This window comes from Streptomyces sp. NBC_00887 (genome assembly GCF_045207585.1).
The window spans coordinates 7,436,182-7,493,261 of sequence record NZ_CP108788.1; the positions used below are offsets into that span (position 1 = coordinate 7,436,182).

Annotated in this window: 51 protein-coding genes and 3 pseudogenes (1 of these 54 running past the window's edge); 14 read left to right on the forward strand and 40 right to left on the reverse strand. The window is 67.4% G+C overall.

What is annotated here, in order from left to right; translation table 11 throughout:
- Window positions 1–85 carry the end of a DUF6211 family protein gene (locus OG844_RS33870; protein ID WP_327436048.1) on the forward strand. Its footprint begins 194 nt before the window's first position, so 85 of the gene's 279 nt are visible here — the last part of the coding sequence; its start codon lies beyond the left edge, outside the window; the stop codon is at window positions 83–85.
- A 44-nt stretch (window positions 86–129) separates the two neighbouring features.
- On the forward strand, window positions 130–783 hold the full coding sequence (locus OG844_RS33875; protein ID WP_406395525.1) for a hypothetical protein: 654 nt from the start codon (window positions 130–132) through the stop codon (window positions 781–783).
- Window positions 784–1,037: 254 nt separating this feature from the next.
- On the opposite strand, the gene OG844_RS33880 is transcribed toward OG844_RS33875, so the two are convergent.
- Complete coding sequence (locus tag OG844_RS33880) at window positions 1,038–1,277, reverse strand: hypothetical protein (RefSeq protein WP_327436050.1); 240 nt, start codon at window positions 1,275–1,277, stop codon at window positions 1,038–1,040.
- 1,101 nt (window positions 1,278–2,378) lie between these two features.
- On the opposite strand from OG844_RS33880, the gene mobF reads away from it, so the two are divergent.
- Entirely contained in the window at window positions 2,379–6,809 is a 4,431-nt protein-coding gene (gene mobF / locus OG844_RS33885; protein WP_406395527.1) for a MobF family relaxase, read from the forward strand.
- A gap of 92 nt (window positions 6,810–6,901) precedes the next feature.
- Here the strand turns inward: mobF and OG844_RS33890 are convergent, their stop codons facing one another.
- The 11 genes from OG844_RS33890 to OG844_RS33940 form a co-directional block, all read right to left on the reverse strand.
- Window positions 6,902–8,008, reverse strand: coding sequence for a hypothetical protein (locus OG844_RS33890; protein WP_406395529.1), 1,107 nt, complete (start codon window positions 8,006–8,008; stop codon window positions 6,902–6,904).
- Between the two features lies 1 nt (window position 8,009).
- Entirely contained in the window at window positions 8,010–10,100 is a 2,091-nt protein-coding gene (gene fxlM / locus OG844_RS33895) for a methyltransferase, FxLD system (RefSeq protein ID WP_406395531.1), read from the reverse strand.
- Between the two features lie 17 nt (window positions 10,101–10,117).
- Window positions 10,118–11,377 (reverse strand): lanthionine synthetase C family protein, encoded by a 1,260-nt coding sequence (locus tag OG844_RS33900; RefSeq protein WP_406395532.1) that lies wholly within the window; start codon window positions 11,375–11,377, stop codon window positions 10,118–10,120.
- Window positions 11,364–14,465 carry a lantibiotic dehydratase gene (locus OG844_RS33905; protein WP_406395534.1) on the reverse strand — a complete coding sequence of 1,034 codons (3,102 nt, stop codon included), beginning with the start codon at window positions 14,463–14,465 and terminating at the stop codon, window positions 11,364–11,366. Before OG844_RS33905 ends, OG844_RS33900 begins: the two co-directional genes overlap by 14 nt.
- Before the next feature lie 83 nt (window positions 14,466–14,548).
- A complete protein-coding gene (locus tag OG844_RS33910) occupies window positions 14,549–14,725 on the reverse strand; it encodes an FxLD family lanthipeptide (protein ID WP_406395536.1) in 177 nt (58 codons plus the stop codon).
- 26 nt (window positions 14,726–14,751) lie between these two features.
- Window positions 14,752–14,883, reverse strand: coding sequence for an FxLD family lanthipeptide (locus tag OG844_RS33915; RefSeq protein ID WP_360739189.1), 132 nt, complete (start codon window positions 14,881–14,883; stop codon window positions 14,752–14,754).
- Between the two features lie 107 nt (window positions 14,884–14,990).
- Window positions 14,991–15,170, reverse strand: coding sequence for an FxLD family lanthipeptide (locus OG844_RS33920; protein WP_406395538.1), 180 nt, complete (start codon window positions 15,168–15,170; stop codon window positions 14,991–14,993).
- 234 nt (window positions 15,171–15,404) lie between these two features.
- Window positions 15,405–15,788 carry a DUF6415 family natural product biosynthesis protein gene (locus OG844_RS33925; RefSeq protein ID WP_385350491.1) on the reverse strand — a complete coding sequence of 128 codons (384 nt, stop codon included), beginning with the start codon at window positions 15,786–15,788 and terminating at the stop codon, window positions 15,405–15,407.
- Window positions 15,776–16,243: a hypothetical protein gene (locus tag OG844_RS33930; protein ID WP_406395540.1), complete on the reverse strand. Its 468-nt coding sequence runs from the start codon at window positions 16,241–16,243 to the stop codon at window positions 15,776–15,778. The genes OG844_RS33925 and OG844_RS33930 overlap by 13 nt, the downstream gene beginning before the upstream one ends.
- 271 nt (window positions 16,244–16,514) lie before the next feature.
- Window positions 16,515–16,937, reverse strand: a complete 423-nt coding sequence (locus OG844_RS33935) for a DUF6415 family natural product biosynthesis protein (RefSeq protein ID WP_406395541.1) — start codon at window positions 16,935–16,937, stop codon at window positions 16,515–16,517.
- A complete protein-coding gene (locus OG844_RS33940; RefSeq protein ID WP_406396354.1) occupies window positions 16,934–17,335 on the reverse strand; it encodes an ATP-binding protein in 402 nt (133 codons plus the stop codon). The genes OG844_RS33935 and OG844_RS33940 overlap by 4 nt, the downstream gene beginning before the upstream one ends.
- Before the next feature lie 491 nt (window positions 17,336–17,826).
- On the opposite strand from OG844_RS33940, the pseudogene OG844_RS33945 reads away from it, so the two are divergent.
- From OG844_RS33945 to OG844_RS33970, 6 genes and pseudogenes are all read left to right on the forward strand, one after another.
- Window positions 17,827–18,816: pseudogene (locus tag OG844_RS33945) on the forward strand (XRE family transcriptional regulator); the annotation flags it as partial.
- 50 nt (window positions 18,817–18,866) lie between these two features.
- A protein-coding gene (locus tag OG844_RS33950) for an IS3 family transposase (protein ID WP_406395542.1) occupies window positions 18,867–20,119 on the forward strand; the annotation gives its coding sequence in 2 pieces (ribosomal slippage) (window positions 18,867–19,149 and window positions 19,149–20,119; 1,254 coding nt in all).
- 28 nt (window positions 20,120–20,147) lie between these two features.
- Window positions 20,148–20,438: pseudogene (locus tag OG844_RS33955) on the forward strand (hypothetical protein); the annotation flags it as partial.
- On the forward strand, window positions 20,435–20,974 hold the full coding sequence (locus OG844_RS33960) for a GNAT family N-acetyltransferase (RefSeq protein WP_406395544.1): 540 nt from the start codon (window positions 20,435–20,437) through the stop codon (window positions 20,972–20,974). The pseudogene OG844_RS33955 and the gene OG844_RS33960, both read left to right, overlap by 4 nt.
- 149 nt (window positions 20,975–21,123) lie before the next feature.
- Window positions 21,124–22,518: a Tat pathway signal protein gene (locus OG844_RS33965; RefSeq protein ID WP_406395546.1), complete on the forward strand. Its 1,395-nt coding sequence runs from the start codon at window positions 21,124–21,126 to the stop codon at window positions 22,516–22,518.
- A 40-nt stretch (window positions 22,519–22,558) separates the two neighbouring features.
- Window positions 22,559–23,032 carry a TrmO family methyltransferase gene (locus OG844_RS33970; RefSeq protein WP_327436066.1) on the forward strand — a complete coding sequence of 158 codons (474 nt, stop codon included), beginning with the start codon at window positions 22,559–22,561 and terminating at the stop codon, window positions 23,030–23,032.
- Between the two features lie 461 nt (window positions 23,033–23,493).
- On the opposite strand, the gene OG844_RS33975 is transcribed toward OG844_RS33970, so the two are convergent.
- From OG844_RS33975 to OG844_RS34075, 21 genes are all read right to left on the reverse strand, one after another.
- The gene (locus tag OG844_RS33975) at window positions 23,494–23,997 is read right to left on the reverse strand and encodes a hypothetical protein (protein ID WP_406395549.1); all 504 of its coding nucleotides are present in this window, start codon (window positions 23,995–23,997) and stop codon (window positions 23,494–23,496) included.
- Window positions 23,994–25,442, reverse strand: a complete 1,449-nt coding sequence (locus OG844_RS33980; protein ID WP_406395550.1) for a type IV secretory system conjugative DNA transfer family protein — start codon at window positions 25,440–25,442, stop codon at window positions 23,994–23,996. Before OG844_RS33980 ends, OG844_RS33975 begins: the two co-directional genes overlap by 4 nt.
- Window positions 25,443–25,483: 41 nt before the next feature.
- Window positions 25,484–25,747 (reverse strand): hypothetical protein, encoded by a 264-nt coding sequence (locus tag OG844_RS33985; protein ID WP_406395552.1) that lies wholly within the window; start codon window positions 25,745–25,747, stop codon window positions 25,484–25,486.
- A complete protein-coding gene (locus OG844_RS33990; protein WP_258036657.1) occupies window positions 25,747–26,067 on the reverse strand; it encodes a DUF6238 family protein in 321 nt (106 codons plus the stop codon). The genes OG844_RS33985 and OG844_RS33990 overlap by 1 nt, the downstream gene beginning before the upstream one ends.
- Window positions 26,068–26,128: 61 nt before the next feature.
- Window positions 26,129–27,565, reverse strand: a complete 1,437-nt coding sequence (locus OG844_RS33995; RefSeq protein WP_406395553.1) for an ATP/GTP-binding protein — start codon at window positions 27,563–27,565, stop codon at window positions 26,129–26,131.
- Window positions 27,562–29,088, reverse strand: coding sequence for an SCO6880 family protein (locus tag OG844_RS34000; RefSeq protein WP_238442132.1), 1,527 nt, complete (start codon window positions 29,086–29,088; stop codon window positions 27,562–27,564). Before OG844_RS34000 ends, OG844_RS33995 begins: the two co-directional genes overlap by 4 nt.
- A gap of 6 nt (window positions 29,089–29,094) precedes the next feature.
- Window positions 29,095–30,729, reverse strand: coding sequence for a hypothetical protein (locus tag OG844_RS34005; RefSeq protein WP_406395554.1), 1,635 nt, complete (start codon window positions 30,727–30,729; stop codon window positions 29,095–29,097).
- Window positions 30,710–32,020 (reverse strand): hypothetical protein, encoded by a 1,311-nt coding sequence (locus tag OG844_RS34010; RefSeq protein WP_406395555.1) that lies wholly within the window; start codon window positions 32,018–32,020, stop codon window positions 30,710–30,712. The genes OG844_RS34005 and OG844_RS34010 overlap by 20 nt, the downstream gene beginning before the upstream one ends.
- A 3-nt stretch (window positions 32,021–32,023) precedes the next feature.
- Window positions 32,024–32,362 (reverse strand): hypothetical protein, encoded by a 339-nt coding sequence (locus OG844_RS34015; RefSeq protein WP_203186086.1) that lies wholly within the window; start codon window positions 32,360–32,362, stop codon window positions 32,024–32,026.
- 50 nt (window positions 32,363–32,412) lie between these two features.
- Entirely contained in the window at window positions 32,413–33,390 is a 978-nt protein-coding gene (locus OG844_RS34020; protein WP_406395557.1) for an NlpC/P60 family protein, read from the reverse strand.
- 10 nt (window positions 33,391–33,400) lie between these two features.
- Window positions 33,401–33,964 carry a hypothetical protein gene (locus OG844_RS34025; protein WP_406395559.1) on the reverse strand — a complete coding sequence of 188 codons (564 nt, stop codon included), beginning with the start codon at window positions 33,962–33,964 and terminating at the stop codon, window positions 33,401–33,403.
- Window positions 33,965–34,446: 482 nt separating this feature from the next.
- On the reverse strand, window positions 34,447–34,998 hold the full coding sequence (locus OG844_RS34030) for a hypothetical protein (RefSeq protein WP_406395561.1): 552 nt from the start codon (window positions 34,996–34,998) through the stop codon (window positions 34,447–34,449).
- 83 nt (window positions 34,999–35,081) lie between these two features.
- Complete coding sequence (locus OG844_RS34035) at window positions 35,082–36,134, reverse strand: DUF2637 domain-containing protein (protein WP_406395562.1); 1,053 nt, start codon at window positions 36,132–36,134, stop codon at window positions 35,082–35,084.
- Between the two features lie 65 nt (window positions 36,135–36,199).
- Complete coding sequence (locus tag OG844_RS34040) at window positions 36,200–36,619, reverse strand: DUF6195 family protein (RefSeq protein WP_406395564.1); 420 nt, start codon at window positions 36,617–36,619, stop codon at window positions 36,200–36,202.
- Entirely contained in the window at window positions 36,616–36,966 is a 351-nt protein-coding gene (locus OG844_RS34045; protein ID WP_406395566.1) for a DUF4326 domain-containing protein, read from the reverse strand. Before OG844_RS34045 ends, OG844_RS34040 begins: the two co-directional genes overlap by 4 nt.
- Window positions 36,966–37,613, reverse strand: coding sequence for an ATP-binding protein (locus OG844_RS34050; protein WP_406395567.1), 648 nt, complete (start codon window positions 37,611–37,613; stop codon window positions 36,966–36,968). Before OG844_RS34050 ends, OG844_RS34045 begins: the two co-directional genes overlap by 1 nt.
- An 83-nt stretch (window positions 37,614–37,696) precedes the next feature.
- A complete protein-coding gene (locus tag OG844_RS34055) occupies window positions 37,697–38,563 on the reverse strand; it encodes a hypothetical protein (protein WP_406395568.1) in 867 nt (288 codons plus the stop codon).
- Window positions 38,563–38,922, reverse strand: coding sequence for a hypothetical protein (locus OG844_RS34060; protein WP_406395569.1), 360 nt, complete (start codon window positions 38,920–38,922; stop codon window positions 38,563–38,565). The genes OG844_RS34055 and OG844_RS34060 overlap by 1 nt, the downstream gene beginning before the upstream one ends.
- Before the next feature lie 61 nt (window positions 38,923–38,983).
- Window positions 38,984–39,565 (reverse strand): WhiB family transcriptional regulator, encoded by a 582-nt coding sequence (locus OG844_RS34065; protein ID WP_389857001.1) that lies wholly within the window; start codon window positions 39,563–39,565, stop codon window positions 38,984–38,986.
- Between the two features lie 57 nt (window positions 39,566–39,622).
- On the reverse strand, window positions 39,623–39,997 hold the full coding sequence (locus OG844_RS34070) for a hypothetical protein (protein ID WP_397887214.1): 375 nt from the start codon (window positions 39,995–39,997) through the stop codon (window positions 39,623–39,625).
- Window positions 39,997–40,311: a transcriptional regulator gene (locus OG844_RS34075; RefSeq protein WP_406395570.1), complete on the reverse strand. Its 315-nt coding sequence runs from the start codon at window positions 40,309–40,311 to the stop codon at window positions 39,997–39,999. Before OG844_RS34075 ends, OG844_RS34070 begins: the two co-directional genes overlap by 1 nt.
- 345 nt (window positions 40,312–40,656) lie before the next feature.
- On the opposite strand from OG844_RS34075, the gene OG844_RS34080 reads away from it, so the two are divergent.
- The 4 genes from OG844_RS34080 to OG844_RS34095 all read left to right on the forward strand — a co-directional run bounded on the left by OG844_RS34080 (window position 40,657) and on the right by OG844_RS34095 (window position 48,150).
- On the forward strand, window positions 40,657–41,523 hold the full coding sequence (locus OG844_RS34080; protein WP_406395572.1) for a helix-turn-helix transcriptional regulator: 867 nt from the start codon (window positions 40,657–40,659) through the stop codon (window positions 41,521–41,523).
- 184 nt (window positions 41,524–41,707) lie between these two features.
- Window positions 41,708–43,234 carry an N-6 DNA methylase gene (locus OG844_RS34085; protein WP_406395573.1) on the forward strand — a complete coding sequence of 509 codons (1,527 nt, stop codon included), beginning with the start codon at window positions 41,708–41,710 and terminating at the stop codon, window positions 43,232–43,234.
- Window positions 43,231–44,358, forward strand: a complete 1,128-nt coding sequence (locus OG844_RS34090; protein ID WP_406395575.1) for a restriction endonuclease subunit S — start codon at window positions 43,231–43,233, stop codon at window positions 44,356–44,358. The genes OG844_RS34085 and OG844_RS34090 overlap by 4 nt, the downstream gene beginning before the upstream one ends.
- A 150-nt stretch (window positions 44,359–44,508) precedes the next feature.
- Window positions 44,509–48,150 (forward strand): DEAD/DEAH box helicase family protein, encoded by a 3,642-nt coding sequence (locus OG844_RS34095; protein ID WP_406395576.1) that lies wholly within the window; start codon window positions 44,509–44,511, stop codon window positions 48,148–48,150.
- 58 nt (window positions 48,151–48,208) lie between these two features.
- Here OG844_RS34095 and OG844_RS34100 read toward each other — a convergent pair whose 3' ends face one another.
- The 3 genes from OG844_RS34100 to OG844_RS34110 are packed head-to-tail and all read right to left on the reverse strand — an operon-like array spanning window position 48,209 to window position 51,117.
- Window positions 48,209–49,396: an amidohydrolase family protein gene (locus OG844_RS34100; protein WP_406395577.1), complete on the reverse strand. Its 1,188-nt coding sequence runs from the start codon at window positions 49,394–49,396 to the stop codon at window positions 48,209–48,211.
- Window positions 49,397–49,419: 23 nt separating this feature from the next.
- Window positions 49,420–50,535 carry an MAB_1171c family putative transporter gene (locus OG844_RS34105; RefSeq protein WP_406395578.1) on the reverse strand — a complete coding sequence of 372 codons (1,116 nt, stop codon included), beginning with the start codon at window positions 50,533–50,535 and terminating at the stop codon, window positions 49,420–49,422.
- A 3-nt stretch (window positions 50,536–50,538) separates the two neighbouring features.
- On the reverse strand, window positions 50,539–51,117 hold the full coding sequence (locus tag OG844_RS34110) for a hypothetical protein (RefSeq protein ID WP_406395580.1): 579 nt from the start codon (window positions 51,115–51,117) through the stop codon (window positions 50,539–50,541).
- A gap of 676 nt (window positions 51,118–51,793) precedes the next feature.
- Here OG844_RS34110 and OG844_RS34115 point away from each other — a divergent pair.
- A pseudogene (locus tag OG844_RS34115) lies at window positions 51,794–52,230 on the forward strand (pyridoxamine 5'-phosphate oxidase family protein).
- Between the two features lie 641 nt (window positions 52,231–52,871).
- On the opposite strand, the gene OG844_RS34120 reads toward OG844_RS34115, so the two are convergent.
- From OG844_RS34120 to OG844_RS34135, 4 genes are all read right to left on the reverse strand, one after another.
- Entirely contained in the window at window positions 52,872–53,264 is a 393-nt protein-coding gene (locus tag OG844_RS34120; RefSeq protein ID WP_406395582.1) for a hypothetical protein, read from the reverse strand.
- Window positions 53,257–54,243: a hypothetical protein gene (locus tag OG844_RS34125; protein ID WP_327436096.1), complete on the reverse strand. Its 987-nt coding sequence runs from the start codon at window positions 54,241–54,243 to the stop codon at window positions 53,257–53,259. Before OG844_RS34125 ends, OG844_RS34120 begins: the two co-directional genes overlap by 8 nt.
- Before the next feature lie 340 nt (window positions 54,244–54,583).
- Complete coding sequence (locus OG844_RS34130; RefSeq protein WP_406395584.1) at window positions 54,584–55,540, reverse strand: hypothetical protein; 957 nt, start codon at window positions 55,538–55,540, stop codon at window positions 54,584–54,586.
- A gap of 194 nt (window positions 55,541–55,734) precedes the next feature.
- Window positions 55,735–56,676 carry a hypothetical protein gene (locus OG844_RS34135; protein ID WP_406395585.1) on the reverse strand — a complete coding sequence of 314 codons (942 nt, stop codon included), beginning with the start codon at window positions 56,674–56,676 and terminating at the stop codon, window positions 55,735–55,737.
- Window positions 56,677–57,080: the final 404 nt, after the last annotated feature.

The following is a 57,080-nucleotide window of genomic DNA, read 5'->3' on the forward strand; positions in this document are numbered from 1 at the left end:
GGCCGACATAGCCACCCTCACCCGGCTCGAACCGGCTGGCAGCCGTACGTGGACGCCGGCCCCGGACCCGGACGAACCCGAGTGACCCCGCCGAGCGGGCACGACCCCGACCAAGAACAGGAGACCACCGTGTCCTCCAAGACCGGCCGCACGCTCTACTCACGCGCGGACCTCCGCAAGGTCCACGGCATCAGCGAGCCGACCCTTCAGAACCTCTGGACCGACCGGGAGAACAACGGGCACCCGCCCGTCGCGGACACCACCGACGGCGTCATGCACTGGGACGGCGACGTATGGGCGAAGTGGCACCACGAGCTTCAACGGCAGCGTGCCGCCGCGAACACCACTAACCCGCCGAAGCTCGACGGTGACCCCGAAGAGATGGTGGGCCCGGCCGAGGCGGCGAAGATCTGCGGGTTCGCCGACTCCGCCACCGTGTCGCACTACGTCAAGAACCCGCCTGAGGGGTGGCCGGCACCGGATGACTGGGACGAGCTTCCTACCCGACGCCGCCCGAAGTGGAAGCGCTGGCAGCTGTGGCAGTATCTTGCCGACCGCAAGGGCCGCGGTCACGCCGGCGGACGGCCCGCGGGCCGCCGCGGACTGGCCTACCCCTACCAGGGAGACGAGCGGCTGACCCTCGCCCGGCAGGCCATCGCGGCGAACCCCAGCGCGAAAAACGCCGAGCTGATCCCGCAGCTCCAGGAGCAGACGGAAAAGACCTACTCCCGTCCGACCTGGAACCTGATCCTCAAGTCCGCCCGCGAGCACCCCGAGGAGTGATCCGTGCCCGACACCCGCTGTCCGCGCTGCGGCGGCCCGCTCGGTGAACGACCCGCACGTTCCCGGATGACCACCAGCCGCGAGGTCAATATCTGCACCACGTGCGGTACCGACGAGGCAGTTCGCGCGGCCAACCATCAGCCACCGGTGCCGTTCGGTGACTGGCCGGTGATGTAAGCCGCTCCACATGGAGGTGGGCCCCAACCCTGCACAGGGTTGGGGCCCACCTCCATGTGGATCTGCGACGCATCAATTCAGGGCCGCGGATGCAGCGGGGCGGGCCGTGGCGCCTCCTCCTCGGGCCCGCTTTCGGCGGGCTCCGTCAGAAGGCGCAACAACCGGCGTTGTAGCGCGGCGAGGAACCGCAGCTTCAGACGCGACACCCATGAACAGAAGCGCCGCGAGAGCCGACGGACTCTGACGCCGTACCACCAGACCGCAATCGGCAACAACAGCAAATTCAGGAACAACCAGGGGGACATCTGCACGATCAACCTCACGAGGGTCTCGGCACCCCCGCGCGAAGCTATGCAGCGAGGGTGAACTTAAACGGGCTGGGGAGCTGACCCGCTCCGGGAGCCCGAGGCACGAGCGGCACGGCCAGCCGCAAAATGCCGCATGGTGATGACTCGTGGGGTGGAGCGACGACGAGGTGCCCGAAGCACTTCACGCAGCCGGTGAGGAGGCGCTGCGCAAGGTCCAGCAACAGAGCCGAGAGCGCCTGCGCAGCGTCGGCAACGTGTGCGATCTCAGTGGTGGTGGGGACGTGTCCGGCTCGGCTGAGGCGACCCAGCCTCTGATTCAGCCGGCGGACCAAGTTGGTCACGAGAGTCCGCGTCTTACCTGACCCCTGGGCGTGGTACAGAACCTGGTTCAGCTCCGAAAGCCGGTGGCAACCATCGGTCATCACCAAGAGCGGGATTGTCTGCTTCGGAGCAATCCCGTGTAGTAGCCCAGAAGTGCTGCACGGGATGCCGGAGGCTTCCTCCGCGGTACGGAGTAGGAGGCGTGCCACATCCCCGCGCGACAGGGGGCTGGAGCTGGATGCTTCTTCGATGACCCAGGGGAGCTCGGCGAGGTCATGCAACCGGGCAACGGCCCCGTGCAAGAGACCCAGACGGCTTCGATCGAACCCGTGGGACACCATCTTGGTCGCCAGGAGTACATCGTGGCTTCGGGTGATGTACGGAGGCATCTCCCTGGGGAGTCCAACATCCTCCGGACGGAGCGACTCCACCGTCAGCCCACGCAGCGCACGGAACCGCGCCATGTGCTCGTTCGGAAGGTGGTCGGTCACATGGAGAACGCTACGCCAACCTCGCTCCGATCCACCCCTGTTTTGGACAGTTGAAGGTGCCTCCTGCACCAGCAGGGCACCTTCGCTTCAGGTAACAGTCACATCAGCGACCAGGTCACCCGCCGCCAAGCTGTCTAAGCCGACCATCCCGTTGAGCAGCAAAGTTCTCCCCCAGGCCGCAGCGATCTCAAATTTAGAGGACCAAGGTATCGTCACTTCGTGACGATACAATCAGCCAAGATGACCGAATCTGACCGAGTGGAAGCGGGGGGTGAGCGGGCCGGTGGGATGGGTGACCATGATCGGCCCGTCCGAAGAGCAGGTTGAGTACCGCCTTACTGGCGGCCACGGATGCGGGAAGTCCGTATCGGTCGACGCCGCCCCCCTCATCGCCGCCATCGAGGCCAAGGCCGAAGCCGCCGGTGCCCCCGTCGCCTCGCTACTCGCCAACCGCGAGGCCAAGCGCGCCTTCTTCCGCGCCCGCGGACTCCTCCGCAACAAGGGCGCTGCGCGGTTCACCGGGTTCGACGCCGTTGAAGTGGCTGCCGCAGCCGGGCTCGACGCCCGCGACCTCTACGGTGAACAGGCCCTCCCCGCTCCGCCCGCGGACGGACAGGTGGACTACCACCTGGACGCCAACGAAAGGCCCCTGGTCTGGATCGGCGGCGGGCTCACCGAGTTCGACATCACGCCCGGCGGCACCCTCGCCCCCGAGCAGTTCCCGGCCGCCCGGCGCCTCATGCTCGGGGAAGACGCCCGGACCGGGCAGACCCTCGTGGACCCGAAGCTGGCCATCGCGCCGGCCGCCAAGCTCCCCGCCGCCCCATTGGCCCGCGCCATCCGCCGAGCCGCCGCCGAGCGCAGCGTGGACCCGGCCTCCCTGCTCGACTCCAAGCGCAAGCAGGACGCCTTCCGCCGGATGGAGAGCCAGCTCAAGCGCTTCGGCGGGACGCACCGCGTGCCCATCTCCACGGTGCTGAAGCTCGCCGACGGCGTCGGCATCGACGCCGTTGACCTCTACGGCGAGGACACGGTGGAGAAGGCCGTCGCCGCCGAGGCAGGCGGCCACTTGGACGCCCGTGCACTCCTGCGCGCGGTCGAGGCCCGCGCCACCGAGACCGGTCAGCAGCCCGCCGACCTGTTCGACGCCGCGTCCATGAAGCGCCGGTACGCCCAGACCGAAGGCGAAGGTGCACGTCGTCTCCGGGACGTGCCGATGGACGTCCGTGAAGCCGTGGCGATGGCCAAGGCCGCAGGGCTCACGCCCGAGGACGTGTGGGACGCCGAGGAGATCAAGGCCGCCCTCCTCGAAGGCCGCGTACAAGTCGGCAACCGCGGTGCCGACGTCACCTTGGACCTCGCGAAGTCGAAGTCCGCGTTCCTCGCCTACGCGCCCGAGGAGATCGCTGCCCAGGTCGAGGGCATCTACACGGCCGCCGGCCGGGAGTCCATCGGCGCCCTGGAACGGTGGACCGCGTACGCCATGCGCGGCCACCACGGCGACGGCGACGAAGCCGAGACCGTGAAGACGAGCGGGTTCTCCGGCTGGATGATGGTCCACCGCGCCGCCCGCCCTGTGGACGGCGCCCCGTACGGAGACCCCCACTTCCACCTCCACTTCACACTCGCCAACATGGTCAAGGGCAACGACGGCAAGTGGTCCACGATGGCCAGCGGGGGCCGCGACCTCCACCGGCACACCCGCGCGACTCAGTCCCTCATGAACGCCCGCATCCGCCGCGAGCTGACCGACACGTTCGGCATCAGCTTCCGCCGAGAGGAGCGGACCGGCGCGTGGGAGATCGCAGCGATCCCCGAGTCCACCATCAAGCTCTTCAGCAAGCGCGACAGCCAGGTCCGGGACCTGCTGACAAAACTCGGCATCGACTACGACAGCGCCACGACCCGTGAGCGCACCGCCGCATCCACTGCGTCCAAGGCCGCGAAGAACGGCGAGGCCGCCGGGGTCGGGGACGATGTTCTTCGCGCCTACTGGCAGGCCGAAGGCCGTGCGGCCGGAGACGACCCCGACGCCATCGCAGCCAGCGCGATGGAACAGGCCCGAGCCGACCAGAACCCTGGATTGGACGAGCTGTGCGCGCAGGTCTTCGACCCCAAGACCGGCTTGACCAGCCACTCCAAGGAGTTCACCCACGCCGCCGCCATCGCCTCCGTGCTGGACGCCCTCCCGTACGGCGTCGCGGACGCCGCCGAAGCCGAACAGCTCACCAATTCCGTACTCCGGCACGCCGGATACGCGGTCCAGCTCAACCCGAAGGGCGCCCAGCACTTCACGCACGCCGACCGGTACACCACGGCGGATGTCGTGGCGGCCGAAGCGCTGATCGTCTCCGAGGCCACGAACCGGCTCGGGACTCAGGCCGCCGCCGTCAGCAGCGACACGGTCGACATGACGCTGTCCACCGTCGAGGCCCAGCACGGCGGCAGCTTCACGTTCTCCGACGAACAGCGTGCCGTCCTCGAACGGCTGCTCACGGCCGGACACGGAATCGACGCCGTCGTGGGTATCGCCGGGTCGGGCAAGACCACGATCATGGACACCGCGCGCCAGGCGTGGGAGGCCCACGGTCTCGTCATCGCCGGCTCGAGCACGGCCGCCGTCGCCGCCGCGAACTTGAAGGCCGAGGCGGGCATCGAGTCCCGCACCCTCGCCTCCTGGCTCACCGGCATCCGCAACGGAGGCCCCGGCCTCAACGGCGTTGACGTCCTGGTCGTGGACGAGGCGGCCATGTGCGATGACCGCGACATCGCCGAACTCCTCACCCACGCTGCGGAAACCGGCACGAAGGTCGTCGGTATCGGTGACCCCAAGCAGCTCCACTCGCCGGGCATCGGCGGCAGCTTCGCCGCCGTCCACCACATCGTTGGCGGGCTCAGCCTCACCGAGAACTTCCGCCAGAAGGACATGGTCGAGCGCCGCGCACTGGAGCTGTGGCGCGACGACAACCGCGTGGAAGCCCTCCGTACCTTCGCCGGGACCGGCCGCGTGCACGCCCTCGCGGACAGGGACACCACCCTCGCCGGGATGCTCACCATCTGGGCCGACAAGCGTGCCGCGCACACCGACGATCACACCGCCGTGCAGCAGCTCCTCATGCTGGCCGCCACCAACGAGATCGTGGAGGAACTGAACGTCGGAGCCCGCGCCCTGCGGAAGGAGAACGGCGACCTCACCGGTCCCGAGCACACCTTCGCGCTGCCCGGCGGCGGCGAGCTGACGCTGTCCGTTGGTGACCAGGTCCTCCTTCGGGTCAACAACTATCGGGGCAAGAAGAGCCGAGGCGAGAACGAAGACGTCCTGAACGGCTACCGCGGAATCGTCCGCGCCGTCGACGAGGAACGCCGGGTGCTGGTCGAGTGGCGAGAGAAGACCGACGACGGGCACCGTGACGTTGCTGAATGGGTCGACGCCGACTACATCGCGCAGGGCGGACTCAGCCTCGGATACGCGATCACCGGCCACAAGTCCCAGGGGCTCAGCGTCCAAGAAGCCCTGGTCTACGGACCCGGCGCCCAGGCGAACGCCCTCTACACGATGATGAGCCGCGACAAGAAGGAGTCCCACCTTTTCCTGCCGCTCTCCGTCTACGAGACCGACGCCGACCGCGCCCGCCACGGCGACGCACTCACTGACCAAGAACAGCTTGACCGCGCAGTCGCGGGCCTGATCCGCGAGATCGAGAACGGCACCGAGGAACGCATGATCCTCACCGAACTCCCGAAGAACGCGGTCCCTGCCCACGTCCGTCAGGCCGTAGCGGACCTCCCGATCCCGCGAGCCCCCGGCGCCGACGAGCACCACGACGCAGACACTCCCGAAGAGGCTCCGGAGAGCGAGGGCCGCCCCGCACCGGCGAACGCCGAGCCGACCACGGAGCCGGCCACACCTTCGGAACTCGCGCCGACGGCTGACCGTCCATACGCGCACCTCGGTAACTCGTCACTGCGTGACGCCGTGCGCAAGGCCGCCATCGCTGCCCGCGCTACAAGGACGGCGGCCGAGCAGGCGGAAGCCGTCGCCGATCGAGCCGAACGGGAAGCTGCTGCCGGGGCAGGCCCCAGCTCGCTGGCGCTCCAACGCCGCCATCAGGACGTCACCGTACGGGCCGCAGCCATCCGCGAAGTCCGAGCGCTGGACGGCACGATCGCGGAACGCACCGCCCGACTGAACGCCACGCAGGCCCGTATCGACGGTCTCGAACAGCAGCTGGCCGCGACGGGCCGTTTCGGGCGCTCGGCGCTCCGCGGTGACGATCGTGCTGCGGTCGAGGCGGACCGGGAAGCACTCTTTCGTACCCGTGAGGAGACCGGCCGGGAGCTGGAGCAGATGGACGCGCGGCTCCAGGAAGATACCCGGCTGGCTGGACCCGTCAATGAGCACGAAGTTGTGCTGACGGAAGCGGACAGGCCACAGCAGGAGAAAGCTGCGCTCCTTCGGCGGGCCAAGGCCAAGGACAACGAGGCCGCCAAGCAGCTCCGGGTCGAGGCCATCAAGGCTCGCAGCACTGCTCACGGCGCAGACCACCGCGTGTCCGGCCTCCAAAAGGAAGCGAGTCTGCGAGCCCAGCGCGGGCGTCATCGCGTCGATGCCGATGAGTCCGTGGCGCCCTCACCTCCGAAGCCCGACTCCTCGTACGCCAACCGAACCGCGATGGACCACACACAGCCCGCACCGGCGGACAGCGTTCACGACGCACCGCCCGTGTAAGGAGGGTCCCGTACCTTCCTAGGTCGGCGGAGCGAAGACCGCGCGTTCCAATCGGCCGACGCTATGACTGATGTCGGACAGGCCGACCGCCATCAGGAGTCGGCGGTGAGTTGCTGAGTTACGTGGTGCTCAGTCACGTTGGCGCTGGCCGTGACCGCCTCCAGGAGGTCTCTCCCCAGGAGCGCAGGGATGTGGCCTTGGCCGAGGCCGGCCGAGGCGACGGCGACCGACAAGGACTGGTGCTCGTCGTGGCTCATCTCCTGACGGCACACGGGATGAGCCAGGAGATCACGCGCGACGTATCCGTCCCCGGACGTCGTTGCCTCGTGAGTGAGGCGGAGCAACGCTTCGGCCTGCCGTGCATGTGGGGAGAGGTCGAGGACGGCCAGCCCGACGCGGGAGCGGAAGACGGCGAGCTCGGGAGCCGCGTCGAGTTCCAGGTAGTGCTTGACCATCTTCTGGACGGGGCCGACCGGGCGTCTTCCGGCGGCGGTGAGACAGAGCACGGCGAGGCAGGCGGCGACCGGGTGTTCCCATCCTTCTGCCAGGGTGGTCTTGTTCAGAAACTCCAGTGCTTCGAGGGGGTGCCCGCCGAGACAGCGGGCGAGCACTTCCACCTGGCGCCCGTCGAGGAGACGTTGCCCCACGCCGCAGTGCTGCTCGGAGTGCGCTCGCGCACGGTCCCATTGGCCTGCTGCGACGAGCGCGCGAGTTCCGTCGCCGAGAAGGACGGCCCACAGCCACTGACATACCTGTTGGTGATCTGCTGCCGACGTCGTGAGGTTCTGGAAGGACGTGGTGCGGCCGTCGATGACCGCTTCCGTCTGCGATCTCACCGCCCGGTTCAAGGAGGCGAGCAGGTGATACGCGCCGGGCCCGTCGCCGTCGCGGATGCGTAGCCGGGCCAGGTTTACCAGGGGTTCCAGGGCGTACCGGGCCTCCTGCGCGCCCAGGGGCTGAGCGCGCAGGAAGACCTCGGAGTGACGCCAGCACAGAGCGCGCGCCAGGTCCGGCATGCCGCAGTCACTCGCGATCAGTGCCGCCTTGTTCAGGGCGACGGTCGCGGAGGTCACGTTGCCGTCGCGCTCGGCGGCGGCTGCGAGGTCGGTGATCTCGCGGACCCGTTCAGCGAGGGGCGGGCACGCTGGACGCGGACGGGCAACGAGCGGAAACCGCTTCGCTATCTGGCTGACGTCCATGTCACTGCCATTCGATGACGATGCGGTTCAGCGGGTTGTCGAAGGCGAAGCGACCGGGCTTCGGTGCGAGCGGCACCGCGTCGAGCGGCTGGATCTCGAACCCGACGTCGAGCGAGCGGAAGTCTTGGTCCCAGGTGCGGATCTGGTCCGCGACGTCTCCGGCGAGGGCTTCGGCGTCGGGACCGTGGCCGATGACACCGAACTCGTACAGGGTGGCCCCGTCGGGGGCCTTCTCGGCGGCCGGGCGGCGGGTGAGGTAGGTGAGCGTGCCGCCCTCGAAGACCGCGGTCGAGGACGGGTAGGGCGCGGTGACCAGACCCTTCTCGATGGCCTCCGCCCTGGCGGGCATCCGGCTCAGGCCGTTCGGCATGGCGCAGGTGAGCCACAGCTCCAGGTACTCCGCCGACTCCGGCCCTCGGAAGTTGACGCCCGTCCACACCTCGGTGCGCGGCTGGCGGAAGATGTCGCTCAGGGCGTCCGCGTCGACCTTCTGGTCTCCGTTGGTGACGAGGGTGACGGTGTTGTCGGGGTCCAGAGGGACGAAGACGCGCGGGTCGTCGGCGATACCCCGGCGCAGCGGCATGAACGTGTTCATCTGGCTGCCGACGCTGCGCCAGGCCCCGTCCTGGTTCTCGAACGCGATCGAGCGGGAAACGCTGCCGCGCAGGCGCAGCGGCGTGAGGAGCCGTCCGCCGGGGGCGAGCTGGTCGAGCCAGGCATGCGGAACGCCGTGGGCGCCGACGGTGGCTTCGATCCGGTCGTACGGCGCGTTGGGGGTGTGGCCTACCGCTCCGTCTCCAAGGATCACTTCCACGTTGTGGATGTCGGCGGCGGCCAGTCCGGCACGGGCCCCGGCCACGATGTCCTCGTCCACGTCGATCGTGGTGACGTGCCCCGTCTCGCCGACGAGGTAGCCGAGCAGTCCGGCGTTGAAGCCGGTGCCGGCCCCCAACTCCAGGATCTTCTGGCCGGGCTCGACATCGAGTTGTTCCAGCATCATGCCGACGATGTCGGGCTGGGAGGCGCAGCTGATGGACTTGCCGGACTCGTCGAACTTCGTGTCCACGGGGGCGTTCCCGTACGCCTTCACCAGCGGGGCGTTCGGGACGAAGAGGTGGCGGGGCACCGTCCGCATGGCCTTCTCCACACGGGGTGTGCGCACGCATCCCTCTTGGACCAGATGGTCGATCAGCTGGGCGCGCAGTCGGTCGGCTGAACTGGCTTCGATGGTGTCACTGTTCACCCCGCTGACCGTAGTGCTCGACGTCCCCTCGGTTCGGGTGGACGCGGCGTTGTCGCTCGTTCCCATGACTACCTCTTTCGCGAGTGTTGACAAGGTGTGCTGGTCCTCCGTGGGGAGGCCCAGGCGGTTCCAGTGGAAGATGCCGTGGTGGGCGATCACAGCCCGCAGCCCTCGCTCCAGGAGCCCCTGGCGGTTGAGGTCTGCGAGCTGCTGGCCGAGCCACTCGAACGTGGCTATCCACTCGGCCAGCGGCGCGAGTCGGCCCTCGGTGACGCTGCGGCTGGTGGTGCTGATGTCGACCGTCATCAACCGGTGGACGGCGGCCCGGTGCCGTTGCGGATTGCGGATCTCGTCGCCGGGGCGTTCGGCCGCGATCCTCGCCCAGACGTCGCCCTGCTCGTACCAGTCGAGTCCTGCTGCACGCATCGCCACGCTCAGCAGGAGGACCGCCAGCTCGCGGCGCCCGAGCCCGGTGGTGCTCTCAGCCTGCTCGCGGGCCAGCTCGTCCAGCAGGTGGCGGCTGTCGTAGTGGAACAGGGCGTGCGCGATCTTCATGGCGGCCGGACCGCCGAAGGCCGTCTCTTCCGGCTCGTAGATGGCCGGCGTCCAGGAAGTGAGGACGCCGGCGTCGACCAGCTCGTCCAGGGCAGCGTCCAGGACCTTCGCGGAGTCCGGGCCCGCGGGGCGGTACCGCAACCGCCAGCAGGGGTGCTTCCGTAGGAAGGCCCACTGGGCCAGTTCCGATTCCTGGGCGGTCAGCACCGGGAGCAGATGCTCCACGGCGGCGGCCTCCGCGCAGCTCCAGTCGGTGAACCGGATGAGGCGTTGCGGCCATTCGTCCGCTGCCATGTTCCCTCATTTCAGGGCTAGTTGATCAAAAAACAGGTGTCCCACCCGGACACGGACGGCGTTCCGGTGTGGAAAGAGTGGAGGGCAAGGGCGGTGCCTGCGGCACCTTCGAGGAGTCCGATGTCGCTGCCGCCGGGAGGATCGATCAGGGAGTCCGCCAGGGTGCCGGGGGCGGTGTCGGTGATCGGGGCGAGGAGCCGGGGCAGGCATTCGGTGAGGCCGGTGGTGATTGCGTCGGCGGCGGTGAGTTGCGTGATGTGCGCCAGGCCCGCGAAGCCGTGGCACAGGGAGACGTCCACGGTCGCGTCGAGTTGGCCGGGGTCGGTCATGGCGCGCAGGAGGGCAAATTCGGCGGCTTGCTGGCGCGCCGGGTCCTTGATGGCCAGGGCGGCGAGCTGCTGGGCGCGGGCGAATCCTGCGGTGCCGTAGCACCAGGCAGGCCGTGAGGGTCCGGGGCCGGTCGTGCCGGATCGTAGTTGCTCGCGGGTGATCCAGTACGGCCACCACGGTCCGTCGGGGCTGTCCCGCTGCCAGTGGTCGAGCCAGGTCAGGATGCGGGTGATCGCGTCGCGGTGGCCGTCGACGGTGACGCCGCGGCGGGCCGCGAGGGAGAGCACGGCGAGGGGGCCGCCGATGCCGTGGGCGACGCCGTTGTTGGCGTGCCCTTCCGGGTACTCCGGGGAGGTCGTGCCGGAGGGGGCGAGGTGGCTCCACCAGCCGGGCAGGAGTTCCCCGTCGTGCTTGACCGGCTCGGTCAGCCGTACCAGGTAGGTCAGGACTTCCCGGAGGACGTCGGTGTGGACGTCGCGGTGCAGCAGGAGCCCGCCCATCCCGCTCAGGCCGCGGATCGCGTCGAACTCGGCCAGCGCGGGCGTATCTCCACGGTCCATGCGCGCGTGGGCGTCCGCGAGCCGGTCCCGGATCGCCGTCGTGACGTACTGGTCGAGGGTGTCCAGGGCGCGGGCGTAGCGTCCGGGGCGGTCGGCGGCGGCGTGCAGGGCGAAGGCGAGGGCGGGCGCCCCGTAGTAGAGGTGGCTGTCCGGGCCGCCGACGACGGGTTCGGCTGCGGCGCAGGCGAGCCAGTCGTGGGCGCGCTGCCACGCCCCCTGATCGGTGCGGGCCCGCTCGATGTGCAGCAGCGCGACACCGACCGCGCCGTGCGCGAGCGACTGCGGCCACCAGCCCTGGCGGTGATGCAGCCCTCGTACGTTCTGCGGTGTGGCAAGCCGCTCGGCGATCGTGTCGGCAGTGGCCCGCGCGTTTTCACGCAGGTTCATGGCGATCTCCTCGGTGAGTCCAGGCCATGGCGGCGGCGTGGGCCAGCCGTACGCACGTCCGCTCGTCGTCCTTGTCGATGCCGACGGCGCGGATGTGGTGGGCGTGCAGCAGCGAGTCGAGGACGAGGCCCGCGTCGATGCCAGCACCGGACGCGTCCAGCTTCTGCCGGTAGCGGGCCAGGGCCTCGTCTCGCTCGCTCCAGGCGGCAGCGATGGCCGCGCCGCCGGGGGCCGCGCGCAGGGTCGCCCAGTCGTCGGTCGGATCGGCCAGGCGTACCGCCTGACCGAGCACCGTCCGGTCCAGGGGGCGCGGGTCGCTGATCCGGCCGTGGGCGATCAGCCAGTCCATGCCGGCCGCGGTACTGCCGGTGAAGGCGGCAGCGAGAGAGACGAAGTTCGCTGCGGCGAGAGCCTGTCGGTGCGGGCGAGTGCTCTGGGCGAACTGGACGGCCAGGGCTCGGGAGTCGGCGGCGAAGACGTCTTCGGCCAGGCTCATCAGCGGTCCGGCACCCCATCGGCCGGTCTCCGGGTAGGAGGTCGCGAACTGCATCTCGGCGAGGAGCCCGGCACGGCGAAGTCCGTTCGCCCAGGAACTCACGCGCCGCGCGGTGACCGTGAAGTCCTGCTCGCTGGGGACCGCGATACGCAGGCGCAGGTGCCAGCGGGGGTCGCGGTAGCGCATGTACCACCAGGTCGGCTGCTCGTCCCACTCGCCGAGCAGCGCGGGGAGGTGGTCGGCCAGGATCTCGGGCTGCCGTTCGACGTGCCCGTACAGCTTGACCAGCAGCCAGGGAGCGGCGCCCGGAAGGTGACCGTGGTCGCGCGTGACGAGCTGGTCCGCTGTCACGGGCGGGACGGTCGGCCACTGCGGCGGGCGGACGGCCGTCATCGGGGCGATGATCTCGTGGGCCCGTCCGTCGAACCAGCCCCCGTCGGATTCCGCTTCGGTCAGGGCGGCCGATTCGTTGGCGTCCAGGTGGGCGCGCAGCAGCGCGAGATGCGCGCGCTCGGAGAGGTCCAGCGGCAGGAGCTGGTCTCCTTCGGCCAGCGCGACTTCGTCCGGAACTCGGCGGCGCGTGCGCCACTCGTCGGCCGCCTTGTGCCACTCCTCCCAGGAGGCGCGGCGGCCGGGCAGTTCCGACCGGTCCAGTCGCCACCGCGCCGGAGAGAGGATCGCGCGCCCGTAGCGCACGCGCGGCAGGTACGGCAGGGCGGTGGCAGACGCCCAGGGGAAGACGGTCAGGACGGCGGTCTGGGAGCGGCTGATCTCGGTGAGGAAGCGCGCGAGCGGCGGTGTGTGGCCGCGCAGGTCCAGAGCGTGCAGCGTCATGGGGTCCAGCAGGCACGCGCGCGAGAGGGAGACGAGGTAGAGCCTGCGGCGGTCACAGCCCACGGCTAGGTCGTCGAGCGTGAGGGTGCGAGCATCCACCGGGCGGTGCTCCGCCACGCTGATGACGTCCGGCAGGAGTTCAGAAACGCGGGTGACGTTGGTGTCGCCCCGGTCGAGCGGAGCGAAGGAGACCTGCGTGGGCACCGAGCCGGTCGCGTTGACCGGTAGCTCCTCCAGCATGACGGCCGCGCGGGCCTGATCGTCTGGTGTGAGCAGATAGAGGCTTCGGCCGATCGTGGTGCCGATCCCGCGGGAGGGGGCGATGCCGTGGAGGGCGAAGTCTCCTTTTTCCAGAGCTTCTTGTGACGTGGCGCGGATCTGGAAGCGCAGCTCCGTGTGGGCCGGTACCTGCGGGGCGTCCTGGTCTCCGACCGTCAGTGTGCGGATCAGGTCCTCGTCCAGGCTGATTTCGTCCCGGCCGTCGAGGACGGCTGCCTGGGCGAGGGAGAGTAAACGCTGTTCACGGGAGGTCAGGGCCTCACGCTGTTCAGGTTCCGCGTCGCGGTAACCAGCCGGGAACCCGAGGCCGATGTCCGGGTCCACCAAGTCCCGGAGCGGGACGAGCGAGTTGATGCCGTACCGCTCGAAGAACCGGTTGTGGAAGTCCTTCCATGCCGGAGTGCCGAAGGGGTACGCACTCAGCCGAGCCAGCACCGTGGCGGCCTCCTCCGCCTCGCGCGCAACCTGCGGGGGCAGAGTGAGGGAGCAGTCCATGCGCAGGTCCAGGGTGAGCGGCTGGGCCTTGACGGTGCTCAAGGTGGTCATCTTCTGACGCAAGGCGGTACGCAGGCGCCGACCGTCCGCCGGGGCGAGTACCTGGTTGTGCTGGGCGATGGCGTCGCGGACCGCCCGCAGGTCGGCCACGAGGTCCGCAGTCGACGGCGCGTCGACAGCTTCGGCCTGCTCGACCAGGTGGCCCAGGGCATCGAGAGTGGCAGACGGCGCGTGCAGGTTGCTGATGAGCACACCGCGCTCGACCAGGCTGCTGACGAGCCCTTTCACCCGGTCAGCGGGAACGTCGGGGAACTCGGTCCTCATCAGTTCGACCACCGCGTGGACGGGGACGGGCGAGGCGGCGGCGTCGACGGCGATACGTACGGCGCCGGTGTACCGGAGTGACACTTCGGCCGCCGGGCTGTCCCCGGTGCGGCGCGAGCGGGGCGGGTAGGGCACGATCAGCCGATCACCCCGTACGAAGACGGTGTTGTTGGCCATCACATGCAGGTGTCGTAGGAGTTCAGGGTCTGCTTCCAGGCGGGCGATCAGGTCCGCGATCCAGTCGCCATCGGCACGTACGACGGGACGGTGCCACTCACCCCAGGACCATCCCGGCCGCTCCCCGAACGAGGCGGGCGCGATGCCGGCGAACAGCCCGTTCGGGGTCGCTCGGCCTGTCATCCGCAGCATGTACCGCATGACCGACACCACTGCGCGGCGGAGCTGACGGGTCTCGGGGCTGGCCGCCGAGCACAGGGTCTCGACCTGCTGCGCGAGCAGCGGGCTGGCCTGCTCGATGGAGTCGGCGGCCTCGGGCAGCGACCAGATGTCGCGCAGCCACGTCTGCCACCGCAGCATTCGGGCCGGGGTGTCGTCGGTGAGGTCCGGCCACGCGGGAAGCGGCAGCCTCGAGTAACGGGCGGCGCGCACCAGCGCAGCGTCCGCACACCGGTACAGCGGGCCGTCCTTCCTGGAATCCATGCACCCTCCCTGGTTGTGGCGTCTTGGGGGTGCCAGCCCGCGCGGCGGAAGACCGCGCGGGCTGGCAGATCGGCGCGCCGGGGTCAGGCCACGTTGGTGGCGCAGGACCCCTTGCAGCTCGGCTTGCAGCCGTCGTCCGTCAGGTTGATCACCTGGGCGGACTCGTCGCCGGACTCCAGGACGGTGATGTCCAGGTCGAATGCGTCACCCGCAGTGGCGTTCGGGGGCTGCACCTGGCTCTTGATGGTGTTGACGCTCATGCGGATCTCTCCCTACTCGTGGTTGCTCAGGCCACGTTGGTGGCGCACGGGCTGGAGCAGGTGCTGCCGCAGCCGTCGTCGGTGAGGTTGATCAGCGCGGCCTGTCCGTCGCCGGACTCCAGGACGCTGATGTCCAGGTCGAACTCGTCGTTCTCCATTTGCTGTCTTCCTCCATCGGTGTGCGCGGCTCCGGTCGAGCCGCGGGGTACGTGCCGCGTCGGCGGCGCCGGCACGGCATGGGCGCCGTGCCGGTGGTCTGGTGTGGTCAGGAGCCGCTGGATATGCAGGCGTTGCCGCCGCACGTAGACCCGCAGCCGCCATCGGACGCGATGCTCGTTACGACCCTCCCGCCGGACTCGATGACGGTGATGTCGAGGTCGAACGGGTCCTGCCCGGCCTTGGCTGCGGCGGTGCTCGCGAGCTGTTCGGTCACCCTGGAAGCCACGGCAATTCCTCCTGATCGCTGGGGTGTTACCTGTTGGGGTTGCTGGCGGCCGAGACATTCCGGGAGGGGAGGCATCAGGCAGTCACCCAGTTCAGATCGTTCTCGGCCATTCCCCAGTCCGGTTAGACAGGCGGGGAGTTGTACCGCTCGGGGTGCCGGGACCTCGGTCGACCGGCCTCCCAAGCGGGGTCTGTGTCAATGCAGCACGCAGCGCGGGGGCCGCGTTCGATCCCTTCAGGGCGTAGTGGGAGCCTGTTCCTCTCCGACCCGTGCGGTGGCGCGGTTCAGGGCCTGGACCATGCGGGCCAGGTTCTGGGCACGGGCTGCTGCGTTGCGCGGGGTCGTAGTCGCCGCCAGCGGCTTCAGGTAGAGGCGCGCGTTCGCTTCGCCGAGCGTGGCGCGTGCACCGAGTCGAGCGTCCGAGTCGGCGGGGATGCTTCGGCACTGCACGTGCAGGCCCTCAGCGACCACACGGCCGTACGCGGTCAACTGTCTAGCGATATCCAACGCCGCGCCGACAGCGGGCAGGTCGGCACCGCCTAGGTCCCAGCTCAGCGCCTTTTCAATAAGGGGCAGGACCTCGACCTTGTCCGGGGTTTCGGCGCTCAGCGCAGCCATGCGATCACCTGGTCCGCAGTCAGCGCCTGGTACTGCCATGCCCGCCGGATGGCGTGCGCCGGGTTCGTGGCGCCGAGGTTGGCCAGCAGGTCGCGGCCGTCTCGGCGTACGATGGCCACCGGCCGCTTCAGCTCGGAGGCCATCGTCCCGGCCGACATGCCTCGGCCGATGAGCGGGACGAGGTCGCGCTGCTCTCGGGTGAGGAACATCCCTTCGGGATCCAGGAGGGCTGGACAGGTGATGGCGTTCGTGGCGTAGGCGATGGCGAGGGCGGTGGCGTTCTCGCTCGCACCGTGGAGCTTGCGTTTGGCGAGCTTGAGATACCCCCGCGCCGTGCCCTCGCGGATCTTGAGGTTGAGCGCGACCGTGGCGAGGGTGCTTCCGCCCGACAGCCCTTCCAGGACCTGGCGCTCCCTCGGTGCGAGTTCGATGGTGGCGATGGTCGGCGCGGTCATGATTCAGCTCCATTTCGGCTATAGGTGTGCTGCGCACAGAGGGCGCGAACTCGGCCTCATCGAGGTCGGTCCTGCGGTGCCTGGCGACGGCGGGCGCCCGCCGTCGCCTCAGCGCAGCGATGGCGGCTCGAACAAGGTCCTGAAGGCGCTGCCGTCCGGCGCTGGTGCGCTTCGGCTCCCCCGTCAAGGTGCGGAGCCGTGGCCTGCCGGCACCAGGCGGCAGCGCATCGGGGCGACGAGTGCGGCCCGACGTTCGTGGAGTAGGCGCTCCTCATGCCTCCGCCGCCTCTCCCATGAGGTCGAGCAAGGTGAGAACCGCGTTCGCGAAACGCACGAGATGGCCGTACTCGGCGTCCGAGACCGGCCGCTCAGCACTCATGAGAACCGTGATCGGCATCTGATCGGCGACCGCCTTCGCGTCCACCTCGGAGTACGGCGTGATGAGGCGCGGCACGATCTCCACGAGCTCGGCGGTGGCGGCCCTCAGCCGGTCGGCGATCGCTGCGCAGTCGGCAGGTGACGGGCGGACGGCGCCCTCGCCGATGACTGTTTCCAGGTCCTCGTACAGTTCCTCGGTCACGGCATCAGACGCCAGGAAGCGCCGCAGGCCGAGCCACACCCTGGAGGTCGTCTCGTCGTCCTCGACGTACGAGCCGTGCAGGCGCGACGCGGTCTCGTGTACGAGGGTGGTCATCTGGCCCTCCCCGACGGGAGGTCGAACTGGCACCACGTGGTCTTGCCGTCGTCGCTGGTGCCCCACCGGTCGGCCAGAACCGTGATGAGGAGCAGGCCGCGGCCGGACTGGTCGTCGTCACTGGGGGAACGCAGGCTAGCGGGGGCGGGACTTCCGTCGGTGACCGCGACGTGCAGTTCGTTGTCGGCGCACTGCACCCGGAGGGCGACGCCGCCCTCGCCGTGTTCGATGGCGTTGGTGACCAGCTCCGAAACGGCGAGGACGATGTCCTCGGCCAGCGGGCCATGCAGGTCCCAAAGCCCCAGGTAAGCCGAGGTGATTCGGCGCATGCTTCCGACCCGGTGCCGGGACGGAGCGAAGGCCACCTCGAAGTGCGACGTCTGCGGCAGTGGCTGCACCGCGACTGGTGCGACTGCTGGGGCCGAGGTCATCGGAAGCCTCCCAGGTGGACAGGTCGGAGCAGAGCGCGAGGCACGACCCCCCTGTGACGCGTGGTACCTGCGACCCGTCGCCGCCACGGACCGACGCCGTGCGGGCACACGGCACGCGTGACGCTGGAGCTGTCAGTGAAGGAGTTCATGTGGGGTACTCCCGCCCGTCGTGAAGCTGGCCTACCAAGAGCGAACCGCCTAGCCGGTGGAATCGGCATGGGGTCAAGGGCTTGGCGGTGGTCAAGGTGGTCAAAGATCGTTCGTCTGCTTCTTCTCGGCGGGACCGTCACGTCGGTCTGCGACGGAGTGCGCGAGCGGTCCGGTGCCGTGTGGAACAGGTAACTCCGCGCCTGTAGAGGCTGGTTAGGGGATCTGACGCGGAACCGAGACGAGCCACCTAGGGGGTTTTGGTAATCCCTTTACCTTGCTGTGTGTGTGCAGCGGTCTACGGTGCGGTCATGGACACCACGCGCAACGAGGCTCTAGAAGCGTGGATGGAGGACCATCAGCGCAGCTCAAACAGCCTGGCCAAAGCCGTAAATGAAGCCCTGGAAGACCTCACCGGCAAACTTGGAACGTACGACGGCCGGCATGTTCGGGAGTGGCGATCTGGGCGAGTTCGATGGCCCAATACGGCAACGCGGAAGGTCCTTGAGGAGATCTCGGGGATGTCCGCCGTCGACTTAGGGTTCGTGCCACGGGGCCGTTCCTCATCCACGGGAGCCCCACCGCAGGAGGACCCCATGCACCGCCGCACCCTCGTCGCTGGAACCATCTCGGCGGCCGTGGCTGCCGCCACCCCAGCCACCGCCTCAACGCGCAAGATCGGCATGAGCGACGTCGGACGACTGCAAGAGAAGTTCGCCGCTGTGGTTGTCAGCGATCACAAGCACGGCGGACAGCGAGACATCGAGAATCGTGCCGTAGACCTTGCTGGCTCAGCCCTGAATCTCCAGAACTCGGGAAGCGCCACCCAGCGCGTGCGGAGCAGTCTCTACGCCACCGCAGCGAGCTTCCGCTCATCCGCGATGTGGGCTGCCATCGACGGCCGCCGTTTCGAAGACGCTGTTGCTCATATGCGGGAAGCTCAGGCGCTCGCCGAGTTGTCCGGGGACCAGGCCATCAAGTTCCGCATCTGGTCACACGCCGGCAGTCTCTACCGGCATATGGGGCGTCCCGCAGACGCCCGAGCAGCCAACGACGTCGCACGGAACCTACACATCACCCGCCGTGATCCAATGTTCGCCTCCCTGGGCATGGCCCGGCAGATGGCTATCCAGGGCGCCGCCCACGAGGGGCGGGGCCTGCCCCGCACCTTCGACCAGGCTCACGAAGCCATGAACCGCGCTGATCGAGGCGCCTCCCGGCCGGTTTGGCTTCTGGCCTTCTACGACGAAGCGGAACTTCACTCTCTGGCCCTCACCGCCCACCTCGCCGCAGGTCACTGGTGAACCGTTCCGGGTTCGGTAGAGACTCGATTCCGTGAAAGGATTGAGTCATGGCACGCCCTTCCTCCTATCCCTCTGAGCTGCGCAAACGAGCGGTCCGTATGGTCGCCGAGGTCCGTGGTGACTATCCGAACGAGTCGGCCGCCTTGAGGGCGGTCGCCCAGAAGCTCGGGATTGGTTCGGCCGAGACCCTGCGGAACTGGGTGAAGCGGGACGAGGTCGACTCCGGGCGACGGCCGGGGACGACCACGGAGGAGTCCGCGCAGATCAAGGCGATGAAGAAGGAGATCGCCGAGCTGAAGCGGGCGAACGACATCTTGAAGGCTGCGGCGAGTTTCTTCGCGGCCGAGCTCGACCGGCCACACACACGCTCGTAGCGTTCATCGACGAGCACCGGGACCGCTTCGGCGGTGTCGAGCCGATCTGCCGCGTGCTCACCGAGCACGACTGCAAGATCGCCCCTTCCACCTACTACGCCCACCAAAAACGCCTCCGAGCCCCGGCGGCCCGCACCGTCCGTGATGCGGAGCTGAAGCCGCTCATCCAGCAGATCTTCGAGGTCAACTACCGTGTCTACGGGGCCAGGAAGGTCTGGCGTGAGCTGCACCGCCAGGGTCACCTCGTGGCCCGGTGCACCGTCGAACGCCTGATGCGCGAGTTGGGCGTCGCCGGTGCCGTCCGTGGGAAGAAGATCATCACCACGATCCCGGACGGCAGCGTCGAGCGGGCACCGGACCTGCTGGACCGCAACTTCGTCGCGCCGGCCCCCAACCGCTGCTGGGTCGCCGACTTCACTCACGTCAGCACCTGGTCGGGAGTGGTCTACGTCGCCTTCGTCGTGGACACCTTCTCCCGCCGGATCGTCGGCTGGTCCGCCGCCCTGTCGAAGGAGACACGGCTCGTCCTGGACGCGCTGGACATGGCTCTGTGGCAACGCGACCGCGACGAACAGCCGTATCAGCGGGGCGAGTTGATACATCACTCCGATGCCGGTTCGCAATACACGAGTTTCCGACTCGCCGAGCACCTGGACGCCGCCGGCATCGCGGCCTCGATCGGCTCCGTCGGCGACGCCTACGACAACGCCCTCATGGAGTCCATGATCGGCCTGTTCAAGACCGAGCTGATCAAACCGGGGCGGCCCTGGAGGACGCTCTCCCAGGTTGAGCTGGCCACCGCGGAATGGGTCTACTGGTACTGCCACCGTCGGCTCCACGGTGAAATAGGGCACATCCCGCCCGCCGAATACGAGACCAACTACTACTTCACGGCCACGAAACCCCAGGTCACAACCACAAGCTGAAGTCTCTACCGAACCCGGAACGGTTCACTGGTCCACTGCCGAGTACCACGCACACCAGTGCTTGGCCGTGCTCAGACCACACATGAAGCGCTCACGCGCCATCGCCACCAGCCGCCTTGCGCAGGCCCAACTCGCCCAGGGCGACGTCGATACGGCCACTGTCACGGCCATGGATGTCACGGCGGAGGCCGCTACCCATCACCCCCGGGTATCGCGCATGCTTCAGGAGTTCGGTGCTGCCCTGCGTGCTACGGCACCGGGCAGTGCCAGCGCGCGAACCTGGACCGAGCACACCGCCGCCTGGAGGCCCAACGCATGACCTCGGCACCCGCCATCGAGCTCCGATCCTTCACTGAACTGGACGCCGCCCGCGGCGACCTGCTCAACGTGTATGCCGAAGTGCGGGCACCGCTGCTCCATCTCGCGAACTATGCGGTCTCGTCCTTCGGCGAGCGGCTGGACCGGCACGGAACCGAGCCCGGCTTTCAAGCGGTACTCGCCTACGAGGGCGAGCGCCCGGTGGGGTACGCCTACGGCAACACGATCAAGGACGGTGACCGGTACTGGCAGCGCACCAGCCCGGCGCCCATCGAGACGTACACGGCGCACGCAGTCCTGGCACTGAAGGAAATCGGCGTGTCCCCCGCATGGCGAGGCACTGGCGTAGCGCGACACATTCACAACGCGCTCCTGGCCGGCCGGAAGGAGCCGTACGTGACGCTCATGGTCAACCAAGCAGCTGGAGACGGGAAGGTCCACGCTCTGTACAGGTCGTGGGGGTACGAGGACATTGGCCACAGCCAGCCGTCACCGGCCTCGCCCCGTCTCACGGTGATGATTCGCTCAACAGCTTGACCTTGCGCCCCGTAGGGACGACGTTCGGCCATCTCTCCTACACCGCAGATTAGGTGAGCACTACTTTGAAACCGGGACCGTCCTGAGCCAAGAGCCGGGGCGGCTCGGTCAACGTGGTCAAAGATCGGTTTCAGTGGCGGGGGCGCACGATGGCGCGCGAGAGGAACGAGCGGCTAGCCGCGCTTCTCCTGGAAGCTCGCTGGTCACGAGCACAGGCGGCATCGGCGTACAACCGGGTCTCCGCCGAGACGCTGAACGGCGAGGTGCGGGAGAACTCCAAGGTCGGTCGCTCCCACGTGAGCATGTGGGTCGGAGGCACCCAGCCGACAGGGGTCGCGCCCGCTATCTTGTGCCAGGCGCTGACCCGTCGTTTGAAGCGTGAGATCACGCCGGAAGAAGCCGGGTTCGCAGCATCTACCTCACCAGCGCAAGGTGCGCTGGACTGGCGCGCCGATCCCTTGATCGCGCTTAACGCACTGGGGAGTGGCGTGGACACGGACCGGCGGCGGCTACTGGCGGATGGCGTGTACTCCGCGGCGGCCCTCCTCCTGCCGGAGGAAGCATGGTGGAACGCCATGTCGAGGCCGCCGGCAGAGAACGAGGCTTCGACGGGCAAGCGTGTCGGGCGCGGAGACGTGGAGACCGTACGAGAGCTGACCTTGGCCTTCTCGCGCATGGACCAGAGGCGCGGCGGCGGCCACGGACGGCGGGCGGTCGACGAGTACCTGAAGCACGAGGCCCACGACTTCCTCCGAGGCCGGTTCGCCGGCGACGCAACCCGCCGCGCGATGTTCTCAGCATCCGCCGAGCTTGCCTACGTATCCGGCTGGATGGCCTTCGACAACAGCGAGCACGCGGTCGCGCTCCAGCGCTTCAACACTGCCGTGAAGCTCGCGGCCCGCTCCGGCGATGCACCCTTGAGCGGACACATCCTGCGTGCCATGGCGCACCAGGCGCTCGACCTGGGCTTCCGGCGCGAAGCCCTCCAGATCGCACAGACCTCTGTGCATGGCGAGCGGTACGCGGCGGCCACTCCTCGCGAGCGGGCACTCCTCGGGGTGGTGCATGCGCGTACCCTCGCCGCGAACGATTTCAAGCAGCAGGCGGCAAAGGCGCTGCTCCGCGCAGAAGACGACTTGGCGAAGGCCAGCGACGGGGTCAGGGAGCCGGACCGGACCTTCTTCTTCGGCGAAGCGTCGCTTGCGCACGAGACCGCCTGCACGTTGCGGGACCTCGGCGATCTTCAGCGCGCGGTCAAGGAGTTCCGGCGCTCCGTACGCACGCGAGGAGCTGCGTTCCGGCGGACGCACGCGGTCACTCTCGGATACATGGGGGCAGCGCAGATCGCACAGGGCGGCGTCGAAGAAGCGTGCGCGACGTGGACCAACGTCCTAGACGCGATGGAGGACGGGATCTACTCAGGTCGAGCCCGTCAGACGGTCATCGACATGCGACGACTCATGTCGCCCTACCGCAAGCGCGGCATCCCCGCGATAGGGGCGCTTGACGCCCGTGCGGCGTCGTATCTGGCCCAAGTAGATTGATCACACGTGTCGTCGAGACCGAATCGAAGGGCTGAGGGCCATGGCTTTGGAGATCAAGCCGATCGGCGAAGTTGTCGCGGGGCGTACCGACGTCGCCGATGACTACTGGGGAGGCGTCGAGTCGGTGATTCAGCTCGACGAGGCAGAGTTCCCGCTCGACTCCGTGCAGGGCCTGGAGGAGTTCTCCCACTTGATCGTCGTGTGGCATTTCGACCAGGCGTCACCTGATGCCGTCGAGTACCACGCCCGCAGCCCGCGCGGAAACACGGACTGGCCGGCCACCGGCACGTTCGCTCATCGCAATCACCGTCGCCCCAACCAGTTGGCGCAGAGCTTTCCCCGGTTGCTGAAGGTCGACGGGCTCAGCCTGCGCGTGACCGACCTGGACGCTGTGGTCGGCACGAAGATCTACGACCTCTCGCCCTACTTCGCGGAGATGGGGCCGCGCGGGGAGGTCCACGAGCCTGCGTGGCCGGGCGAGATGCTGACGGATTACTGGGCCAATCCGGCCTGACTTTCAGGTACCGAGAGAGGCTCGACAGACGTCCCCGCTGCCCACCATTCGCTAGATGGCCGGAGCTTCGCCGTCGATAGGCGAAGCTTCGTCGGCCGCCAACTCAGTCGTGGTGTCGGGAGCGCTCCTCATAGGACGCCGCTCAGAACTGGGTGAGGGCTGAGTTAGTGGAGACACACCTCGGGTGAACACCTCTTCGGCGCGGTGCCGCGTGAGTGTCATCGCGCCGTAGGGGCCCATCGCATAGCCAGTCCGATAGCCGTGCAGATGTAGTTCTTCCCAAGCCTGGACGCCCGCTTCGACTGCTGGAATGTCATCTGGCGGAACAAGCGCGTGCACGTTCTCCACCCATGTCCAACCGAGATCACGGAGCACGGTCCGGGCCTCCTCCTGCTCCCAGCCGCTTCGTGCCACCAATCCGTGACCAGGGGCCGTCGAGAAGACCATGTTCGGGGCCGTCATCATCCGGCCATCTCCTCGACTCGTCCCGCAGATCCCGTCTCCTCGCCCTTGGCCGTGGGCCAGGCCGCGAGCTGGAAACGCGCCGGACGGTCGTCGTGCTTGCCGACGCGGCATTCGTCGCCTGCCTTGCCCAACGTCTTGTTCATTCGGGTGAGGAAGCGGTCGTACTGCTCGTGCCAGATCACGGACGAGCCCGCGTCCCGATACGCGTCGCCCCTGGCGAAGGCCAGGGCCGCGAGCTCGTACGCCAGGCCCTCGTGCTTCGCCCAGCAGGGCGGGATGACGTCCTGCGGCTGCCAGGCGTACGTCCGGTTCAGCCAGCGGCACACATAATCGAGCCACGCGGGCATCGGCTCGATCAACTCGGCGGACAGGGCGCCGAGGTCCCATGGAGCGGGACCGTCGGCGGCCACGGAATCCTCCGTGCTCCGCTCGGCGATGTACTCCAGCATCAGCGTGGGCGGCTCGGGGAAGGGCTCGAAGCGGGTCAGGGTCTCGGTCATGCGGCAGCCGCTCCTTCACGTCCGGCCCACGCCGCCGCGTGGGCCGTAGCCTGGTTCTTCCTCTCGGCGGCCCGCCGGGTCCGCTCGGCTTCGTTGGCGGCTCGAAGGTCACGGACGTGACCCTCGATCTCGGACCAGGAATCCCAGGTCCACATGCCGTCGAGCCGGGTGACGATCGGCGGGAGGTTGTCCGCGAGGACCAGAGCGTGCCCGGCGGGCAGACCCCTGATCTCGTCTCCTCGAAGGACGGGTTCGAGCGCCATGTGCGTGGCCGTCGAGTGGCCGCCGCGGTCCCCGCCGGACGTGGTCTTCGTCGTGCGCTCTCGCTCGACCTGACCGCACAGGTCGGACATGTCCTTCAGGAAGTCGGGGTCCTTGTCCCCTGGCAGGACGATGACGTTGTTGGTGAAGGCTGCCAGCTCCTTGGCGGTGTCCTCGCCAAAGCGGGCACGAGCCGACGCCCACGCCTGGAGGCCGTAGATGACCGTGATGCCACGACCCCGGCCGTCGGCGACGCGTTGGCGGAGGGAGGGGATAGGCGCGATGTTCGGTGCCTCGTCCAAGGCCGCGAGGAGAGCGGGGTCGAGCCGCCCGGCCGGGGACGCGAGTGCGTACGCCTCCGCGAGATCCAGAAGGTCTTCGGCTATCGCGGTGGTCAGCGGCGCGACGCTGTTCACCTCGCTGTCCTTGCCGAGGAGGTAGAGGGTGCCCCCGGCGTTGAGGAACGCGCCGAAGTCCGTGGGGTCCTCTCCCTCTCCCTGAAGGGCGTTGATCACCGACTGGTGCATGAAGGGTTCGAGGGCCGCGTCGAGGGTCGAGGCGGTGTTGCCGACGGTGCGGCTGTCGCCCGTGGTGGCCGTGCGGAGCATGTCGGCCCAGCCGGGGCCGGCGCCCGGGTGAGCGTTGAGGATGCCGAGGGGAGCCGGGTCGGTCAGCTTGCGAGCCCACCGCAGCACCCGGTCGAGGGAGGCGCCATCGAGGGCGGCGGCGTGGAAGAAGGCAGCGAGGATCTTGGACGCCTGCCCCTTGTAGAAGGCGCTGCCCTCGCTGGACTGTGCGGCACCGTTGGGGGTGCGCGAGCCCGCGACGAACGCCTTCCCGCGCATCATCGCCACCTCTGTGTCGGCTGCGCCGTTGATCGGCGTCCACCGGAAGCGCGGGAGGCTCGGCGCGATGTTCTGCGGGTCGAAGACGGCGGCGGGGCGACCGCCCCGCTGCCGCGCGTCGAGGGTCAGTTCGACCAGATCGGGCTTGGTCGAGGTGGCCAGGACCGGCCCGGCCCAGCGGCGGACGAGCGGGGCGAAGAACCGCAGAGTCTTTCCGCTGCCCATCGGGCCGATGACCCGGCATGCCTTGTCGGCGCGGGACCACAGCTCGACGCCCTTCGGGCGCTGCGAGGTGCCCAGCGAGTAGCCGAAATCGTGAGGATCGAGGGGGTGGTGCATGACGTACTCCGGAGCGAGGTGGGCGACGAGGAGAGAGAAGGTCAGCGAGCGGCGGAGCGGTCCTTCGCGAAGCTCACCCCGTCTGCGCGGCTGGGGTGGCCGTCGTCGCTGGTGAGGGAGGGCCGGATCTCGGTGGCCTTCAAGACCGCCTTGGCCGACATCTGGCGCTTGAGCTGTGCCTTGCTCGCGAATCCGGCGTTGCGCCGTCCGCGGTTGAGCAGGAACCAGAGCGTCACCAGGGCCACCGCGCACACGGCCGTCACGGCGTACAGGGCCAGGGAGATTCCGCCGGGCATGATGTCCATTACTCGGCCCTCCGGGCGACGCGGGCCGCCAGGTAGCGCATCCGCCGGCCGCACAGGCGCGACATCGACGCGTCGGGCCCGGCACAGCGCGGGGGTGCGGTGTGGAAGGCGCTGTGCAGGTCCTCGGCGGCCCGCCAGACGTGGGCGACGGCCGTACGTACGCGTCCTCCAGCGGCGGAGTAGTCGCCGTGGTCCAGCACGAGGGCCAGTTCCTTCATACGCCGGGCGAGGTCGAGCGCTTCGGCGTGCAGCTGGTCGATGTCCTGTCGCACCGCGCGCTCGTCGGCGGGAAGCGTGGTGTGGTCAGTGGTCACGGTCATGGCGAGGGCTCGTTCCGAGTCTGCGTGAAGGGGTCGGCGGTCGAGGGGCGGCGGTATCCGCTCATTCGGCGTCCGGGGAGGTGCTGGTCAGGTCGGTCATCGACCCCGAGGAGAAGCACAGGTGCTGCTCGGCCTCCACCAAGAGGTGCTGGACGCCGGGGTAGATCACCTCGCCGACCTTCCACAGCGCGATTCCGCGGCGCAGGCGCATGATGTGCTCGGCCGTCCAGGACGGCAGACCCAGCCGGGCCACGGTGGCTTCCGCCTCGGCTTTCTTCTGGCTGTAGATCACGATGGTGTCGGCCATCTTCAGTGCCGCTTGGGTCTCCGGGCTGTCGTCAATGTCGGAGAGGTGATGAACGATGAAGATGCAGCTCAGCCCGTATCCCCGCGCGAATTTCAGGAACTTCTCAAGCAGCGAGGCGAGTTGGGGAGTCCCGAGGATGTGCCAGGCTTCCTCGCAGACGAGGATGCGCTTGCGCTGCGTGTAGCGGCGGCAGCCGGAGCCGGGGTTCGGCCCCAGCTCCCAGGCCCCGGAGTTCGCGTCGACCACGACGCGGTTGTGCTGCCCCGGCTCCGTCCCGCATTCGCACAGCGGGCGCAGCCAGACCTCTTCGAGGAAGACCGAGATCACGGCGACGAGGATGGTCATGGCGACGCCGCCGGACGGGACCTTGGTCAGGTCAAAAACGATCATGTCGGCGTCGAGATCCACCCCCAGGCTGGTCGGGCCGTCGAGCATGCCCGTCAGGTCGCCGGTCGTGTCCTGTTCGCTGCCGCACAGACGGTCCAGGACGTAGGACGCCTCCAGGCCGTCACCGAGAAGTTCGTCCCGCGTACGCTTCTTGGCCGTCGCGTCGGACTCCTCCGGGGACCGCAGCGCGGCGGAGACGTCGGCCAGGACCGGGGTCCGGCCGAGTTCTCCCGCCCGCTGGTGGGCCCTGCGGATCGCGATCCGCAGAGCGGAGCCGGCGAACTCGTCCAGGGCCTTGCCGAGACCGAGTTCAACGATGGTGCGCACCAGCTCGACTTGCCGCTTGCCGGCGATGGCCGGGTCCATCGGGTTGATGCACGAGGCGCCACGGCCGCCGCCGGGCGCGAACTTCACGGGGGCCTTGCCGGTCAGCGAGCGGCCGAGCGCGGCCCACTCGCCTTCTTCGCGCTCCTTCTGCTCCTTGGTGTCGAGGACGACGACCTGACGCCCGAGGCGGATCTGCCGGGCCGCGTACGTCTTGGTCAGGGCCGACTTGCCCCGGCCCGTGTCCCCCATGACGATCATGTTGCCGCCGGGCAGGCCGTCACCGAACGCCGAGAACGGGCAGTAGATGAACGCCTTGCCCGAGTACAGCTCCCGGCCGATGATCGCGCCCGCCGTGCCGAGGGTCGGCGGGGCGATCGGAAGGTACAGGGCCTGGCTGGTGGTCGTCTCGGTGTAGAGGGGACGGCGCACCGTCTCGTGCATCGGCGACAGCGGGGCGAGGTCGAGGAGGTCGGTCACTTGATGCCTCCGGCGAGGGGCAGGGTCGTGGCGAAGGCACGGGCGTGTTCGAGGTCGAGCCATTCGATCCGCAGGTGCGCGTTGCGGGCGCGGGAGGCGGTAGTGCGCTTGGTGCGCTCCAGCTCTTCGGCGCTGCGCGAGGAGATGGTGATGTAGCCGACTACGGCGGAGCCGGCCGCGCCGGAAGATGCCAGGGTCATGCCGCGTGAGCCGGTGGCGCTGGCGGCGATCTGGTCCCGCGGGTCGATGTTTTTGCCACGCTTGCGGTCTCGGTCGATCTCGGCCTGGTTGTTCGTGTCCTCCGCGAGCATCCGCTCCACGGCCTTGTCGTTGGGTTCGAGCTGCTGCGTGATCGCGATGGTGCGGATGACGTCGGGCATCCCGATCAGCAGAGGCGAGAGGAAGTCGGGGCCGACGGGGGTCGTGGGCCATCCGACGACGGCGGCCGTGGCGTGGTACCAGCTGCCCGTAAAGCCTGCCGCGCGGGTGGCGACGTGGGCACCGTCGCGGACGTCGACGTTGCGGGGGAAGGCGTGCGCCTGCCGGAGGTCGGTGTCCCAGATGGCGTGGTCAGGGTCGTAGGAGTTGCGGATGAACGCGGTCATCCGTCCTTCGTCCAGGGGCGCGATCACGGAGAGGTCGGCGTCCTCCGCGCGGGACCACAGCTCATCCAGGTACGCGGCCATGGCCGCGGCGATCCCTTCGTCACCAGTGCCGCGGGCGGCGCCCTCGGCCGCCAGGTCGCGGGTGAACCGGGCGTGGATGGTGATGTAGTAGCGGTGTTCCTCGGCGCTGGTGGAGACGGCGTTGGCCAGTACGTCGTACGAGTCCTTCAGCCACTGTGGGGCGTCCGTCGTCGCGGCCGACTCGTCGCGCTGCGCGATGTAACGCTGGTGGGCGTAGGGGTCCGACTTCATCTGCCGGGCCAGGACCTGGATGCGCTTCACCGGGTGTTCTTCGACGTTCCCGAAGGCGTCGAGGAGTTCACCCCAGCGCTCCAGGGCGACGATCTGCTCACCCACTTCCTTGCCGCCGAGGCCGGGCGAAGCGATCTCCAGAGTGGCTGTGACGCACCCGGCCTCCGGCTGGAGGACCACGACGGCCTGCTGTCCGCGGACCGTGACCGGCACCCACGTCATGCCCGTGACGCCTTCCGGCTCCACAAGAGCGGCGTCCGGGGGCGTGCCATTGGCACGCACGCCGGCCTCGACAGCCGGGGACACCCACACCCCGCCGGTACGGCGGAGTGCCTTGCGGTGGTAGCGGTTGATCCGCCACCAGCGGTAGAGGGTGCGCCGCTGGGACGTGCCCTTGGGCCGGTACGGGGCGTACACGATGACCAGGGCGAGCAGGATCGGCAGGACCAGGCACGCTGCGGCGATGGCCGTCACGCCGTTGAAGAGGTAGCCAAAGAGGATGCCGATGACGGCTCCGCCGCCGAGGACGACCTGTTCGCCGAGGTCGCGGCGGCCCACCAGCCCCGTGGGGCGGTGCTTTCCGAACTGATACGTACGAGTCGACATGGAAGGTCACTGATCCTTGCTGGGATTCGGTCGTCCGGGTGCCTGGCCGCCCGAGGGCCGCGACGGCGGCGGGGGCGTGACGGAGGGCCCGGAGCCCGAGGTGGTTCCTGATGCGGAGGAGGGGGAGGCGGGCGCTGGCGGGTCCGAGGTTCCCGCGCCGGTTGACGGCGGGGAGGGCGGCTGTGCTGTGCTCGGTGCCCCGCTGGCTTCCGGTGCGCGTCCGGCCGAGGCGTGGCCACCGGCCGAGGACCAGTCCGGAGAAGAGCTGACGACCGGGTCGGAGGTCGCTCCCTGGGGACGAGCGGCGGCCGGTGCACCGGACGTACCGGCGGTGTCCTCGCCGCCCTGCTGGCTTTCGGGTTGTTCGGGGTTGCTGCTGCCGCCTGCGGCGTCGGTGCCCTGCGCGCCCGGGGAGCTGGTGGCCTTGTTCTTCGCCATGTCGACGCCGGCCTTGGCAATGGCGGCCCCCGCCGCGACCGGTCCGGCCACAGCAGTTCCGCCGCCCATCTTCGCGCCAGCGGTCTTGGCGCCAGCGGACTTGGAGCCGCCGACCAAGGAGTCCTGGACACGAGCGCCCATCGCCCTGTTGGCGTGCTGGGCGGGGCCGTCGATCGCGGCGGCCGGGCCGGAGGACTGTGCACTCTTCCGGTCGTGGTGGAGGCTGGCCATCTCGTCGCCGAAGGCGGGCACCCACTTGTAGAGCGTGGCGGACGCGAAGACGGCGAGCAGGAGGATCAACGCGCCGACCAGGGTCTTGGAGACCGCGTCGGACATGCTCCCCGAGGTGTCGCTGAGGATCGCGCCGCCCAGGCCCAGCAGAGCGAAGAGGATCGGCTTGCTCAGGCCGATGGCGAAGATGGCGCCGAACCACTTCTTCGACTTGCCCCACAGGTCGCGATCGACCAGCCCGGCGTTGACGATCGGCCCGAGCGCGACGGCCACGTAGATGGCCGCGCTGCGGATCAGCAACTCGATCCACATCAGCAGGGCGCCGCACATCATGATGAGGTTGACGACCAGCAGCTGTCCCACGCCCTCGGTGGGGTTGGCCGCCATGACCTTGAGGATGTTCTCCAGGAACGGTTTGAAGTTGCTCGTCGCGTACGGCTCGAAGACGGCCGTGACTTCGTCAATGGCCTTCATCAGCAGCGCGATTGCGCCCGGCGTCATGGCGTTGACCACGAACTGGAGGAGCAGGAAGCCGATCGCCTCGGACACGGCGGTGGTCAGGGCGACTCCGCGGACCGTCCGCTTGGCCACGGCGATCAACCAGAGGGCCACGGTGAGCAGGCTGGAGGCCGCGAAGATGATTGCGTACTGCTTCAGGAAGCCAGGGCTCGTCAGGTCGATCTTCGTGGTGTTCTGGATCAGCTCCAGCATCTTGCGTAGGAACCAGATGTTCGCCTCGGTGAGCTTCTGGAGCAGGAACCCCAGCGGGTCCTTGACGAAGTCCACAGCGGCCTTCGCCTCACACACCATCGGGATGTAGCAGAACGGGTTGGCCACTGCCGAGGGTACGAACACGAACCCGATGATCACGTTGACCATGGCCATCGCCTGGAGGCGACGGCGCCAGCGACCCGGCGTTCCCCGCTCGGGGGTCAGCAGCCCAGGGGCGTCGTCACGCAATCGCAGGCGCATTGCTGGCACCCCCCACGTCCGCGAAGCTGTCGGCCGGGGCCGCCTCCTGCATGGCCGGCGGAGACGGCACGAGCGGTTCGGACGGCGTGACGGCCGTCGTCTTCCAGGTGCCGTCCTCCCAGACCAGATCCACGGTCATACGCAGGAAGGCGACCTGTGGGCGCTGCGTCTCGTCCTTACCGGCGACGCCCCCCACCGACGCCGTCCACAGCTCCACGCTCGCGGCCTGGTCGGAGTAGGAGATCGAGTGGGTGGCGAGCGCCGCCGTCCGCGTGATCAGCTCGCTGCCGTCGACGGTCGTCCCGTCCGCGCCGACACCCCGGTTCTCCATGACCAGACGAGCCGTCGAGTCGGTGTCCGAGGTCACCGAGTGCAGCACGCTCGACGCGGCCGTGGCCGACAGCATCCGGTGCCGCCAGTCCTCATCGGTGAAGAACCGAGGGTCGCCGTAGAGCATGGTGGCGCTGACGGCAGCGGCACGAGCGCCGCGCTCGTTGTGTCCGTACGGTGCCGGGAATCCACTTCGGTCTTCGGCGCCGCTCAGCACAGGGTCTTCTGCAGCGGCCGGAACGTAGTCCGAGAAGTCGCCCGGTACGTTGGATGCCTGCCGCACGTCAATCGGAGCGATCAGTCCCGTCGAGGCCGAGCTGTCCTTCAGCTTCCAGTCATCGGACTCCCAGGTGAGGGTGACCGTCACCGACTGGAAGCCCGTCTTCGGTGTCGCGTGACCGGCCGTGCTGCCGCGAACCGTCGTCGTCCACAGCCGCACCATCGCCCCGTGAGTGTCGAAGCCCAGGACATGTGCCGAGAGGACACCGGTACGCGCGACGGTCTTCTTGACGGAGACCTTGGAGGTGTCGCCCCGCAGGGAGCCGACCGCGTCCTCGGCGGCGCGGTCGGCCTTCTTCACCGCCGCATCAGCCGAGCCCTTGGCCGCCATAACTGCCACCGCACGGTGCCGCGCGTCCTTGTCCGTGAGGAACTGCGAGCTCCCGCTGACCGTCGTGTAGTTGGCCGCTGCCGCCTTGGCGCCGGATCGAGTGTGCGGGTAGCCGACGGGGACGCCGTGCAGCTCCCGCACGCCTTCCCCGCTCGCCTGCGGAGCCGAGTGGGCGGGTGCCGAGACGGAGGGGGCCGTGGCCGGAGGGGTGCCCGTCGTCACGCTGACGACCACCCCGGCCGCGGTGACCACGGCCGCGCCGCCAGCAGCGATGCCCCAGAGTTTGGCCGACGAGCGGCGCGCTCCGCTGGCTTTCGAGGAGGGAACGTTCCTCCGGGATCGGATAGGCATGGGTCACACACCCATGCCGTACGTGATGGCGAAGATGGTGCCGAAGCTGGCCACGAGGAAGACGCAGGTCAGACCGCCGACCATCATGCCCTTGCCGCGCGAGCTGTCCATCGTGGAGTGGCCCTCACCGAACCACCCCTTCGACTTGCCGACACCGGCGAGGAAGGCGCCGGCGCCGACGACGAGGACGACGGCGGCGATGACACCCAGGATCACCTTTGCCGTGCCTCCGAGCTTCCCGAACGGGCCCCAGTCCGGCTTCACGCCGGACACGACATCGACACCGGCGGCGAGGGTCGCGTGCAGGGAGGGATCGGCAGCGGCAGAAAGGAGGTTGTGCATGGTTCAGCCCCTTGGTGCTGTAAAGAATGGTTTGGGATGTTTTGGCATGCTTAGCCGACGTGCCGCATCGCGATGATCTGCGGTTTCCAGTAGCTGAGCGGCTTGATCCGCACCTGAGCCCCGGTGTGCGGTGCGTCGATGACCTGGCCGCCGCCGATGTACATGCCGACGTGCTCAGGGCCAGCGCTGCCCGGGACGCTGAACAACAGGTCGCCCGGGGCGATCTGGGAGACGCCCTTGACGGCAGTCCCTGCGTGGACCTGGTCGTAGGTGGTTCGCGGCAGGTTCACTCCCGCCGCTGACCAGGCCATCTTGGTGAGTGAGGAGCAGTCGCAGCCGCCCATGCCCTTGTACGGCATGGCACAGCTGCCGCCCCACTGGTACCAACTGCCCAGGGCCGTCCTCGCGGCCGTGATCGCGCGGGCGGCGCCCTTGCCGGCTGGTGCGTCCGGGCGGACGGCATCGGCCCATTTCGAGGCCAGCGCACGGATATTGCGCACGTACTCACGGGTCTCCGAGTACGGCGGAATCCCGTTGTGCTTGATCACTGCAGGGCCGCCCGCGTTGTACGCGGCCAGCATGTTGTCCGTCGAGTCGCCAGGTACCTTCTTGACTTCGTCGGCCAAGGTGCAGTCGTACGCGGCCTGCGCGGCGATGGCGTCGGCGGGATTGCGGATGTCCTTGACCCCGTCGCCGTCGCCGTCCTTGCCGTGCTGAGCCCAGGTCCCCGGCACGAACTGCGCAATGCCGAGAGCCCCCTTGAGTGACTTGGCGCCGGAGTTGAAACCCGATTCCGTGTACAGCTGAGCCGCCAGCAGGGAGGCGGTCACCTGCGGGCACTCGCCCGCGTGCTTGTTGATCAGCTCACGGACCCAGCCCGGCACGGGAGCGTCCGTCGTGATGCCGCCACCCGGGCCGGCTTCCTGCGCGGAGGCGCTGTCGGCCCCTCCGAACGTGGTCAGCATGGCGACACCGGTGATGAGCCCGGCCGTGACGAGTCCCAGGCCAGCTTGCGTGCCCTTGTTCATCGCGGCCCCGTCACGCCCAGGGCAAGGCGGTGACGCGCCAGCCCTTGGAGGTGTGCTCCAGGCGGAGCGCGAGCTGTTCGCTACTGCTGCGCGTGTGACCGGACTTCGGGGCGGTCGTGAGGGTGTAGCTCACGCGGACGAGAGCGGAGGAGGCCGTTGCCGCAGGTGCGCCGTCGGGGCCGACTGCTGACGTGATCTTGGCCGTCTGATGTGCCTTCTCGGCCCGCAGGGCGGCCCAGGCGGCCTCTTGACCCGGCCGTTTCTGGGCGAGCACGCCAGCGAGTTCCCCCGAGGCGAGCCGGGCTGCCCGAGCGCCGGCATCCGCGTACGAGCTGTCGGCACCGTCGCGGGCATCGTGTTCCGCGTAGGCCGTAGTGAAGGCCCGCGCCGTCCGTTCAACGTCCTTCGGGAGTCCGGTAGCTGACGAGGAGGAGGTAGCGCTGCTGTGCGGCGTGGCCGTGTCGGGGATGCCCGCCGAGACGGAGTGCGGCTGCGCGGACGCGGTCGAGGCCGCGGAGGCGTCGTTGGTCGAGCTGGAGCAGCCGGTCGACAGAAGAGCCAGGGAACCAGCCACACCTATTGCGGCTGATATGGGCATGAAACGGGCTGATCGGGGCATGCGGGGACCACAACCTTGGTGCAAGAGATTTCGGAAGTGCGAGCGGCGCGGTCCCGCGGGGGCTGGGGGCCGCGCCGCCCCTTCGCAGGAAGGAGGGGAATTCCTCCTGCGGGCTTTACCGGCGAATGCCGGGGAAATCGCAAAACAGGCCGGAGCGTATAGCTCTATCTGCCTGTCTCATCTGCGGAAGAGTTCGATCCTGTTTCGCATCTGCGAGACGGTTGAGCTGGCAGGCGCGTTACTCATATCAAGGCCATCAGCCCCTTCCGTGATTCGGGCGAGATCGTGAACAGATCTCTACGGCCGGAAAATGCCTTGTGGCGTTGGCCGTGCCTGAATCCTTGCAGGGGTTCGCGGACAACTCGAATCACGAAAAAAGCCGGAACCTAATTCCAGGAATTAAGTTCCGGCTTTGCTCGGGGGAGGCTTTGCGGGCCCTATGCGGCCCCGTGGCGCAGGTGCTCGATCGCCACACCGAGCCACGGCGCGGCCGGGCCGGAAAGGAGCAGGGGCGCACACGTGCTGTACGAGAGGACGACGCCGGGCGGCTCAGCGGCGACTCCGGTCAGGAGGGCGAGGTCGAACGGCATCCACTCACGAGCCCCCAGCGGCAGGAGGCGTACCCCGGTTGAGGTGAGCACCACTCGGGCGGCGGTGTGATCGCGCCACTGCGGAAGGGCGGCGTCCTCCGCTTCCTGGCGCCGCCGGGCGTCGAGACGACCGTTGCTCACCCACCGTCGGCCGAAGGTCGGGTGATCCTCGAAATGCCCGCCGGCCGAAGTGGGGTAGTCGACCTCTGTCCCGTAGAAGCGGGCGGCGGAGCACGCTACGTCCGCGAAGGCGACTTCACCGGCCGCAAGCGGTAGACCGTCCGCCTGGACCGGCACAAGACTGCCCCCGTCCTGGAGGTGAACCGCGAGGGCGGACGCTGCCTGTACGGCATCGGCGCGGACGGCGTCCTCCGCCCGGTCGCGTCGGCGAGACCACATCGTCGTTCCTTCCTGATCAAACTGACCGGCCGGGGCCTGCACGGTGGGAGCCATGCAGGCCCCGGGCCCGTCATGAGATGAGATCACCAGAGAGCGGTTGAGGCAGCGGCGGGTGTCCTCGCCGCCTCGTCGTCCTCTTCCTTCAGCCGGGCCAGCAGCAAACCAAGACGGTCGTTGCTGATCGCCTGGTGCTTGCGGACGGCGTCCCCTACAACCTCACGACTCGTCCGTCCGGCCCGCTCGGTAGCGGCCCGCGCGATCGGCAGCAACTCTGCCAACCAGTCGTCGTCCGCCTCCCGGTCCTGTGGGCATTCCGCGTCGTCCGGGACGGACGGTGTTTCTCCGTCCGCCGAGGTGCGGACCGCCGTGGGCGCGGAGGGTTCCGTGTCCTCCGGCAGTGCTGTGGTCGGCGCGTGGTCCGCAGGTCCACCGTCCGGTCCGTCCGCGCTCTTGCCCTCCGCCCCTTCTTCGTCCGCTTCGGCGGACGGATGGGCTGCGGTGTCCTCCGTACGTTCTTCTTTTGCGGGCAGGGACTCGGCTTTCCGCAGGTCAACGGCTGCTGCTGCGGCGTCCTGCGGCGCGGACGGACCGTTTGTCAACGGCAGTGGAGGCATCGGAGCCGGTGCTTCCAGCGGACGAGGACGCTGCTGGACAGCGACGCGCTCGAGCGTCGGTGACGTCTCGCGGACCGGTCCGGGACCGGAGTCAGCCCCGTCCGGGACCGCCCGCTCAGCCGTCCGCGCCATCAGGATGTAGAGGTGGACCGATCCCGCCAGCGCGAGTGGCGCGAGCATCGACAGCAGCCCCACGACGCTGTCCGCCAGGTGCAGCGCGGACCGTCCGGCCTGCGGAGAATCGTTCAACGTGATGGCGTGCAGAGCGTTCGCGCCGAGGCTCGCTCCGGTCGCCGCGAGGAACAAGAACCAGGCGTAGAGCCGCGCGGCGAACCGCTGGTGCCGAAGGAGCACAATCGCCCGCACGCCGTAGGCAATGAACCCGTCGATGAACACCGGGAACAGGTAGGACAAGGTCTCCCTGGCGTGGATCGCGAGGGCGATCTGACGCAGGGCGTCGTACGAGAAGGCGAAGCCGGCCGCGCCGAGCAGGATGATCGCACTGCGGTCCCAAGCCGTCATTCCGCGCAGGCTGTAGCTCTCCTGCCGTTCGGTCCCTGCCGCCGTGTCTATGTGCGCGTGTGACATCAGAGGTTGCCCCCGTCGCGCGGGCTGATGTCCTGCCAGGCCGGGGTCTGCGAGAGGAGCTGGCCGAGCTGTTCCAAAGACGTCACCTCGTGCACGCGCTGACTCGGGCAGCTCACGCACGACACCCGCAACGAGATTCGCTCTGTGCCGCCCTGGTCGGTGTAGTACAGCTCCAGGTGCTGGCCCTCGGTCGTGTCGAGCGACGCGAAAGCTTGCAGGTGTTCTTCGAAGCTGAGAAGTCCCAGCACCTCCCAGTCGAGCGTGACTGCGGCGGCCCCCAGGAGGGTGCCTGCGTACTTGGACGCTGCGGTGATCGACCTCGGGCCCCAGGTGCGGAACGCGGCCTCCCGAGCGGTCTTGCGCCGCTCCTCTGCGGTCGTGAGGTGTTTGGCCGCAGCGAACATGATCGGGTGACTCATCGGGGGCCTTCCAGAAGATCGGTGGTGCGGGGTGCGGTGCCGTCGCCGGGCTCATTGGCGAGGCGAAGGAGAACGTCCGCGTGGCACGGAGCGTCAAGGGGACATGTGCACATCAGGTCGAGCCCGCGCAGCGCTCGGGCGAAGCGAGCTGCGTAGTGGCGTCCGACCGGGCCCCGTAGCGTGGCTGTGAAGAGGTCTACCGACTCCGCAGCGTCCATCGGGGGGCCGAGCGGGGACCGAGCCCCGGCTGTGAAGGGGTTCGCGTACCGGCTGCGCGGTCCGACGTATGCACAGGCTGTGGAGAGCGTTGTGGCGTCGCGGAACGCTCCGCGAAGGCGGACGGGCATCACGCCGCCCTCCCGCCGCGGCGCCGGTCAGCGCCGATCATCGGCACAAGGGTCGTGACCATCTCGGCCAGACGGCTCGCCACGCGGGCCCCGACGAAGTCGGTCAGGTCAGGCCCGGTCTCATCGCGGGCGGGCAGGTTGGACGTGATGATCGTCGGCAAGCAGTGGTTGTACCTGTAGTTGATCAGTCGGTACGTGACCTCCTCGGTCCATTCCGAGGTCTTCGCCGTACCGAGATCATCGAGGAGCAGGTACTGAACCCTGCTGAGCCGTTGCAGCTCGTGTTCAGCGGCGCCCATGACCTGTGACGGGCGCAGGTTGCCGTACATGTCCGCAGAGTTCACGGCGATCAGCTCGAACCGGTCCGGCCCGCCGGCCGCGATCCTCCGCAGGGCCCCGTATGCCTGATGCGTCTTGCCCGTCCCCGTGAGACCGGTGAGGAGCAGAGCGCCAGCCCCGGCGTTGTTCGTGAGTGCCCGGTCGGCCCAGCCGATGACCTCCGGCAGCGTGGCCTCCGCGTCACGGAACCGGGGAGGGGTGGCCCTCTGCCAGCGGCTCAGGGCGTAGTCGGCCCGAGCCCGGAAGTGCCACTCGCGATCTCCGGGGTTCTCTTCCGATGCTTCGTCGGCGGGGTCGGCATCCGGCACGGCCTGAAGTCCTTTCGCAGCGAGTATTCGTTCCATTGCACGCATCGACCTGGCGCTGCCCGCGCGTTCCGGCTCTGCCATGATCAAAATCCGTTCTGGTAAGCGCTGGGGGCAGCGGTGTTCTGAAAGGGAACCCAGCCTCCGGACTGCCGACGCAACGGCACGACATTCCCCTGAGAGGCTGCTGCGGGGGGAGCGTGCGAGGGCAGATCCGCCCAGATGCGCAGCAGATAGCGGGCGGACTGTGGCGGACGGTCGGCGTTCCATCGCCGCGCCACCATCTCGACCAGCCGTTCATTTCCCCAACGTGCTGCGAGAGCTGTTACCCGATCCCATTCCGATTCGGTCAGTCGCCAACCAACGAGCATTCCAGCACCGGTTATGGCTGTTACCAGGTCTTTGGCTCCGTCCGGAACCGTCACTGAGCCTTGCTCGACAGCGTTGTTCTCTCGGCGCGACCTCGGCAAGCTAGCTTGCTCTTTGGTGGTGGTAATACTCCCGTAGGGAGTATTACCACCACGTACGCGCGAGGAAGAAACTTCCGAATCTACCTGCCGAAACTTCCCACTTCCGACTTCACCAGCGAGGTTCTGGGAAGGAACTTCCTGGTCCTTCTCTCCCGCTTCTGGCCCGCCAGGGCAGGGAGTGGGAAGTTCCTTCAGCATGCTGGTGGTTTCTTCGGCGGTCCCGCTACACAGCAATATGGAGTAGGAATTCGGGTTGGAGGCGCCCCCTCCGCGTTCGTGGCTCAGTTCACCGAGCTTCGCCAGCTCTCCGAGACATTTCGTTATCGAGCGAGGCGTAAGGCGGGTAACAGCGGATATCTCATCAAGGGTTAGCGTCGCCTTGCCGTCGTCGTCCGCCTCGCGGGCCAGTGCCAGCATGACGAGGCGCGATCCCCTGCACGACTTCGACTGTGACCAGACCAGTTCGGTCGCTATGGCGCTCATCAGTGGCCACCGTCGCCTATGGCTATGCGACGGCTGAGGGAAAGACCGAAAGACTGGTCGTCCTCCGGGACGTAGCCGTTCTGGTACGGCTCCGGAGTGAGATACAGCGTTTCGGTGGGGAGATAGAAATCGTGGGCGCGACGCCAGTCGGCAGCCTTTCCGAAACCGCGCCTGACCATGCGCGCAACTTCCTCTTCGGTCCTGCGGTCAATAAGCATGCGGTAAAAGTCCGATTCGAAGAGGTGGGTAACAGACCGGCGCGCGGGATAGACCCGCACGAGTACTGCCGTAGGTGCAATTTCTCGAATCTCGGCACCGATAGTCCTGCGCCGAAATCCGGAAGGGCTGTTCTGAAGCATGGGGGGAACTCCCGTGAACGCAGGGTCCGCCGTGCGGAAGAATCGTTTCCTCGGGGCGGCGTCAGGCGGCGACGACGTGGAGCGAGGGCGTGCCCTGCCCGGCCTGCGACTTTCGGTAGCGACGGGCGAGTTTCAGCAGATACTCGTGCGTCACGCCAAGCCCGCGGGCGACGGCAGCAGCGTCCAGTGATGGATCAGTGGCGAAGCGCGCAATCACGGCGTCCCGGGCGGGCTTGGTCAAGACCGCGGTGCAACCTCGAAGCGCGCCTTCTACTGCTTTCTCGATGTCCCGGTCTTGCCATGCCCGCCGCAGCTCTGCACGCTCGGAAGCCAGAAGACCGCCCCGGATTCCGTACTCGTCGTCATCCTTCAGGGACTCCACCAGGCACCGGGCAGCGACGGCCAACGGGCATGACGCGCACAGATAGCGAGGACGGTTGAGGGAGATTCCCAGCTTGGCTTTCACGGAGTCGGGTTCTTCCCTGGGGCCGTCTGCGAGAGGGACGAAGATGTTGATGTCCTGGTTCGCGCATCGGGCGTATTCGGCCCAGTGCTTACCCGGAGCTTTCTTCGACTCTTCTATGAGGGGCAGCCAATTTCCCCGGTGCGCAGCCTCGATGAGGCTGGATATGTCAGTGCTCATTTGTTTCTCGCAATGTTCGCAGCGCCGCGAATTGTTGCAATCGGGCGCGAGAGGAGATCAGGAACGCTTACGAGAGCGCTTGGAAGGCTGAAGCGCCATCAGTACCGACTCGCCATCCCTCTGGGTCTTTTCGCCAGGGCTGACGAAGTGCATATCGGAAATCGCGTGGAGGTCATCCTCCGTGAACTGAACGAATTTGCCGAACTTCCGGTGTGGGAGCGTGGATATACGCTCGCGGAGCCACTTTTCCGGAATGTTCAGCCGTTCAGCGGCTTCGCTGTACCCGATGTGCAGACGCTTATCGCGGGAGTCAGTAACCTGGCTGCCCAACAGGGCGTCCAGGCCGCCGGCCTGAGCCAGGAGGCCGACCACGGCCGCAAGTCCCTGCAAGTCCACGGCCGGGCCCGCGTTCGCCGGTGCCACGGCCGTCATCACGCTTCCAGCCCGCGCAGTTCAGCGGTCCGCAGGTCGAAGGCGTGCCCGCCGGAGGCCGCCCATCCGGCTTGGGGGAATGAGCGGATGATCCACCGGGCGATGGTGACCGCCTTCGCCCGAGGGACACGAAGGGTCCGTCCGCTGGCGTTCACGGCGGTCAGCCCGAGGTGGGGCCACAGGGTCCGAGGCCCCTGAAGGCGCACCTGTACGACGGCGACTTCCGGCAGCATGGACGACAGTTGCGCCGCCAGACGTTCGGCCGGGCCCGAAGGGGTCTCCACCTTCGGGTTGCAGTCCGTAGTGGGGGACATGCGACACTCCTTTATGTGGTACGCCGCTCCGTCGTGCCGTGCGAAAGGACACGGAGTGGCCGTGCGAGTGACCAGCGCCCTTATCGGGGGCCACGGATCACGAGCTGTCTGGCGTCCGAGAGGTGCGAACTCTCGGGCGCCGATGGCGTTTTGAGGGGAGGGACCGCGCCCGAGTGCTGCGCGGAATCCCCTCTCCACCGAGTCGGTCCACGATGGGAACCGCAGGTGGGCGAAGGCCGAGAGGGGTGCGAACCCCCTCGTTTTTCGCTAAGATGAAGCTATCTTGGTTCGCATCAAAAGTCAACAGTCCGAGGTTTCCTCGGTTCACCCAAAAAACGAGGTCCGATGCCAGCTCGCCGTTTCGACAGAGAACGTGTGCGCGCGGTACGTCGAGCCGCCGATGTCTCGCAGGCCGACGTTGCGTCCGCCCTCGGTGCTGCGGACTCGACCGTGGCGGGGTGGGAGTCGGGAGCGACGACACCCGATCAAGAGAAGCTGCCTGCTCTGGCCAGGGTGCTGAACCGGGATTTGGACGACCTGTTCCCGCGTGACGGCTTGCCCGATCTGATTGACCTGCGATGCGACGCCGGCCTCTACCGGTACGAGACGCGGACGGTCATCGGTACCAAGAGCGACGGGCCCGTGGCTGGAGCCGAAGGGGGGGTCCGCCGCCTCAAGGACCGGTACGTCCCTCTCCTGGCGGCTGCATACGGGGTGACCGAGGACGAGCTGAAGCGCGCCCAGGACCGGTCTTTCGGAGCAGCTGACGAGGAGACCGCCGAGGCCGAGAAGGTGCCGGAGACGCTGGCTGAGAAGATCACTCTGTTGCTGGAACGCTCCTACCCGGGCCGAACCGCTCCGGATGATCAGGAGATCGCGGACTCGGTGAACGCCTACGCGGGCTCCCAGGTCACCTCAGCCGAGGACATCGAGGCCCTGCGGACGGGCGGAGACGACACACCGGTGCCCATGGTCCTCGAAGGTCTGGCCAAATTCTTCGACGTCTCGAAGCTGTACTTCGAGCCGAATGAGTCCGTTGCACGGCAGGTCTACGAAGGGCTCCGCCTCATGTCGGCGGCCAAGCAGGGCAAGGTGGGCCGAGTCCGGGCCCGCGGAATGAGTACCGAGGGCCTGCCGGCCGATGTCCTCTCGATCCTGAACGACCTCGCCAGCGAGCTGGACAAGAAGGCCGGTCCAAGCACCAACAATTAGTGCTTCGCCCTGTAGCGCCTCGGGACCGGGGCAGAGGCCTACAACGTCGAGATCGCTACACCCCGGCCAACGGCCCAGACGCAGAGCGTCGATCGGTTGCCACCAGAGGTAGGCAGCGGGGGTGGAGCGGCCGGTTCGATAAGAACGGACGGCTGTGTCGGTGTCCACGGCTAGGATCGCGAACGTGATTACTGGTGAAGTGAAGAGCAAGGTCGGACGCGTCTGGGAAGCGTTCTGGTCCGGTGGTATCGCCAACCCGCTGGAGGTGATGGAGCAGATCACGTACCTGCTCTTCATCAAGCGCCTGGACGAGCTTCAGACCGTGAAGGACCGCAGGGCGAACGCGACGAAGGTTCCTGATCCGGATCCCTTCTTCGACGACGAGCAGCAGGACCTGCGCTGGCAGAACTTCAAGGTCCGCGACCCCGAAATCATGTACGGGCTCATCGCCGACGGCGTCTTCCCGTACCTGCGCCGCATGGGCGGCGACGACTCGACGTACTCGCACCACATGAAGGACGCCCGCTTCACCATCCCGAACGCGAACCTCCTGGCGAAGGTCGTCGACCTCCTCGACGACATCGACATGGGGAGCAGCGACACCAAGGGCGATATCTACGAGTACCTGCTCGCGAAGATCGCCTCAGCCGGTCAGAACGGCCAGTTCCGTACGCCCCGGCACATCATCGACCTCATGGTCGAGATGACCCAGCCCGGTCCTGGCGACGAGATCTGCGACCCTGCCTGCGGTACGGCGGGCTTCCTCATCCAGACGGCTTCGTACGTCAAGCGCACGCACAAGGAAGCGCTGTACGGCGCGGAGCAGCGCAAGCACTTCAACGAGTCGATGTTCCACGGCTTCGACTTCGACTCCACGATGCTTCGCATCGGCTCTATGAACATGCTGCTCCACGGCGTGGAGAATCCGGACATTCGCTACCGTGACTCCCTCGCGGAGTCGGCAGCCGGCGAGTCCGAGAAGTTCTCCTTGATCCTCGCGAACCCGCCCTTCGCGGGCAGCCTCGACTTCGAGTCGACGGCGAAGGATCTCCAGGCGATCGTTAAGACGAAGAAGACGGAACTCCTCTTCCTGGCCCTGTTCCTCCGCCTCCTCAAGCCTGGTGGCCGCGCGGCGGTCATCGTCCCGGACGGAGTCCTCTTCGGCTCTTCCAAGGCCCACAAGGACCTCCGCCGGATGCTGGTGGAGGAGCAGCAGCTCCAGGCCGTGGTCAAGCTCCCCAGCGGCGTCTTCAAGCCGTACGCCGGTGTCTCCACCGCCATCCTCTTCTTCACCCGCACGGACAGTGGCGGCACGGAGGACGTCTGGTTCTACGACGTCAAGGCCGACGGCCTCTCCTTGGACGACAAGCGCAACGAACTCCTCCCCGAGGACCGCCTCGGCGTCCGCCCCCTCCTGGCAGACCAGCCCCTGACCGACGAGGAGCACGAGAAGAACAACCTCCCCGACGTCCTCACCCGCTGGTTCAACCGCCACACCACCGAACGCGACCGCCCCCGCACCGCACAAAGCTTCTGCGTCCCCAAGTCCGACATCGCCGCACAGGGCTACGACCTCTCCCTGAACCGCTACAAGGAGGTCGTCCACGACGAAATCGCGACGCGGTCCCCACTGGAAATCCTGGCTGATCTAGAGCGCCTCGACACGGAAATCACGAAGGGTGCGGATGAGTTGAAGGGAATGCTGGCATGACCTATTTCCCCATGGTGGCACTTGACGAGATTTGCCGTCCGAAGCAATGGCCTACAATTTCCGGCGACGATATGACGGAGTCGGGATACCCGGTCTATGGGGCAAATGGCAGGATCGGCTATTATTCGGCCTTCAATCACGAAGAGCCTACGGTGTTGATTACATGCCGCGGGGCGACGTGTGGAACGATTAACATTTCGGCCCCGAGGGCGTATGTCACAGGAAATGCCATGGCATTGGATTCTCTCGACAAAGAAAAAGTTGATCATAACTACCTGGCCAGGATTCTGCGCCAAGAGGGTTTGCTGCGCAAGGCAATCACTGGCAGCGCGCAACCGCAGATTACGCGGCAGAGCCTTCAGGGTGTGGCAGTGCCGCTTCCTTCTCTTGCGGAGCAGAAGCGCATTGCCGCAGTCCTCGACCAGGTAGACACCCTCCGCGCCAAGCGCCGCGAGGCCATCGCTCTCCTCGGCGACCTCGCCCAATCCATCTTCCTCGACATGTTCGGCGACCCGGGCGCACCCAATGCGCGATGGGAGCGGGCCTCCATCTCGGACCTGGGGGATGTAGTTACGGGTAACACGCCGCCCCGTGCTGATCCAGCGAACTTCGGTGAGGGAATTGAATGGGTAAAGACGGATAATATTGATCCTCCGAACTTGTTCGCGACCGAAGCTTCCGAGAGGCTTTCGGGTAAGGGGGAGGGGAAAGCGAGGGTCGTGCCAGCTCACGCCATTCTGGTGACTTGCATCGCGGGAAGCCCGTCACGTATTGGTAGTAGCGTGCTTGCGGGACGCAAGGTAGCCGTGAATCAGCAGATCAACGCATTTATTCCTGCGCAGGAATCATCCAGATTCCTGTTGGAGCAACTCAGGGTGGGGAAGCACCTGATTCAGGAGAAGTCGACTGGTGCAATGACGGGGCTCGTAAATAAATCCCAGTTCTCCTCGGTCAAGCTTATTGACCCTCCGTGCGATATGACGCGACTCTTTACTGAGCGGGTGGAGCGAGTGGACGGGGTCCGTGAGTCGCACGTGGCCCACCTCGCCGCCCTAGACGAACTCTTCGAATCCCTCCAACAACGTGCCTTCTCCGGTCAGCTCTGGGATCATGAAGCCGCGTAATCCGTAACGCCACACACGCTCCACCGCACCACCACGTCGACCGCGCCCGGTCTGGGGAGACTCCGGGTGCGGTCGGTCCTGCCGCACCACGTAAGCCACACGCGTACAGCGACAAGCGACACCGCAACAGGGGAGAGGGGCGCCATCACCATGGCCAGCAACCGAGAGGCCGACGGCACCGGCGAGCACGGCGGCGAGGCGAGCCCGTCCAGGCCGGGGCCGCGCCCCACCCCCGATCCGCCGAAGACGAACCGGTCTCTTGAGGAGGCCGCCGCCCGGAACCTCGCCCGCCCCGCCGGAAACTTCGGCTTCCTCCGGGCCGAGTGGCCCGCCCTCTACGAGGAAGCCACCCGCGCCGAGCGCTTCACCTACTCCGACCCCCGAGCCGCCTGCTTCTACGCCCGCCGGGCGATCGAGCTGGCCGTGCACTGGATGTACGAGAAGGACAGCTCGCTCAAGGCTCCGTACAAGATGGACCTGAACGCGATGCTCCACGAGCCGTCGTTCCGGACGCTCGTCGGCCCCACCGTGAACGCGAAGATGGACATCATCCGCCGCCAGGGCAACCAGGCGGTCCACAAGCAGACCCCCGTACCGTCGCAAGCCGCCGTCGCCAGCCTGCGTGAGCTGTTCCACTCGCTGTACTGGTTCGCCCGCACCTACACCGGCAAGGCTCACGAACTCCCCACCGCAGGAATGGAGTTCGACTCCACCGCGATCCCCCGCCCACTCTCCGCCGAGGCCCGCCTCCAGAAGCAGGCGGAGCTTCGCAAGCAGGCGGAAGAGGACCAGCGGCGCTACCAGCAGCAGGCCGAGGCGATAGCCAAGGCTCACGAGGAGAACAACGCCCTCGCCGCGAAGCTCGCCGCTCTCCAGGCCGAGGTCGCCGCCGCGAAGGCAGCCAACCAGAAGGTCCGGGACACCCACGACTACGACGAGAAGGCGACCCGCGACACCTTCATCGACCTCCTCCTGAAGGAGGCCGGCTGGGACCCGGCACCGGCCGGAGCGGCCGACCCGGCGGGCAAGCTTACTGTCGAACGCCCGGTCACCGGCATGCAGACCGACTCCGGCAAGGGCTTCGTCGACTACGTCCTGTGGGGCGAGGACGGCAAGCCCCTCGCCGTCGTCGAGGCCAAGCGCACCCGCCGCGACCCCCGCGACGGCCAGCAGCAGGCCAAGCTGTACGCCGACGCCCTCGAAGCGGAGTTCAACCGCCGTCCGGTGATCTTCTACACCAACGGCTACGAGACCTACCTCTGGGACGACGGCCTCGGTTACCCGCCCCGCAAGATCCAGGGCTTCCTCACCCACGACCAACTCCACTGGCACCTCCGCCAGCGCGCCTGCCGCCTCCCCCTGAACACCACCCCGGTCAACGAGAAGATCGCCGGACGCCCCTACCAGCTCCGCGCCATCAAGCGCGTCGGCGAAGCGTACGAACGCGACCGCCAGCGCCAGGCTCTCCTCGTCATGGCGACCGGCACCGGCAAGACCCGTACCACCGTGGCCCTCGTCGACCAGCTGAAGAAGGCTGGCTGGGCCCAGCGCGTTCTGTTCCTCGCGGACCGCCAGGCCCTGGTCACCCAGGCCAAGAAGGCGTTCACCGAGCACCTGCCGAACACTCCGGTCGCCAGCCTCCTCGACGACAAGGCCGCATCGGCGCACGTTTTCGTGTCCACCTACCAGACGATGATGAAGCAGATCGACGCCACCGACGCGGCGGGCCGCCGCCGCTTCGGACCCGGATACTTCGACCTGATCGTCATCGACGAGGCCCACCGCTCGGTCTACGACAAGTACGGCGAGATCTTCCGTTACTTCGACTCGCTCCTCCTTGGCCTGACGGCCACCCCCAAGGACGACATCGACCGCAACACGTACAAGCTCTTTCAGCTGGAGGACGGCGTCCCCACCGACTCCTACGGCCTGGACGAAGCCGTGGGGGAGGGCTACCTAGTCCCGCCGAAGGCTGTCAAGGTGACCCTGAAGTTCATGGAGCGCGGCATCCGCTACGCGGACCTCTCCGAGGAGGAGAAGGCCGAGTGGGACTCCAAGGAGTGGGCCGAGGACGGCCAGGTCCCGGACGCGGTGAGCCGTGACGAGCTGAACAAGTTCCTGTTTAACGCAAACACCGTCGACAAGATGCTCGAAGTCTTGATGACCCGGGGCCACCGGGTGGCGGGCGGCGACCGGCTCGGCAAGACGATCGTCTTCGCGAAGAACAACGACCACGCCCGCTTCATCGCGGACCGCTACGACTTCAACTATCCGCAGGGAGCCGGCCACTCGGCGCGCGTCATCACCTACAAGGAGACGTACGCCCAGTCCCTCATCGACGACTTCTCCAACGCCGACCGGCAGCCCGACATCGCGATCTCGGTCGACATGCTGGACACCGGCATCGACGTGCCCGAGGTCGTGAACCTCGTCTTCGCCAAGCCGGTCTACTCCCGGACCAAGTTCTGGCAGATGATCGGCCGCGGCACCCGCCTGCGCGAGAAGCTCTACGGCCCCGACAAGAACAACCCCGACCACAACAAGCAGAACTTCTACGTCTTCGACTTCTGCGGGAACATCGACTTCTTCAACAGCGAGCTCGCCGGCACCGAGGGCCGCAAGGGCGCCTCGCTCGCCGAGAAGCTGCTGCAACGCCAGCTCGACCTCATCCGCGCCCTTGACCGCCGCGAGCAGCCTGACACGGGCCGGGACAGAGGCGCGGACGCCATCGCAACCGAGCATGAGATCCGCTGGGCGTTCGCCCACAGCCTCCACGAGACCGTCACTGGCATGAACCTGGACAACTTCCTGGTCCGCCCCCACCGCCGCGACATCGAGGCCTTCAGCGACTTCACCAACTGGCACCGGATCGACGACGACGCCGAGGCCGTACTCCGCGAACGCCTGCTCGCGCTCCCCAGCGAGCACCGGCCGGATGAGACCGAGAACGGTGAGGAGGCCAAACGCTTCGACCTGACCGCGTACAGCCTCCAGCTCGCGGCGCTTGAAGGCGGCAAGGAGTACGCAGCCCTGCGCGGGAAGATTCAGGGCATTGTTGAAGACCTGCTCACCAAGACCAACATCCCGGCCGTCGCGGAACAAGCGGAGCTCCTTGAAGCCCTCGCCGGTGACGACTGGTGGCACGACGTCACCCTGCCGATGCTGGAGGAGATGCGCCGCAGACTGAGGGGCCTCGCCCGGCTCGTCGACGACAAGGTCAAACGCAACATCGTCTTCACCGACTTCACCGAAGATGAAGCCGTGATCGCCGAAGCCGAGCTCAAGGGATTCCCGACCGGCACCGACGAGGCACGGTTCCGTCAGAAGGCCCGTGCGTACCTGCTGCGCCACGAGGACCAGCCGGTCGTCCACAAACTCCGCCACAACGAGCAGATCACCACGGACGACCTGGCGGCACTGGAAGAGGTCTTCCTCGCCGAGGCGGTCGCCTCACCCGAGGACCTCGAAGAGGTGCGCTCCCAGGGCGGCCTAGGCTTGTTCGTCCGCAAGCTGCACGGGCTGGACAGCCAGGCCGCCCAGCGGGCGTTCGAAAGCTTCGTAATCGGCAAGAACTTCGGTGCGACCCAGCTGGACTTCGTGTCACTGATCATCGACGTGGTTTCCAGCCAGGGCGTGCTGGCGTTGGGCGATCTGTATGAGCCGGGCAGCGCCTTCCTTGACCGCGCGCCAGGTGGCCCGGACGACCTCTTCTCCCCGGAGCAGATCGACGACCTGAACATCGTCTTCATGGAGCTCCAGCGCACCACGCAGCCGACTGCGCTTGCCGCGTAGGTGAGTACGGCTTGCCAGCTGCCTCCGCTGGCAAGCCAAACCCAAGGCGGTTCAGTGCCTACTGCCCCGTGCCGTTCGGCTCGTGGCGCAGACCGGAGGTGAACACGGCCTGGACTCCGCTCAGCGCGGAGAGATCCGCGAGAGGGTCACCGTCCACCAGGAGGAGATCCGCTCGGAAGCCGGGAGCGACCTTCCCCGTGATCTCGCCCAGGCCCAGGGCAGCAGCCGCTTGCGACGTCGCCATGTCGATGATCGAGGCGTTCGACAGACCCAGGTGCGAGTAGAACGACAGGGCCTGAGCAAGCCCGTCGAAGCCGGCACGCTGCACGCCTGCATCTGTCCCCGCGATCAGGCGGACTCCGGCGTCGGCCATCTGCCGCACCAGGTCGAACATCGCGTTGGCGCGCTCCTCGCCGAAGAAGCGGGGGAGCATCTGCCAGTGCGGGCTTACGGCCGGGCAGACGGTGATGTCCTTCGCGATGATCTGCTGAACCACGTCGGGCCGGAAGTCCAGGCCATCGCTCGACATCCACGTGCAGTGCTCGATGGTGTCGACGCCGGCCTCCACGGCTGAGGCGATGCCGTCGGCACCGTGCGCGTGGGCCGCGACAGGAACGCCCGCTTTGTGGGCTTCCGCCACCAGGGCGGCCAGTTCCTCCGCCGTGAACTGCGACTGGTGGCTCCTGGGGCCGTCCTTCGTGAGACCGCCGCCGGTGACCATCGCCTTGATGACGCCTGCCCCAGCCGCGAGGTTGCGCCGTACGAGCTCGCGGATCTCGGTCTCGCCGGAGACTTCGCCGCCGAGGAAGTGGCAGTGCCCGCCCAAGGTGGTGGCCGGGGTGCCTGCGGAGACGATCCTCGGTCCTGGTGTACGCCGATCGCTGATTTCCACAGCCAGACGAAGCGCCAGTCCGCCGCGGTCGCCGAGGTCGCGGACGGTGGTAACGCCACTGCGCAGGAGCTGTACGCTGCGCCGCCGCATGTCCTCGAACAGGGCTTCATCCGTCGAGCCCTGGAGGGTGGACACCGGGTCAGGCCCGCCATCGAAGGCCAGGTGAACGTGAGCGTCGATGAGCCCCGGCAGCACGGTTCCGCCGAACTCGAATCGAGGCACGTCGGCCCCGGCCCGCTCTTCGATGTCCTTGCGCGGCCCGACGGCAGAGATCGAGTCGCCCTCGATGAGAACGGCACCGTCTTCCAGGTAGGTCCCCGAGTCGACGAGCACTCGTCCACCGGTAATCAGCATCGTGACTCCTTGATCTTGCGAGGTCATGCGGCTGCGCGCAGTTCGTCGGATACCGCAATCAGTTGTTTCACATCCGACTCGCGGTCGCTCCCCAGCGCCATCGCGAGCGGGACCGCGCGGCGGGGCGCGGGGACCCCCTTCTCGATCCGAGCGGAGGCCCGGCGGAGCCGGGCGGCGAGCTCGGCGGAGTCGATGTTGAGGACTGCGCTGTCGTCACCCTCGTCCAGCAGGTACGGGCTGATGTCCACCAGGCCGTCGCGGCACTCCACGATGCAGCGGTGGTAGCGCCGGTGCACGCCACGGGCCCGCCATCGGTCCAGTGCAGCAGAGGATGCCGGCCTCAGCACGTTGTCCGGATACGCCTCCGCCAACAACTCCCACAGAGGCGAGAGGTGACGGTGATCACGCCGGTGTTGCAGCCAGAGTCGTAGGGAGGAGATTCGCGCTCGGGCTCCGGAGTAGGTGACACCCGCGGCGAACAGCAGGATTGATGCGACCAAGAGGAAGGCCACGGCGGCCATAAGGAGATGTGGCACGTCCACGTCTGCTGAGCGAACGGCGACGATGACGGCTCGAATCGCGCACGCTACGGCCATCGCTCCCAGACCGACGGCGGTCATCCAGAGCCCGGTGGAGTGCGGGCGTCGGGACATGCGGGCGTATCGGCGAGTCCACCGAAACGCCATGCCGAGGGCATACATGAGGTAGAGGCCAGCGCCGCCGTAGAAGAAGGCGATCTGGGGAATCGTCATGTCGGCTGTGCTGAAGCTGCCAGCGAAGACCTCGTGCGGCACCGACAGCGCAGCCACGGTGATCGCGACTGCGACGACCCCGACGAGCACGGCTTCCCTGCGTGCCCGCCGACGCCCCGCTTCTTCGTCAGCGGCGGAGTAGAGGTAGAAGCACATGAGGAAGTAGACCGTCAGGAGCAACAGGACGTTCTGGATCAGCTTCGCCGTCCCGTGGCCGGCGACGGTGTCGACTCCGGACGCGCCGCCGGGCATCGCTACGGGGTACGAGAGCGCAGCGCAGAACAGGCAGAGGGTCACCGAGCGAAGAGGTGCGTCATGCGGGCTTCGCTTCCACTGGTAGAGCTTCCAGACCAGTGCGGCCAAGAGCCCCAGGAGCAGGAGTTCCACGAGTTACAGCCATCCTCGCCGGTCGCCAAGAGCCGCCTCGACCCGGCGCAGGGCGGGATCATCAGCCGGAGGAGTGGAGTTTGCGAGCAGGGCCGACCACTCCAGGATGATCGTGGCCACGAGTTCGACGGAGCACTCCTCGCCGTCGTCATACGAGCAACGCTGGGCAACGCGCTTGACCGCCTCGGTCCCGAAGACCGGCAGCAGGGTGGCCCACCCCTCTACATCGACGGCCGCCGCGTCCTCATCAGGGGCTGCATCGGGCGGGTCTGTCTCCACCCCGCGGGCGGAGTCCTCGGCTGCCTTCTCGTTCTCCGCCACGAGGATGTGTCCGACCTCGTGCAGGATGATCCCGTCCTGGTGCAGGTCGGTCGTCTCCTGCTGGTACAGGATCACGTCGTAGGTGTCGTACTCCGCCCACATGCCCGAGGGGCCGGGCTTGGGCAGCGGAGCTGCACGCAGAAACAGAGGGCGTCCGCGCCGTCGGCTCAGCTTCTCGCAGAGGCCGTGAACGTCGAGCGGGGGAGTGACCCCGAGATCTTGCAGCTCACGCCGAATCAGCCGGTGCAGATCCTTCTCCACCGTTCGGGCCGTGGCTGTACGCCAGCGTCCAAGGCGTCGACGGTTGGCTCGGTCTTGAGCGGGAACCTTGGGCTCCGCCGCGTCTCGGCCACTATTATCCGACCACACTGAGTAATCCCTCCAACCGGCTGTGATGGCTCCCTGAGCCGGGCGACACCGCGCCCATGTCGATGACGTCCGGTTCCCGGCGCCGGAAACGACCGCAGTCGGCTGCACCTGCGCCCCCACTGACCCCCTTCGCAGGGGAGGGATGTCAGACATCCAGGGCTCGCCGTCTGCTCGGATGTCACGTACGCGAACGCGCCCTGACGCCCCGAGCGGGGCTGCCCCGCGGAGCTCTCGTGAACCTCGTTGGACAGTACGTGAAGCATCCGACAAGACCTGGCCCAAAAGTCATGATCGATTCGTGTAGGTGGCAGGTAACTTCAACCAGTCAAAGCGACCTAAAACAACCTTGTTGAATCCCGTACGGAGCTTTGAGCTGCCATTTTAAGGTCTGGCGTGAACGGATCAACTTACGCGAGTTGATTGATGACTCCGTTATCAACCTGAGACTTTCGATGAGCCTGGCGCTCTCGCAAACACCCGCGAAGTGGACAAAATGGCAGATCGGAAGGGGTGTGGCGACGGTCACTCTGGGGCAGTTCGGGCAACTGTGGCGTTTACGCTTTCAGCCATGTCGAACGCGATATCCACCCAGCCGGATAACTACCTGGAGTTCTGGAGCGAGTACCACCTGTGCACGCTGACCACGCTGCGGCCTAACGGGCGACCGCATGTTGTGCCGGTCGGTGTGACGGTGGACGCCGCCGCTGGCGTGGCCCGAGTTATCACGCGCAAATCGAGTCGTAAAGTCGTCAACATTCTCGCGAGTGGGGGCGAAGCCCACGTAGCCGTGTGCCAGGTCGACGGCGGCCGGTGGGCCACGCTCGAAGGGGTCGCGGAGGTGTGCACCGACGAGGCTGTGGTCGAAGACGCGGTGGCCGTTACGGAAAGCGATACGGTCGCACGCCGGCCCCGGACCCCGAGCGGGTGGTCATCCTGATTTCTGTCGAACGGGCACTGGGTCAGACCTTGGGCGCCCGACTTCAGACGGGCAAGGCCGCTGCGTAGCGTCAAGCGACCCGAGACATAGGCATATGCAGACCCTGAGCGTTACTCAGCCCTGAGTTTCCTCAGGGGTGGGCGCCCGAAGTGGCTCTACGTTTGCCGGTCATGACAACAAGTCACGAACAGGCGGACCCCGGTGCGGCACCCTTACCGCCCGCGAAGCCGCACCCCGCGTTGAGCGCGGCTCTGCCCGACGGCACTATGCATCGTCGCGCGCCTGGCCGCCCACCTGAAGGAGCAGGGCGGAGGGCCAGTTTCGCCGCCAGCGCTGGCCCTCGGCATCTTCGAAAGGGTCGGATCGAACTGGCTGTCCGACTCGTTGCGCGGGGCGATGCCGCAGCACAACGAGCCTTTCCGTCTATGAGGAGACCCAGTACCTCAGCTGTCGAGTGTGGTCGATGCTGCCGAGCCTGGCAGAGGCTCCGATGAAGCGCGTGACTCAGGAACTTCGGCTCCAGCACAAGTCAAGTCCGTCGTGGCGATCTAGGATTCGCGGTGGGCGATGAAGCGGGAGCCAAGTTGCTGACAGCCGATCCGTAATGCCCTTGGTCAGGCCGTACGGGGTCGGTGCAGGGCCTCGGCGAACCAGGCAACCCACCACTTCGCCGAGGCCCTGGTGATGCATCGTGCACGAGGCTCGACCTTTAAATCTCGATCGCCGCGTTTGGGTCTGCCCAGACAGAGCGAAGTTCCATGATGTCATTGAGCGGCGAGTGCTTGGCGACTTCTACGATCCCGGTGACGCAGGCCTGAATGGTTACGGGGTCGCTATCCTCGATGGCCTTGTCCAGCCTGGTGAAGAACTTTCGGTGGAGTTCTCGACGCTCCTCGAAAACGCGGTCTAGATAGTCCCGCAACCCCTTGCTCGCGGCGCGAATTCTGGCGACCTCTCTGTCGCGATCTGCGACGATTCGAGCGCGCTCGGTGATGTTGGCGTCGACACCTTTAGCGACGTCGACAATTGCGAATAGGAATTGAACAGCGTTCGCTTGTGTGACGGTGTCGAGGGAGCCTGTGGCCTTACGAACGTCAACCATTTACATGCTCCAGGTTGTAGTTGCGGTATTTGACCACCAGATACTCACCGTTCGAGTTAAGCGTCAGATCCGGACTCACCACAGTCGCGGTGGCGATATCGCCCACGCCCTTCGTAACCAGGAGCGCCGTTTGGAGCCGGTGGGCATGGTCGTCGTTGTCGAGGTCAAACCCGCCAGGCTCGCGCTCTGTCGCCTCCAGGTGGCGAAGGGCCTCGCTCGCCTGAGAAGCAAGTCCGGCGAGCACGTCTCGCAGCTCACCCACTCGTCTGTCCACGCCGCGAAGAAGCGTGTTGCGGTGATTGTAGGTGGCGATAGCTTTCTTGACGTCCGCCTCGTACTTCGCAAAGAGCTTGTCGGCATCGGACTTTGACTTGATCATCAACCCGACGGTCAGCGCAGCCGCTGGGATTGCAGTGATGACGTTGAGCCTGAGTACCCCGGCGGCAATGCCACCGCCGCCAGCTGCCTTGGCCCCGCCTCCGATTGCCGCGAGGGTGGCACTTCTTAAAGCCGCTCCGCTCAGGGTGCTGTTCGCGGTACCTGTGGAGGCGGTGGCGAACTTGGACACGACCGCGTAGGTCGCGCCGCTCAGTGCAGTGCCAGCAACGGCCGCGCCGAAACCAGCCGATGCGCTCGGGGCGGCGCTGGGGCCTGAGACGTCTGGGGATGCGTCGATCTCACGATTCGTGGGCGCTTCGCCGGCTTCGACGACCTCGCGCGCAACTATCCGCAACTGTCGCTTGTTGCGTTCTGCGAAGGCCTTCATTCGAGGCAACACGTCGTCGAGCGCTGCCTGCTGCTTGTAACCGAGACTCTGCAACTCTGCAATTGTGAAGTTCGCGACCTGGCAATGCTTCTCGTACTCGTTGTCGTGGTGCGCCTGCTGGTCAGCAATCCGGTTCTTGGCGTGGCGCTCGATGATCTTGTTGCCGGCCAGATTGACGACCGTCGTGCCGATGCCAACCACTACCGGGATCACGGGTAACTGCATCCTGCAGCCTCTGATTCTTCGATCGGGTGACGCCAACTGCAGAATCCTCGCACATGCGAGCGGAGCTGTCCCAGGACGCCTGGGATCTCCTCCGGCCGAGGGCTTCCGGCGGAGTTGGCCAAGAGCGGGCGCGGTCGGCATGAGGCGTCGGCAGGCGATTGCGGGGCGTCGAGAATCCTATGATTTTGGAGGCAGTGCTTGTCATGTTCCCAGCGCTAGCTGGAGATTGGAGCAGATCGAGAGGAAAGTAGGGGCGGCGTGCTTCCGAGTAAGTCAGAAGGTGGCGCGCTCCAGTGCGACCACGCAGCACGCGGCCGGGATTGCCTCGTTACTCGGTAACGTCCACGGGCGGGAAGATTCCCGGCAGAGCACCCGTAGCCAGCGACAGGCTCCGCCAGTTCCAGTCCTCCTCGCGCATCCATTCATCACGGCTTGGGTCGTCCTGCACATCCACCATCCGGTAGAACTCATGCAGTCTCTGCATTTGCTCGGCCTCTGGCTGGGGGCTTTCGCGGCGCAGCAGGTCGGGGCGGTGGTTCCAGTCGGCAGCGAAAAGGGTGCCGTCGGCATAGAGCGTGGTGGTTTCGCGTGTGAAGCGGGTGGTGTAGCGGTCGAGCAGGCGGGTGACGTCGCCGTACAGTCCGCTTGTGTCTTCGAGGTGCACGGCCCGCTCGATCCGTTGCAGGACTGGGGCCAACAATCCCAGTGTGACCCTGACGGATTCGAAGCCCACCACGACATAGTCGCCCAGGAGTTGGGGCTGCTGGTGGGCGAAGGCGTCCAGGAACGGGGTGTAGTAGGCCAGCGCGAACTGATCGAGGTTGACAGGCAGGTCGACGGCGCCGGGCTCGGCTTCTTCCGGGTCGATTGCCGTGAGGCGCATGGCGCCGCCCTTGGAGGGAAAGTCGACCGCGGACGCGTAGGAGATTTCCGGCACCTGGCCGGACACGGTCTTGACTGTTCTTTTCTGCGCCTCCATCGCCTGACGGGTCTCCTTGTCGAGGCGGCCTGAGCGGCCCTTGGCTTCGGCGACGACCCAGGTTCCGGAGTACCGCGGGCCGAAGAAGTCTGCCCGGCTCTGCCCTGGGGGGAAAGTTAGTCCGTAAGTGTCGGCATAGCGGGAGACGTGCATGAAGAATCGGACGGACAGGAGATGTTCCGCGAAGACCTGGCACATGGCCTGTCCCAGGGTGTAGGACAGCATGCCCTTTTCAGTGGGGTCCAGTTCGAGTGCGAGGTCGGTGCGCTTGATGCCCTTGCCGGTCCAACGGAGGTAGGCGGGCATGGCCGCGATTCGATGGATGAACTCATAGGTCGAGGACCTCCCGTGCCGGTGTCGGTGCCCCGGCGCTCTGCCTGAGACGAAGAGGGCGTGTGCCAGCACGTGGGGTGTGATCCACAGATCGGAGGAGGAGGGTACGTGGGCAGCATCAGGGAATTTTTCTGCCGTGGTGCGGACAGGGGCGGGATTGTTCAGGTTCATGCTCGCCGTTCGAAAGTCTGGGCCGGGAAGGTGCAGACCGTTCCCTCTATCTGGTGTGCGGCTTGTCCGAGGCAGGCTGGTGCGGCAGAGGGCAGAGCGAGGAAGACGCGGGCGGGCGGGGGCAGAAAGCCCGGTGTCTGGGCGAGGTCCCATTGGCAGCCCGGCTGTACCCGGTCGAGCTCGGCGAACTGTTCGCGCTGGAGAAGCAGGCCCAGGGCTGACAGGGCGGTAGCGGCGGCTTTTTCGTTCTGGGTGCGCAGTTCGTCCAGGAGAGAGAGCCCGGCCGGCAGCTGTCTGCTGATCCACCACTCCATGGTGGCGTCGCCGGGCACCCGGGCGGCAAGTTCAGTTTCCGTCCGCGCGCACAAATCCAGCGCCCATGCGCGCACATCCCGGGCAGCCTGCCAGGCGGCGCGGAGTTCCTCTGCCGAGGCTGTTGCCGCTAGTTCGTGGAGGGTGCGACGAACGTCGCCGGTTAGCATCGTCAGGCTGCCGTCGGGGCCCAGGACGGGGGAGTGCGGCACGTCGCGCACTGTGGTCTCCACGAGAGACGCGATCGGGTTCACCTCCAGGCCGGGCGACATCCCTCGCAGCAGCGCGCCGATACGGGGCAGAGGTGCGCTTCCCGTGAGCAGGGCATCAGCAGCGAACAGCGCGGCGCCCTGCGGCGACATGCGCTCAGCGCTCAGATTCTCGTCCAACTGGGCAAGTTCCGTCGGCGGCCAGGGGACACCGGCTGATTCGAAGAACGCGACGATCTGCTCGTCCACCCGGCGCGCTCGCGCGGGCACCATGACCACAGCCTGACCGCCGCGGTCGATGTAGGAGTCGACGGCGTCCAGATGCTCGTCGACGTCCCCGCCGGGCTCGGCACCGCCCGGAAGGCAGACGCCGTCGGCGGCGGCCTGGAAGGCTGCCCGGGCCGTCGGTTCCGGCACAGGCAGGCCCTCGCCGAACAAGAGCAACGCAACGTCCGACGGCCGCCTCCCTCGCCCGGAAATTCGGGCGAGACCGAGCACCAAGGCGAAGCTGGCGGCCACTGGTTGCGAGGTACTGCCCTTCCCGCGACCGAGCCCTCCACCATGCGCGTTTGCCGGGAGCAGCCCGTGACGCCTCCACCCAGACAACTGCTTGCTCGTCACTGTGAACCCATGATCGCGGGCGTGATCGATGAGTTGCTGGTCTGCCCGGCTGGGCACCTTCGTGCTGTTCACGCTGTGACCGTACCGGCGCCCCCCACACCGCCATGCCTGTTTTAGAGACCCCCCACCTTCGTCCGGTCCCTGTGCTAGCGGTCCGCTGCAATGGGCGAAGAACAGCCCCGCGCGGCAGACCGTGCCCG

Bases quoted from the DNA above. Each gene is read 5' to 3' on its own strand.
- OG844_RS34065 (WP_389857001.1), bottom strand. From the start codon at position 39,565: ATGAGCACTGACATATCCAGCCTCATCGAGGCTGCGCACCGGGGAAAT.
- OG844_RS33960 (WP_406395544.1), top strand. From the start codon at position 20,435: ATGACCTCGGCACCCGCCATCGAGCTCCGATCCTTCACTGAACTGGAC.
- OG844_RS34090 (WP_406395575.1), top strand. From the start codon at position 43,231: ATGACCTATTTCCCCATGGTGGCACTTGACGAGATTTGCCGTCCGAAG.
- OG844_RS34075 (WP_406395570.1), bottom strand. From the start codon at position 40,311: ATGTCCCCCACTACGGACTGCAACCCGAAGGTGGAGACCCCTTCGGGC.
- OG844_RS33930 (WP_406395540.1), bottom strand. From the start codon at position 16,243: ATGACCGCGCCGACCATCGCCACCATCGAACTCGCACCGAGGGAGCGC.
- OG844_RS33970 (WP_327436066.1), top strand. From the start codon at position 22,559: ATGGCTTTGGAGATCAAGCCGATCGGCGAAGTTGTCGCGGGGCGTACC.
- OG844_RS34130 (WP_406395584.1), bottom strand. From the start codon at position 55,540: ATGCCCGCCTACCTCCGTTGGACCGGCAAGGGCATCAAGCGCACCGAC.
- OG844_RS33910 (WP_406395536.1), bottom strand. From the start codon at position 14,725: ATGAGCGTCAACACCATCAAGAGCCAGGTGCAGCCCCCGAACGCCACT.
- OG844_RS34060 (WP_406395569.1), bottom strand. From the start codon at position 38,922: ATGCTTCAGAACAGCCCTTCCGGATTTCGGCGCAGGACTATCGGTGCC.
- OG844_RS33915 (WP_360739189.1), bottom strand. From the start codon at position 14,883: ATGGAGAACGACGAGTTCGACCTGGACATCAGCGTCCTGGAGTCCGGC.
- OG844_RS34045 (WP_406395566.1), bottom strand. From the start codon at position 36,966: ATGCCCGTCCGCCTTCGCGGAGCGTTCCGCGACGCCACAACGCTCTCC.
- OG844_RS33990 (WP_258036657.1), bottom strand. From the start codon at position 26,067: ATGACCGTGACCACTGACCACACCACGCTTCCCGCCGACGAGCGCGCG.
- OG844_RS33975 (WP_406395549.1), bottom strand. From the start codon at position 23,997: ATGACCGAGACCCTGACCCGCTTCGAGCCCTTCCCCGAGCCGCCCACG.
- OG844_RS33965 (WP_406395546.1), top strand. From the start codon at position 21,124: ATGGCGCGCGAGAGGAACGAGCGGCTAGCCGCGCTTCTCCTGGAAGCT.
- OG844_RS34040 (WP_406395564.1), bottom strand. From the start codon at position 36,619: ATGAGTCACCCGATCATGTTCGCTGCGGCCAAACACCTCACGACCGCA.
- fxlM (WP_406395531.1), bottom strand. From the start codon at position 10,100: ATGGCAGCGGACGAATGGCCGCAACGCCTCATCCGGTTCACCGACTGG.
- OG844_RS34030 (WP_406395561.1), bottom strand. From the start codon at position 34,998: ATGTGGTCTCGCCGACGCGACCGGGCGGAGGACGCCGTCCGCGCCGAT.
- OG844_RS34010 (WP_406395555.1), bottom strand. From the start codon at position 32,020: ATGCCTATCCGATCCCGGAGGAACGTTCCCTCCTCGAAAGCCAGCGGA.
- OG844_RS33980 (WP_406395550.1), bottom strand. From the start codon at position 25,442: ATGCACCACCCCCTCGATCCTCACGATTTCGGCTACTCGCTGGGCACC.
- OG844_RS34080 (WP_406395572.1), top strand. From the start codon at position 40,657: ATGCCAGCTCGCCGTTTCGACAGAGAACGTGTGCGCGCGGTACGTCGA.
- OG844_RS33985 (WP_406395552.1), bottom strand. From the start codon at position 25,747: ATGGACATCATGCCCGGCGGAATCTCCCTGGCCCTGTACGCCGTGACG.
- OG844_RS34005 (WP_406395554.1), bottom strand. From the start codon at position 30,729: ATGCGCCTGCGATTGCGTGACGACGCCCCTGGGCTGCTGACCCCCGAG.
- OG844_RS34055 (WP_406395568.1), bottom strand. From the start codon at position 38,563: ATGAGCGCCATAGCGACCGAACTGGTCTGGTCACAGTCGAAGTCGTGC.
- OG844_RS33890 (WP_406395529.1), bottom strand. From the start codon at position 8,008: ATGGACGTCAGCCAGATAGCGAAGCGGTTTCCGCTCGTTGCCCGTCCG.
- OG844_RS34035 (WP_406395562.1), bottom strand. From the start codon at position 36,134: ATGACGGCTTGGGACCGCAGTGCGATCATCCTGCTCGGCGCGGCCGGC.
- OG844_RS34120 (WP_406395582.1), bottom strand. From the start codon at position 53,264: ATGGTTGACGTTCGTAAGGCCACAGGCTCCCTCGACACCGTCACACAA.
- OG844_RS33905 (WP_406395534.1), bottom strand. From the start codon at position 14,465: ATGGATTCCAGGAAGGACGGCCCGCTGTACCGGTGTGCGGACGCTGCG.
- OG844_RS34095 (WP_406395576.1), top strand. From the start codon at position 44,509: ATGGCCAGCAACCGAGAGGCCGACGGCACCGGCGAGCACGGCGGCGAG.
- OG844_RS34000 (WP_238442132.1), bottom strand. From the start codon at position 29,088: ATGTCGACTCGTACGTATCAGTTCGGAAAGCACCGCCCCACGGGGCTG.
- OG844_RS34015 (WP_203186086.1), bottom strand. From the start codon at position 32,362: ATGCACAACCTCCTTTCTGCCGCTGCCGATCCCTCCCTGCACGCGACC.
- OG844_RS33900 (WP_406395532.1), bottom strand. From the start codon at position 11,377: ATGAACCTGCGTGAAAACGCGCGGGCCACTGCCGACACGATCGCCGAG.
- OG844_RS34100 (WP_406395577.1), bottom strand. From the start codon at position 49,396: ATGCTGATTACCGGTGGACGAGTGCTCGTCGACTCGGGGACCTACCTG.
- OG844_RS33935 (WP_406395541.1), bottom strand. From the start codon at position 16,937: ATGACCACCCTCGTACACGAGACCGCGTCGCGCCTGCACGGCTCGTAC.
- OG844_RS33925 (WP_385350491.1), bottom strand. From the start codon at position 15,788: ATGGCTGCGCTGAGCGCCGAAACCCCGGACAAGGTCGAGGTCCTGCCC.
- mobF (WP_406395527.1), top strand. From the start codon at position 2,379: ATGATCGGCCCGTCCGAAGAGCAGGTTGAGTACCGCCTTACTGGCGGC.
- OG844_RS34020 (WP_406395557.1), bottom strand. From the start codon at position 33,390: ATGAACAAGGGCACGCAAGCTGGCCTGGGACTCGTCACGGCCGGGCTC.
- OG844_RS34070 (WP_397887214.1), bottom strand. From the start codon at position 39,997: ATGACGGCCGTGGCACCGGCGAACGCGGGCCCGGCCGTGGACTTGCAG.